This window comes from Sphingobium sp. ZW T5_29 (genome assembly GCF_044987515.1).
Lineage (GTDB): Bacteria > Pseudomonadota > Alphaproteobacteria > Sphingomonadales > Sphingomonadaceae > Sphingobium.
Genome location: NZ_JBJDRM010000008.1, coordinates 1 through 56,215 on the forward strand (window position 1 = coordinate 1; position 56,215 = coordinate 56,215).

A 56,215-nucleotide genomic window follows, 5' to 3' on the forward strand; every position below is an offset into this window, starting at 1 on the left:
TCTTGACTATGCTGTATCGCTCGACGGACTGCCTCAGTCGTGCGGGCGCTCCCGTGTAAAATCTGCCCCATAGCGCATCCTTCCATTCCTGGTTGAATAATGCACCATCAAAGGATGGGACTAAACACCTAGGGTCACGACCCGCTAATTACGTGTTCGAGGTTTTCAAATAATGCGACCGGGCGTGCGATGGAACCCCTGCGGTCGGATCATTTTTGTTCCAGCCGCCGACCTGGGCCGAGTCGGAAGGACCCCGTGCACATAAAATGGCTAACCGGCCATTCGGCCCCACATGTGAGGGTTGAGCCAAGTGATTGTTTCACAACAATAATGATATTGGGTCGCGTTTCCGGTCGCCCAAGTCCTTTCTGACCTGTCACGACGATTGGCGATCAGCAGGCCAGTCCCGACAGAGCCTGTCAGGCGATCCCCAAATAGAAGCCTTCATTTTTCCCGGACGGTCTGTGTCCATTCGTCGCACGAAGCGCTCCAATTGCCTGCACAAACACCATGGTTACCGACCTGTTCATGTGTCAGAAAGGTGACTCTGAACAGCAGACCTTTCCTGGCGCTTTTTTCGCGGCGCCAATGCGGCCCGACTTATGAAGTTTATTGGAGGGGGTTCTGACAGCCAGGTGCGTCATCAGGCGAACGGCAGTCGGACGAAAAGCTGCGGTAACGCAGGCCCGACTGATCGTATTTTAAAGGAGTAGCGTGATGAACATCATCTTTAAAAATCCCAAATATCTTTTACTGCTGGCCCTTATGTCTGGCGCATCGTCAACCAGCCTGTCTGCGCAGACGCAGGACGCACCGGGTGCCGATGTATCGGCGACAGCTTATATGCCTGAGGCCGAAGCGACCGAAGGCCCGGAAATCAAGGGCATTATTTCCGCGCGCAGCGGGGACAGGATGCAGGTCACTGCCGAGGACGGCACAAAATCCGTGATTGTCATCAACGACGCCACCAAGATCAGTGCCAGCAAGGGCCTGTTCGGCCTCGCCCGCGACAGACTGGCCGCAACTTCACTGCTCAACGGTTTGCCGGTAACCGTAAAGACGTTGCAGTCGGGTGATGGCCTGGTCGCCAGCCAGATCAAATTGCAGAATAAGGATCTGAAGACAGCGTCGATGATCCACAACGGCACCGCCCAGCAGTTTGACGAACAGACTGCGGCGACGGCGGCGCTGCGCGGTCGCATGGGTGAGATCGACCAATATAATATCAAAAGCACGACCAACGTGAATTTCGACACCGGCAAGGCTGTGCTGTCGGCTCAGGCGAAAAATGATCTCTGCGCCACCGCGGCAACGGCTGAAGGGATGAGCAATGCCCTGCTGCTGATCGTCGGCTATACGGATTCCACCGGAGATGAGGACTTCAACCAGCAGCTGAGCGAAAAACGGGCCGGTCGCGTCGTCAATTATCTTCAGCAAGCCTGCAAGTGGAAGCCCTATCGCATGCTGACCCCGACCGGCATGGCCGAAGCGGACCCGCTGGCGAGCAACGACACCGCAGAAGGCAAGGCGCAAAATCGCCGCGTTGCGGTGAATATCCTGGTCAGCAAAGGCCTGGACGGCCTGTAAGACTTACGGGCCAGACTTACGGGGTGGGCGTTGCTCACCCCGCAATTCTGGCCCTTGGCGTGGGTGACGCGGTTTGACCCGCTGCTGCGCCCTATCATCCTGCTTCCCGCGGCAGGCGGAAAGGTGTAACGTGCGCCCATTGGCCATGAGGCGTTCCTCGTGCCGAGACGATGCCCTGACGAGGCCCGAAAGCCCGCATCGCACCAGTCCCGACGGAGGGCATGGAGTTCAAGCGTCCTTGGCGAACTTCGAAGGGAGAGCCGCCATGGCAATTACGCATCCAGTCGACGTGACTTCGCCCCGCGATGAATTTGAAATTCGCAAGATCGGCCTGGAGGACCTGCGCATCGCTCTGCGGCAGGGATGGGAAGATTTTCAGGCCAAGCGTGGCGACCTGATATTCCTCGGCCTTATCTATCCGCTGGTCGTGTTGTTTGCGATATTGGCGGCCAGCCAAGTTTCCATATTGCCGCTGCTGTTTCCATTGCTGACAGGGGCGGTCCTTTTCAGTCCGCCGCTGGCGAGCGGCTTTTATGAACTGGCGCGCAGACGGGAACAGGGGCTGGATTCGCGTTGGCGGCATTTTCTGGACGTCGTGCGAGGACCATCCGCCCCTTCCCTGTTCGACCTGACCAGCGTGACGGCGATGCTCTTCCTCGGCTGGATCGGGGCGGCCTGGTTCACCTATCAATGGACTGTCGGCCAATTGGGGTCGGAAGCGGTTTCATCGATCGGTGCCTTCCTGAACGCGGTATTCGGCACGGCTGAAGGATGGCGCATGATCATCATCGGCAACCTGATCGGCCTGTGTTTCGCCATCGTGGCGCTGGCGATCAGCGTTGTTTCATTCCCGATGATCGTGGATAAAAAGGTGAATTGGGGCGTCGCAATGCGCACGTCCGTCCGCGTGGCGTGGAACAACCCGGTGACGGTCGCGGCCTGGGGCCTGATCGTGGTCGCGCTCCTGGTTCTGGGAGCGTTGCCGGGGCTGGTCGGACTGGCGGTGGTGTTGCCGCTGCTGGGTTATGCGACGTGGCACCTCTACACCCGTGCGGTGGTGCGGTAACTCAAATCCCGCAGACTTGAGCGAGCGGGCGAAGGCGCTCTAAGGAGCGCCCTCCCCGCTTTGCGATGGCTGGGGCAGCGGCGGCGCGCCGTCGCCCAACGTCGCGAGATAACGGATCAGCGCCGCGCGATCCTCCGGCTTGCGCAACCCCGCAAAGGCCATCTTTGTGCCCGGCACATCGCGCGCGGGGGACGCGAGAAATTCGAACAGATCATGATAGCCCCATGTTCCGCCATGCCCCTTCATCGCGGGCGAATAGGCGAAACCGGCCTGGGTCGCCACGCCACGCCCGACCACATCCCAAAGATTGGGGCCGATCCGATTTGGCCCCCCGCGCGCCAGATCATGGCAGCTGACGCAAAGCTGCACCTTGGCCTTGCCCGTGTCCAGATTGGCGGTGGCGAGCAGCGTGCCAAGGTCAATGATCGGTTCAACCGCGCCTTTTGAGCCGCTTGCAGAAGGCATTGGCGCCTTCCCTTGCATCTGATTGCGCAAGGCGATCACCCGGTTGGCCTCCCCCGGTCCGCCAAGGCTGGCGGGCCAATCCCGCTGCACTTGCGCCATGTCGATCCGAGCGGGCGTATCGTCGGGCACATAGGCAAGATCGCCTGCCTCTGCGGTGGAATATAGCTGCCCCGCGAACCAGTTCAGGCTCCACAGCGAAGCCGCCGCCCCCGCGACGCACATTCCAGTCAACAGCCAGCGCATACGGATCATGGCTCAACCCCCTCCACCCATGAAGATAGCGCGGGTCCACCAGGCATAGTCCGCTTCGATCGTCATGATCCGCACCAGCACCAGCAGCAGTAGCGGCGGCACGAGGATGGCGTAGATCAGCGACAACCTTTCCCACGCCAGATGCATGAAGATCGACAGGATGAGACCGGCCTTTAGCAACATGAACAATATGATCAGCGTCCAGCGGATGATCCCCTGCACCTGCATGTAATCGACCATGTAGGACATGGCGCTCAGCACGAACAGATAGCCCCAGACCTTGAGGTACAGGCTGATCGGGTGGTGCCCCCCGTCATGGATGGTTTCGGACTGCGCGGCGGGGATGTCGTGCTTCATGGCGGTCACCACAGGTAGAAGAAGGCGAAGATGAAAACCCAGACCAGATCGACGAAATGCCAATAGAGCCCGGCGATTTCGACCGCGCTATAGTCGCCGGTCCGGTCATAATGGCCCCGCGCCACCTTTGACGCGACGATCAATAGCAGGATGACGCCGCAACTGACGTGCAAGCCGTGGAAACCCGTAATCATGAAAAAGCTGGCGCCGAACTGCGGCGCGCCCATGGGATTGCTCCACGGGCGCACGCCTTCATGTATCAGCTTGGTCCATTCAAATGCCTGCATGCCGACGAAGGCCGCGCCGAACAAGGCTGTGACCAGCATCAGAATGGCAGTTTTCCGCCGGTCGCGCCGATATCCGAAATTCACCGCCATCGCCATGGTCCCGCTGGAGCTGATCAGCACGAAGGTCATGATTGCGATCAGGACCAATGGTATGTTCTGACCGCCGATCGTCAGGGCGAAAACCTCCGCCGTGTTGGGCCAGGGCATGCTGGCCGACATCCGCATCGTCATGTACCCGGTCAGGAAGCAGGAAAAGATGAAGGTATCGGACAGCAGGAATATCCACATCATCGCCTTGCCCCAATGGGTATGGCGAAAGACTTCCCTGTCGGCTGACCAGTCAGCCGCGATCTCACGCAAGGCGGGCGTGATGATTTCGCGGTCTTCCTTGTCCGGCATCGTCAGAGACATGGCCATACAATCCCTTTCCCACAGGGGTTTCAGGTCGATACAAGCAATCCGGCCAGCAATATCCACATGACCAGAAGGAAATGCCAGTAGAGCGCGCACAAGCGGACATGGCGGATATTGCGTCCAATCAGCGCCCATCCCGCCGCAACCAGCCCGCCAATGATGTGCAGCCCGTGCAAGCCAGTCAGCAGGTAGAAGAAGGCATTGGCCGGATTGGCCGCCAGAAAATAGCCCGCGGCCTGATAATGGCGCCACAGCATCCACTGGCCGATGAGAAAGCAGAGACCCAGTGCCGCCCCTGCGATTGACGCCCGAACGGCCCGGCCATGCGTGGTCGCACGCCGCGCAACTTCCCAGGCGATGCTGGCCCCCACCAGAACCGCGCTGTTGATCCACAATAGCGGTGGGTCGGGCATCGGTTCCCAGTCAGTGCCGCTATGGCCCATCGCGCTGTGCAGCCCCATGCGCATGACATAGGCCGCCACGAGCAGAGAGAACATGACGCAGGCGACCGCGACATAGGCGGAAAGGCCCACCGCCCCTGCCGATGGACGGTCCGGCGGCAGGTCCCGGTCGGTCGTCGGCTCCCAGCTTCTTTCGGCAAGGCGGGTCAGCAAGCTCATGCGCGGGGCTCCGTCTGCGGAATAAAGTCCCTGGCTGCCCCCGGCACGCTATAGTCATAGGCCCAGCGATAGACGACCGGCAGATGCGGCCCCCAATTGCCATATCCGGGCGGCGTCTGCGGGGTTTGCCACTCCAAGCTCGCCGCGCCCCACGGGTTCGGGTCGGCGCGCGGCCCCCGGAACAGGCTCCAGATCATGTTGAAGAAGAACAGCCCCTGTGCGGCGAAGACGATCAGCGCCGCGATGGAAATCCATTCATTGGCCAGATGCACCGACTGCGGGATGAACGCCGTTTCGCCCAGCGCATAATAGCGCCGGGGCACGCCCAATATGCCGAGATAATGCATCGGCAGGAAAATCGCGTAGACGCCCAGGAAGGTGATCCAGAAATGAAGCTTGCCCAACGTTTCATTCCACATCCGCCCGAAAATCTTTGGATACCAGTGGTAAATCGCGCCGAAAATCACCAGCACCGGCGACACGCCCATGACCATATGGAAATGAGCGACGACAAAGAAAGTATCAGACAGCGGCACGTCGACGCTGACATTACCCAGGAACAGCCCCGACAGCCCGCCATGGATGAACGTGAAGATGAAGGCGACGGCGAACAGCATCGGAACGCGCATATGAATGTTGCCACGCCACAGGGTCAGCAACCAGTTATAGACCTTGATCGCGGTCGGTATGGCGATGATCAAGGTAGAAGTGGCAAAGAAGAACCCGAAATAGGGGTTCATGCCGCTGACATACATATGATGCGCCCAGACCACGAAGCTGAGCGCGCCGATGATCACGATCGCCCACACCATCATGCGATAGCCAAAGATATTGCGCCGGGCGTGGACGCTGATCAGATCGGACACGATGCCAAAGGCAGGCAGCGCGACGATATAAACTTCGGGATGGCCGAAGAACCAGAAGAGGTGCTGGAACAGCAGCGGGCTACCCCCCTCTGTCGGCGTGATGCGCCCCATGCTCTGCATTGTCGGCATGAAGAAGCTGGTGCCCGCGAAATGGTCGAACAGCATCATGACCGCCGCGACGAACAACGCGGGGAAAGCGAGCAGGCCCATTACAGACGCAGTGAAGATGCCCCAGACCGACAGCGGCATCCGCATCAGGGTCATGCCCTTGGTCCGCGCCTGCAGCACCGTGGTCACATAGTTCAGGCCCCCCATGGTGAAGGCCACGACGAAAATCGCCAGACTGACCAGCATGGTCGCAATGCCCCACTGGTGCCCCGGCGTCCCTTCTGTAATCGCCTGCGGCGGATAAAGGGTCCACCCCGCCCCCGTCGGCCCGCCCGGCACGAAGAAGCCAGCGACCAGCACGATCACCGACAGCAGATATAGCCAGTAGCTGAGCATATTGACGAAGGGGAACACCATGTCCCGCGCGCCGACCATCAACGGGATCAGGTAATTACCGAACCCTCCGAGCAGTAGCGCGGTCAGCAGATAAACGACCATGATCATGCCGTGCATCGACACAAACTGAAGATAATTGTCCGGCTGGATCGAGGGGAAAAGTCCGGGAAAGCCGAGTTGCAGGCGCATGAGTGCGGACAGCACCAGCGCAACCACCCCGATGCTGATGGCGGTGACGCTATATTGGATCGCGATCACCTTATGATCCTGGCTCCAGACATATTTGGTCACCCAGCTGCGGGGATGGTGCAGCGGGCGCAGGTCGTCGGCCAGTGTCGTTGCCATCAGCGAATGCTCCGGGTGGCGGATATGGTGCAGGCGTTGGCCTTGATCAGCATGATCGATATGGCGGCCTGAGGCATGTCGGCGAGGATTTCGGAAAAGCTGGTCTGCTGCGCCTGCCAATCGGCGAAGGCTTTGGGCGTTTCCACCACCACCTTGCCGCGCATTTCATGATGACCGGTTCCGCACAGTTCCGCGCAGAGAATGTCGTACGTGCCTGCCTTTGTCGGCGTCATCCAGAAATAGGTGACCAGCCCCGGCACCAGATCCATCTTGGCCCGAAATTCCGGCACGTAGAAATCGTGCAGCACATCCTTGGACCGAAGCACGATCTTCACCGGCTTTCCCACCGGCAGATGAAGGTCGCCCGCCTCCACCAACAGGTCGTCCCGTCCATAGGGGTCCAGCGGATCAAGCCCCAGCACATTTTCAGGACTGATATATTTGACCGCTGCCGCCCCCAGAACGCCGTCGGGACCCGGATAGCGGAACGACCATTGCCATTGCTGCCCGACCGCCTCGACAATCGCGGCCTCTTTGGGTACGGACACATATTTGCCCCATGCCACCAGCCCCGGCGCCAACATCCCAGCGATGCCGATTGCCGTCCAGAAGGTCAGCCGTTTTTCAAGGGTGGCATTTTCCGGCTCATAATGCGCGTTGTGGCCCGGTCGATTGCGGTAGCGCACCAGCACCCAGGCCATGAACAGATTGAGCAGGACGAACGCGGCCGCGCAAATCCATAGCGTCACATCGAGCGCGGAATCGATGGACACCCAATTGGAAGCAATCGGTGTACGCCACCAGGGACTGAACAGATGAAAGGCGACCGAACCAAGCACCAGCAAGGCGATGGCGACCGCGATCGGCACAGGCCCTCTCCCATCATGGGGCGCCCCTTGGCCGATTACCTGGCCATTCTTTCGAGTCGCCGCCGGAACAATCCGACAACAGATTATCGGATAATGGAAAAGTTCGCAAAGCGGATGGTATAGCGCCCCGTCGCAATCATATCAGCGTCAGCGTCGCCGCAGTTCCCCGCGTCGCATCAGGGGCGATCCAGATGTCGAATTTGCCCGGATCGGCTGCGTTGCTAAGGTCCGCGTGAATATAGGACAGGTCTTCGGGCCGCAGTTCGAATTCCACCACCCGGCTTTGGCCCGGATCGATATCGACATGCTGGATGTTGCGCAGCACGCGCACGGGCTGGGTGATGCTGGCGACCCGATCGTGCATGTAGAGCTGAACCACCTCATGGTGCGCGCGCTTGCCTTCGTTCTTCAGCGTGACGCGCACCTTGACCGACTGTCGCTTGCCAATGGTGGCCTTGTCCAGTTCCGTCGCGCTGTATGAGATTTGCGCATATCCAAGGCCGTATCCGAACGGAAACAGCGGCTCGTTCGTGACTTCCAGGTAGCGCGCCTTGTACGCCTCGTCCGAAGGACTGATCTGCGGGCGACCGGTTGAACGGTGATTATAATAAAAGGGTTGCTGTCCGGCAGCTTGCGGAAAGCTGACCGGCAGGCGCCCCTGCGGCGCATGGTCGCCGAACAGGACGTCGGTGATGCCATGTCCCGTCTGCGAACCCAGGAACCAGGTCGCAACTATCGCGTCAGCTTTCAGACACGCGCCCGCCAGCGCGAGGCCGCGACCATGTTTGAGCAGGACGACCATCGGCTTGCCCGTCGCCGCTACCGCTTCCACAAGCGCCTGATGCGCGTCGGACAGGGTGATGGAGACGGTCGATGCCGCCTCGCCGCTTCGGCTGGTGGTTTCGCCAACGAACAATATCGCGATATCCGCGGCTTTGGCTGCGGCGACGGCGGCTTCGATGCCACCGTCGATCGGCTGAGTGGGGGCGCACCCCTTGGTAAAGGATACCCGCGCATCCGGTCCAAGCATGGCGCGCACGCTGTCTTCGAGCGTGACGACCTTGCCCAAGTCGCCAGCGACCGCCCAAGCACCAAAGGCATTGAACTTGTCGGACACATATGGACCGATGAACGCAAGGGACTTGCCGGATTTGGGGAGGGGAAGAATGTCGCCCTCATTTTTCAGCAGGACGATGGACTTGCGCGCCGCTTCCCGCGCCAGCGCAATCATCTCTGGCGTGCCTTCCACCTGCGCACGACGTTCAGGCGCGAGCGATCGATAGGGATTATCGAACAAGCCCAACGCCTGCTTGACGCGCAACACGCGCCGGACGGCTTCATCGACGATGCCGACCGGCAGGCGGCCTGACCGGACCAGAGCGGGAATGTGCTTGTTATACAGTCCACTTTGCATGGACACGTCGCACCCGGCGGTCAGCGCCTTTATGACGGCGTCCTCCTCATCCTCGGCAAAGCCGTGGGCTATCAGTTCCTTTTCCGATTCATAATCGGACACGACAAGGCCCGAAAATTTCCATTGGTCCCGCAATATGCCGGTCAGCAGCGCACGGTTGCCGGTCGATGGCACCCCGCCAATGTCGTTGAACGATGACATGACCGACAGCGCACCCGCGTCGAACGCCGCCTTGAAGGGTGGCAGGTGCACCTGGTGCAGTGTCACCTGCGACATATCGACGCTGTTATAATCCATGCCCGCTTCCACCGCCCCATAGGCGGCGAAATGTTTGGGACAGGCCAGCATGCCATCATCCGCTTTCAGATCCGGTCCCTGATAGCCGCGTACGCGCGCCGCAGCTAGAAGCGACCCCAGCCAGGGGTCTTCGCCCGCCCCTTCCGTAACCCGGCCCCAGCGCTGGTCGCGCGCCACATCCACCATTGGGCCAAAATACCAGTGCAAGCCAAATCCGCTTCCTTCCTGCGCCGATGCCCGCGCCGTGCGATAGCAAAGGTCAGGATCGAAACTGGCCGCTTCGCCCAGCGGGGTCGGATAGATGGTGCGCAAACCGTGGATCACGTCGATGGCGAAGATCAACGGTATGCCAAGCCGCGATTCTTCAACCGCGATTTTTTGCAGGGACCGCAGGAAGACCGGATCGAACGAGCCAAAATATCCGATGGCGCCGCCTGCCCGAACCTGCGCCTGCACTTCCTTCACGCGGGCGGGGGGGCCGGTGACCGGATTGACCTGGACCGAAAAAGGTGCGGTGAAGAGGGAAAGCTGGCCCGCTTTCTCCTCTATCGTCATGCGGCGAAGCAGATTTTCGATGAAGCGCCGTTCCTTTTGGGCAAGCGTGGCCGCAGCGACCGGATCGACGCCGGCAGCCATCAGCGCCAGCGCGGCGGCCGTGCTTTTCAGGAAATGACGGCGGTGCAGGGTGAAAGGCATGGACATCGGTCTCTCCTCGGGCGTCTATCCATATCCTAAAATTAATCCAACTCAACCGTTCTATTTACTGGAGGGTTGCGGATTCTGTTATCCTGCTATTCACAATTCGCGCCTTTTCCTATGTCACATTTTAGCCCAGTCTGGTGCAGTCCACGTTCCTGCAGAGCTTTTTGCGTGCAGCGAAATAATATACGAATATGATTTGGAAAATATTGTCGGTGTGGAGCGCATGCGTTAAATGCAGGACGCGTGTTCAGCCTCAGCCGGTGCGTCAAAATATGCGAGAGGATTAGCCATGCCGCGCGATATCGCTTCAACATTCCTGCCGGTCGCGCCGCCGGTCATCATTGACGATCTGTTCACTGAAGACCAGCACCGGCGCATGCTGGACGTGGCCCGTCGCGAAGGCCCATGGGACCTGATCCTGTCGCAATATTTCTCTTCGCCCGAAGAAGTCATCGCAACGACGACGGGCGTGGCGGCTGAAGGGTTCACGCCCAGCTGGGACATGTTCATGAACCCGGTATTCCGCGGATATTTTGCCAGGGATGGGGTCAACTATTACCCTGAACTGGACGATTGTTTCTTCAATCCAAAGTTTCTCAATCTCGTTCGCGATTATTGGCAGACGCCCTATGTCGAGTGCGACCAGCTGATGTTCAACATGCAGGGTCCGGCCAGCGCCGGTGGATCGCCGCATGTCGATGGCACCCAGTTCCGTGGTCTTTATGCGCATAATGCGCCGATCTGGCTGTTGAACACGATGGCGAAATCCGGGCTTTTCCGCCGCTGGCAGGCCAAGAAGGCTCAGGTCATAGCCTGGTATTATCAAGGCGAGATCGGCGGCGGCTTTCATTATTGGCCCAATGGCCCGCGCGAAAATCCGGCCTGTCTGGAAGCCCCGATGTGGGGACGCGGCGTAGTCGTCGAAAATGAGATGATGTTCCACACGGCGCAGGGCTGCGGTCCGGTCGATCAACGCCGACCTGCCGGTCTGGCAATCAACTCGACGATATCCGCCGACCCCGAAACGCCCGAAGGCTGGCGGATCATGACCGATGACAAGGTCGTGGCGAAGATACCGGCCAATGAATTCCGCCTGCTCTTCCACTGGGGAGCGACGGTCTACAGCGATCTGGCGGAATTGAAGCAGGCGTATGACCACAGCGACGACATTACCGTCGATATGGCGTTCAACATATTCATCAGCGACCTGCGTGCGCGTGGTGAGATTTTCGACATGCCGACCGATCCGGTGCGGGACACGAACTTCATCAATCTGCTCACGCGCGTCTATGACATTGGCACGCCCAAGAACGTGCCTGAAGATCCGGTCGCGCCGAGACTGGTCGCCTGAGGGTCGTGACGGAGCAAAGGGCAGCGGAACATCCCTGCCCAATGACGGCCCCGTCCCAAGGTACATATGAGAAGACGCTGGACTGCGGGGTAGAACCTGCCTTTGACGGGCGCCGCTATTTTCGCAATATCGAGGTTATGTCATGACAGCTCAAAGCTTTGCCTTCACCAAGATCGTCGTCGCCGATCTCGACGCGGCCGAGCAATTTTACATCCAGACATTGGGCCTTTCGCGCGTAACCTATATCGAATTTGGTGAAGGTCCGGGACAGTTACAGGAAGTGATCCTCGCCGTACCGGATGGCGGCCCCGGCAGCCCGCAGCTCAACCTGATCCGCTATCCCAACAGGCCCATGTCCGCGCCAGGTGAAACGGTGATCGGCTTCATGGTGGATGACGTCGAGGCTACTGTAACCGCATTTAGCGCCGCTGGCGGGTGTATAACCGTGCCCGTTGTCGAAATGCCGGACCATCGGATAAAGCTGGCCTATGCGACCGACCTTGACGGGCACATAATCGAGGTCATCCAAGCGCTTTGAAATGACATTGGCCATTTTAGCTGACCAGAAAGCCTCTATTTCACACGGGCGGATCATGCCGATGGCACCCTCACTTGAACGCCGTCGGCGCACTATGCCGATTACTGCCTGCGCCTAAAATGTGGCGCCGAGTAAGAACTCCGCCTGGAAATCGATTAGATGGTAGAGATCGCCGCCATGCGGGTCCGGGGGACGTCGGCAAGAACCCTGCATTTTTGAGGAAGCAGTGCCTCAGACAGAGAAGCACGGCTCTTCACGCTATGCACTCCGCGCCGAAAGGGCAGGGATCAGCAGCACGCCAGAGATAAACTATCGCGCCATTCACATGGACGTACATCTTCTGCGTTGGTCTTTCCAAAACAGGGATGAACGCGCGGTGGCTCCAGGGAATTTTTTGTCGCCGCCGAAATTCATGGCACCGCTCGGCGTTCGGCTGGTTATGCACTCTGGACCATGGCCATGACGCAAAAATCTTCCGTCAATCTAAACCGCGTCCGAGGCGGCCTCGGCCCTGCGGGCTGGCGACTGCATGTTTCGCTGCTCAAGGATGCTCGCGATGGCTGACGTTCGCAACAAGCGCAGATCGTGCATGTTCGTTGCCGCCATGTTGTTTGGCCTTATAATTCTCGTCACGTTGGTCATCTACACCAGCGACCGGGCGCCCGATCCCGCGTCCCGCACACCGGACGGCGCGACGCCACCCCAGGGCGAACCGATGCGGCCCGCCGGGTCCAGGGCTTCCCTGACCCGATCGACAAACGATGAATGAACCGGTCCCGATGCTGCCGGTTCACCATTGGCCTTTCCCCACCCTCACGCTAAAGGTCCGGCCATGCCCGCCAGTCACGCCGCATCATGACCCTTCCCCAGTGGCTGTCCATCGCAACGCTCGCCGGTATGATGGGGCTCTTCATATGGGGCCGGTTCCGTTATGACGTGACAGCGGTGATCGCCCTGTTGGCGGCGCTGCTGGTCGGGATCGTCAAGCCAAAAGACGCATTTACCGGCTTTTCGGACGACATCGTCATCATCGTCGGGTCCGCACTGGTCATGTCGGCGGCGGTCCAGCGTTCAGGTGCGATCGAAACCGCGCTTGGCTTCATTTCGCAGCATATTCGCAGGGTCAGCTCCCAGTTGCTGGTGCTGACCGCCTCGGTCGGCGCTGCCTCGGCACTGATAAAGAATGTCGGTGCACTCGCCATGCTGATGCCCGCCGCGATCCAAATGGCGAAAAAGAATGACGCCAGCCCATCTGTCTACCTGATGCCGATGTCGTTCGCATCGCTGCTGGGTGGTTTGATGACGCTGGTCGGCACGTCGCCCAATATCATCGTCAGTCGCGTGCGCGAGGACATGACCGGCGAGCCGTTCCGTATGTTCGACTTCTTTCCGACCGGTTTCGGCTTGCTGGTGATCGGTCTTATCTTCCTGCGCTTTGGCTACCGCCTGCTTCCCCGCAACCGGCAAGGTGTGCCGACAATGGGAGAAGCGCTGAATATTTCCGACTATGTCACCGAAGCTGCCGTACAGAAGGATTCGCCCGCCATAGGCGACAGCATTGCGGAATTTCTGGAGCGGCACGAGCAGCAGATCACTGTGACCAGCCTGTTGCGCGGCGACATGCATGGCGCGGTCGAACCGCATGTTCACCTGAAGGAAGGCGATGTGCTCATCCTGGGGGGCGCGCCTGATGCATTGGAACGCGTGATCGCGCGGGACAGGCTGGCGCTGACCGGCACCGATGATAAAGCGGACGAAGATGCCGATGACGTCGGCGTCATCGAAGCGGTCGTGACCACCGATTCCGCCCTGATTGGTCGCACGGCGGGCCGCCTGCTGCTGCGCGAACGTTTTGGCATAAACCTGATCGGCGTGGCGCGCGCTGGTGAGACGCTGACGCGCAAGCTGGGGCAGACGGTATTGCGCGCGGGCGACGTGCTGGTGTTGCAGGGTTCTATCGCGCTGCTGCCCAACCGGCTGCATCAACTAGGCGTGCTGCCATTGGCGCAAAGGTCAATCCGGCTGGGACTTTCGCAAAGGGGTTGGCTACCGCTCGCCATCCTGGCCGTCGCCATGACTGCAACCGCTACCGGCATGATCCCTGTAGCCGTCGCCTTCTTCGCCGCCGCCGGGGCAGTGATCATCACGGGCGCGCTGCCCGTGAGGGAAGCCTATGATGCGGTGGAATGGCCAATCCTCATCATGCTGGGCGCGCTGATCCCGGTCAGCGAGTCGCTGCAAAGCACGGGCGCATCGACTGTCATTGCTACCGAACTTGCCCACATCGCGGCGATCTTGCCCCCATGGGGCGCAGTGGCGTTGATCCTGGTAGCGGCGATGGCGGTGACGCCGTTCCTCAACAATGCCGCGACCGTGTTGGTGATGGCTCCGATCGCCGCGGTTTTCGCCCATGACCTTGGCTATCGGCCCGAAGCCTTCCTGATTGCCACCGCCATTGGAGCAGGCTGCGATTTCCTGACGCCCATCGGGCACCAGTGCAATACGCTCGTCCTGGGACCGGGCGGCTACAAATTCAGCGATTATGCCCGGCTGGGCGCGCCACTGTCGCTGCTCGTCGTCGTGCTGGGCACGCCGCTGATCCTGTGGGCCTGGCCGCTTTGAGCTCCAAGGGCGACTACCCTGTCCGATAGCCCACCCCTCCCTTTTGGGCTGCTTGCGTTCACGGCGATTTAGGAGGAACATCGCGGCTCCACGCGGCCATCCTCGCAGAAGGATGGATGAGTTGGAGGAGAGCCAGGATGAGCGGCAGCGATGTGCGGGCCGTCGCGCTCGTTGGACCCGCAGGAGCGGGCAAGACCAGCCTTGCCGAAGCGATGCTATTCGTGTCCGGGGCCATCCCGCGCCAGGGATCGGTTCCAGCGGGCAGCAGTGTCGGCGACGCAACCCCCGAAGCGCGGGAGCGTGGCAGTTCGACCGAACTCAACCTCATGCATTTTGAGTGGATGGGGGATGGCTTTTCGCTGATCGATATTCCGGGATCACCCGGCTTTGCGGCCGATGGCGGCGCTGCACTCCACATTGCCGACCTGGCCATCGTCGTGGTCGATCCCGATCCCGCGCGTGCCGCCTTGGTCGAACCGACACTCAGGAATTTGGAGCAGGCAGGCATTCCCCATGCCCTGTTCATCAACAAGATGGACCAGGCGCGGGGCAGCGTCGAAGAGCTGCTGGCAGCACTCGCCCCGATGAGCAAGGCAGCGCTGGTTGCCCGCCAGATTCCGATCCGTAACGACGACAAGGTGGTAGGATTTGTCGACCTCGCCCATGAACGCGCGTATCGCTATGAGCCGGGCAAAGCATCAACGGTAGTGCCGATTGCGCCTGACCTTGAAGGTGAGGAAGCCACGGCCCGCTTTCACATGCTGGAACAGCTGGCCGATCATGATGACATGCTGTTGGAACAGCTGTTGTCCGACGAGCAGCCGAGCCTGGATACGATCTTCGCGGATCTTGCGCGGGAAACGGCCAACGGACTGATCGTGCCGGTGCTGTTCGGATCGGCCGCCAGCGGGTTTGGCATCCGTCGGCTGCTCAAGATGCTGCGGCACGACACGTCGCACGCGGATCAGACGGCGGCGCGGATCGGCGCGGACGGCTGCTGCGCGCAGGTCTGCAAGATTTCCCACGCATCGACCGTCGGACGGCTGGCAATAGCACGGCTGTTTGGCGGGCCACTGTCCGAAGGAGCCGAATTGATCGACGGCGAAGGCCAGTCAGTGCGAGTAGGAAGCCTGTTCGCGCTTCAGGGCGGGGCCGCAACCAAGATCGCGGCGGCACCGGTCGGCTCCATCCTGGGTATCGCGAAGGTCGATACCGTCCGGGCAGGTGACGCGCTTGGCGCCGGGGGTGCCCCGGTCAGAATCCCCTTGCACCTTCGGCGGCCCGTAGCCAACTGCACTGTCGCTATCGCGGCCAAGGATCATAAGGACGAAGTCCGGCTGTCGATGGCCCTCAACCGCTTGGCCGAAGAAGACCCTGGAGTGCTGTGGGACCAGGACGATATTTCGCGAGAAGCATTGCTGCACGGCATGAGCGAAGAACATCTGGCGGTCGTCGTCAATCGGCTGAAACGCCGCTATGGCGTCGATTTGTCGATCCAGCGTCCGACCATCGCCTATCGGGAGTCCATTCGAAGGCCGGTCACGCAACGCGGTCGCCACAGGAAACAGTCAGGCGGCCATGGCCAATATGGCGACGTCGTGCTGGAAGTCCGGCCGTTGGCGCGCGGTGAAGGGACGTTGTTCGAAGAGCGCATTACTGGCGGCGCCGTGCCAAAACAGTGGATACCCGCTGTTGAAAAAGGGATGATGGACGCGCTGGTCAAAGGCCCCCTGGGCTTTCCGGTCGTGGACGTGGCGGCAGCGCTGGTCGATGGGTCCTTCCACAGCGTGGACAGTTCGGAGCTGGCGTTCCGCACCGCTGGACGGATTGCAACGGCGGACGCGCTAGCCGGAGCATCGCCCTATCTGCTGGAACCCGTCGCGCACGTTACCATCACCACCCCGGGCAGTGCGACATCCCGCATCACATCAGCCGCCGCGAGCCGCCGTGGCCAGGTGCTGCGGATGAATCCGCTGGAAGGCTGGTCGAACTGGGACGTCGTCGAAATGCTGCTGCCTGAGGCCAGCCTGCACGGGCTTGAGGCGGAAGTCCGGTCGATGAGCCAGGGCATGGCCCATTATGAGGCGCATTTCGACCATCTGGCCGAGGTTGCTCCCAAGCTGGCTGATACGATTGTCCAGGCGGCGCGGCAGACCGCCTGAACGCTGCCGAACACGACCTTCAAGGAGGTGCGAGCGATGAACCCCAATAAGGCTTTATGGGAAAAGGGCGATTTCACGCGCCTGGCACAAACCATGCGGGAAAGCGGCGACGAGCTGGTGGAAAGTTTGAATGTCCAGCCTGGCATGGATGTGCTGGACCTTGGCTGCGGCGACGGCACGACCGCGCTGCCGTCCGCTTTTCGCGGCGCAAAGGTCCTGGGCGTCGATATTGCGTCCAACCTTGTCGCCGCCGGAGAGGCGCGCGCGAGGGAAGCGGGTCTCACGAATATCCGCTTCCAGGAAGGTGACGCGTCCAGCCTGGATGAGATCGCCGACGACAGCTTCGATCTGGTTGTCAGCATGTTCGGCGCGATGTTCGCGCCCCGCCCCTTCGACGTTGCGCGGGAAATGGTGCGGGTGACGCGCCGGGGTGGACGCGTCGTCATGGGCAACTGGATTCCGGGCGATCCCACCCTGATCGCCAGAATCCTTGAAACCTGCGCGCTTTATACCCCACCACCCCCGGAAGGCTTCGTCAGCCCAATCAGTTGGGGCGTGGAGGACATTGTGCGCGAACGATTTACGACCGCTGGCGTGCAGGATGCTGATATTCGGTGTGAGCGGGCGACCTACACCTTCCGCTATCCCGGTCCGCCGGTCGCATTTCTGGATATCTTTCGCAGCTATTATGGCCCGACGATGAACGCCTATGAGGCGGCAGCCAGCACAGGACGCGAAGCCGATATTCACAGGGAACTTACGCAGCTTTTCAAACAGGAAAATCGAGGGGATGCCGACCACACCGAAATAGCGGCCACCTATTTGAAAGTCTTGATCGACCGATAAATGGCTGCGCGGCGGTAGTGTCAGGCGGCAGAGCGAAATGGATCTGTCCCATCTTGATCTGGGCGCTGAAGCAGCGGGGCGGGCACAGTAGCCGGTCCCTGCATCTGATCGATGGAGCGCCACCATTCCACCGTCGCAGGCTGGAGGGTCGTGACGCCGGGATTACGGCGGCACGCGATCCAGCGCTGACCCTTTCGTTCATAGCGCCAAACGGGATCACAGTTCAGTGGAACCTGCTCAAATTCAGGAGGACCATCATGAAGATACGGGGTCAGTGGACGCAGGTGGGAGGCGACCGCGCGTCCGGTGCCATCTGGAAATTCCACGTAAATAGCCACGCATCCCTCCGCGCGAGCCGCAAGGGTTGGCTCGTCAAAACAGTGAACGCGCCACTGAGGCGCTGGTTCACTGTCAATGTGACTGGAATGCCAGTTCGTCGAAACAACGACGCGTGTCGTCACTTTCCAGCCCCAGCGCATCTCGCCCCGCGATCACGCCTTTCAACAGGATGAACAATCCATATTCCCAGTTACGGTCATCCACTTCGACCAAAAATGCGGGAAGAAATTGTCGCACCAAGGGTGCTTCCTCAGGCGCGCGGCTCATCAAAGCCTTCCTCATGGAAGCCGCGCGCGGCCTTCCCTCGTCATGCATGGTGCGGTCGCGCTTCGCCGCAGCGGCCGAACCGATCACCAGGTGGGACACTGCGTGACGCAATTGCAGGGCGTCCTCCCCGGAAAATCCGCGTGTGGTGAGTGCGGCCAGCCACATTTCCCCTGCGTCGATCTCGACGAAGTGCGACTGCCCGCCGCTCAACCAGGTTTCCAGAAGTTCCCCTTTCATGGTCAACATCTCGAACAGCGCGCGAGCATATTCCAGAACCCATGTCGGCCATGGCTGTCCCCGATCAGCGGGGAAATGATGATGACGGGACGCAAAGGCAGTGGCGAGCCGCACCAGTTCTTCGCGATTCGAAACATAGCCGTACAGAACGGCTTTCCCCACGCCCAGCCGGTCCGCCACGGCGGCCATGGTAAGCTGCTGCAGGCCCACCGCCAACGCCGCTTCCAATACCTGTTCCAGTTCCAGACGCCTGGGCCGTCCGCGTGGCGAGGAACGAGGCACGTCAGCATTCATCGAATCACCGCTCCTGCGCCGCGAGATAGTCGGATCATGGGTCGCATACTTGCGCCTACCGCTGCCTGCAATCGCAACCCGGCGTCAAGTGAGGACAGTCACGAGCCTCGCGACTGCCTGGCCCCAGCAAGCTTGGGCGCGCAACAGTTTAACGCCGACTTCACGCCGCGCGGAGGAAGTCCGCCGTCGGGCTGCCGGGTTCGGACATGCGTAGATGGCCCAGCACCCCAGCCCAATAGCTTTCTGAACCATCAGCCAACCGCCATCCATGCAGGCGACGAGTCAGCAGTTGCAGGTCATATTCCTCGCTGATGCCAATCGCGCCGTGCACCGCGTGGGCAATGGCGGCGACTTGTGCGGCGGCAAGGCTGGCGCCATGTTTGGCGACGGCTGCGTCGGCGAGGCGCGGAGCGATGCCGGACCGTGCGCCGATCGCGGCGGCGATGCGGGCGGCGACCGCTTGCTCAGCCAGCACGGACAATTGCTGTTGCACCGCCTGCTGCTTGCCGATGGGCTTGCCAAACTGGCTGCGTTCATTGGCGTAGGAAACGGTCATTTCCATCACCTTGCCCGCTGCGCCGGAAATCAGCAGCGCCCGCAGCACCGCAGCGACAGGGCGGAGCGCACTACCGTCGAGACCAGTTATATAAGCATCCACGTCGTGATGCACCCCGGTGGCCTGGGCCTGCGCCTCGGTCAGGATGGGCGCGGCGGGCGTGCCTGAAAGGATGTGCGACGCGACAGCACCGAACGGCACAGCCCCGGCACCAGTCGCGATGGCAATCGGTCCCGCGGGCGCTTCGACACCCGCCCCCGCCAATAATGCGCGAGCGATCATCGTGTCGCCGACGGGCAGCGGCACGGCATGGCGGCCAAGTAATGCGATCAGCGGCGCGGCGTCGGCAAGCGAAAGGCCAGCGCCGCCGGCATCCTCCGCCACCAGCGCATCCAAGAAGCCGGACTCGACAAAGCCATCCCACATGGCGCTGTTGTCACCACCTGCTTCCACCGCGCGAACGGCGGCGGGGGTGCACAGATCTTCGATCAGGCGGGCGAAGGGATCGATCAGTTCCTGCATGTCCATTTCCGGCTCCCTTAACGCAGTCCAAGGCCACGGGCGATGATGCCGCGCAGGATTTCGCGCGTGCCGCCGCGCAGCGAAAAGCTGGGCGCGATGTGCGTGACGTAAAGCAATGTGCGGTAGAGTTCCGCGTCGACCGGCTCATCCGGGTTGGCGGCAAGGTCGTCGCCAATCAGTTGCGGTACGGCCTGTTCAAAGCCGGTGCCCAGGTCCTTCATCAGCGAGGCTTCGACGACGGGGCTTTCCCCGGCCACCAGCCGCGCGGTCACGGCGAGTGACATTTCCCGCAGCACCGCGAGCTGTGCCGTCAGCGATCCGACCAGACGCATGGTGGCGCTATCCTTGCGACCGACGGCTTCGAGATGGCGGACCCAGGCGTCAATCAGCACGACGGACGAATAGATGCGTTCCGGTCCGCTGCGTTCAAAGGCGAGTTCGGCCGTCACCTGTTTCCACCCCTGCCCTTCCGAACCGATCAGCGCGTCGGGGGCAAGGCGGACATTGTCGAAGAAGACTTCGGCAAAATGCGCGTCGCCGGTCAGGTCTATGATGGGGCGGATGGTGACGCCCGGCAGCTTCAAATCAACGATCAACTGGGACAGGCCCTGCTGGCGATCGGCACTGGTTCCCGACGTGCGCACCAGGGCGATCATGTAATCGCTGTGCATTGCGTTGGTGGTCCAGATCTTTTGCCCGTTAAGCAGCCAGCTGCCGTCGTCCTGCGGTTCGGCGCGGGTGCGGACGCTGGCAAGGTCGGAGCCGGAGCCAGGTTCGCTCATGCCGATGCAGAACAGCGCTTCACCCTTGCAGATGCGGGGGAGGTAGAATTGGCGCTGCTCCTCCGTACCGAAATGGCGGATCAGCGGGCCGCTTTGGCGGTCGGCAATCCAGTGGGCGGCGACAGGGGCGCCGGCGGACAGCAGTTCTTCGACCACGACGAAGCGGGTGAAGGGACTGCGGTCGGCGCCGCCGTAGCTTTGGGGGATGGAGAGGCCGAGATAACCTGCTTGTCCCAGCTTGCGGCTGAAGGATGCGTCGAAGCCCTGCCAGGAACGAGCGCGGCGGTTGACCGGGAGTTCAGCGATTGCTTCGGCGATCAATGCGCGCAGGGCTGGGCGAATTGCTTCGTCCTCGGGCGGCAGGGCGGAAAGAGTCAGTGTTTCGAACAAGCCGGCCTCGTCAAACCATGAATGAAGTGGTGGACTGATCGCGTTTGTGGAGGCAGGTGTCCAATATCGATTGGTCCCTAAGTGATATTTATTGACTATCGGAAGCGATGGCGGCGAAGTTGCGGGCGAGCGGCGAGGCGCGTTCGCGTGGGAGGGCGACGCCGGTCAGCACAGGCACCTGCTGCGCGAGGCGGACGAGCCGGACGCCCTGCGGCACCGAACGGGCGGCGCGCGACGGGACGAGCGCGACGCCAAGGCCGGAGCGCACCAGGGCGAGGACGGCGCTCAATTGCGCGGCCTCCTGCGCGACGATGGGCATGAACCCGGCCTTTTGACAGGCGGTGAGGGTGATGGAGTGAAGCACGCTGATGCGGCTTTGCAGGATGAACGGCTGCTGCGCCAGCGCGCTGAGTTCGACACTGTCGGCGCTGGCGAAGGGGCTGCCGTCGGGGATTGCGGCGTGCAGCTCGTCCGGGTCGATCACCCGCGTATCCACAGCGGCGATGTGCAGCAGGGGCAGCCGCACCAGGCCGACATCCAGTTCCGTGGCGGCCAGTTTTCGCGTAATTTCAGTGCTGGTCGCTTCTTCCAGAACCAGTTCCACCGCGGGATAGCGACGGCGATATTCGGTGATGAGGCGCGGCAGCAGTTCAAAGGTCGCCGAACCGACAAAGCCGACGCGCAATCGCCCCCGTTCGCCTACAGCGCCCTCGCGCACCGCTTCACGAAAGCGGTCGGCCTGCGCCAGCGTCGCCCGCGCGATTTCGAGCGAACTGCGCCCCGCCGGGGTCAGCGTCACGCCCCTGGACCCACGGTCGAACAGCGTCGCGCCCAGTTCCGCCTCCAGCTTGCGGATGGCGACGGTCAGCGGCGGCTGGGAAATGTTGAGCCGTTCAGCAGCGCGGTGGAAATTGCCCGTTTCCGCAAGAGTGACGAAATAACGCAGTTGGCGCAGTTCCACGATAGCCCCTGTATATCGATAAAGCGGAAATCAATATTAGCGCGAAAAGGAGCCAACGCCTAGCGTGCGCGGCAATTTCCCGCATTGGTTTAACGCCTATTTTTTCAGGAGAGCCGACTTTGGACCCGTTTCTGCTCATCGAGCGCGATGGCCCCGTCGTCATTGCCCGGTTCAACCGCCCCGCCGAACGCAACGCCATTTCCGAAGTCGAACATAGCGAGGCAATCGTCGATTTCTGTCGCCAGATGGCGCGCGACACGTCGGTGCGGGCCATCGTCCTGACCGGCGAAGGCAAGGCGTTCTGCGCGGGCGGCAATGTCAAGAATATGGCCGACCGGGCGGGCATGTTCAGCGGATCGCCCTATGAAATCCGCAACAGCTATCGCACCAGCGTGCAGATGATCGGCCCGGCCCTGCTGGAACTGGAAGTGCCGATCATCGCCGCGATCAACGGCGCGGCGATCGGCCTTGGCCTCGACATCAGTTGCATGTGCGACATCCGCCTGATGGCCGACACGGCGGTTGTCGCGGAAAGCTATGTCAAGCTGGGCATCATTCCCGGCGGCGGCGGCGGATGGCTGCTGCCGCGCCTGATCGGGCCGCAGCGCGCTAACATCATGACGCTGACCGGCGACGCCATCGATGCAAAGACCGCGCTGGAATATGGGCTGGTGGCCGAAGTGCTGCCCGCCGACAAGCTGATGGACCGGGCGGTGGAACTGGCGACCAAGATCGCCGCCAACCCAGGCCATTCCACCCGCATGGCCAAGCGCCTGATGCGTGAGGGCGCGGACATGAAACTGGCCACGCTGCTGGAAATGGCGGCAGGCTATCAGGCGCTGGCCCATTATAGCGAAGACCATCATGAAGCGATTGCCGCATTTCTGGGCAAGCGCGCGCCGGAGTATAAGGACAAGTGAGCGACAGCATGACACCGCAAGCCAATGGCGCGCAGTCGACCGGTCCCTTGGCCGGGATCAAGGTGCTGGACCTGTCCCGCGTGCTGGCGGGGCCATGGTCCACGCAGATATTGGGCGATCTGGGCGCGGAGGTCATCAAGATCGAACAGCCCGGACAGGGCGACGACACCCGCCGCTGGGGTCCTCCCTTCCTGGACGACGGGTCGAAGGACGCGGCCTATTATCTGTGCGCCAACCGCAACAAGAAGTCGGCTGCGATCAACCTGGCCGATCCGCGCGGCGCTGAACTGATCCGCCGGATCGCGGCGGACGTCGACATCGTCGTGGAAAATTTCCGCGTTGGCGGGCTGGTGAAATATGGGCTGGATTATGCGTCCCTGTCGGCGGTCAATCCCAAGCTGATCTACTGTTCGATCACCGGGTTCGGGCAGGACGGGCCGTACAAGGATCGCGGTGGATATGACTTTTTGATCCAGGGGATGAGCGGGCTGATGTCGATCACCGGACGCCCCGACGATGAAGCGGGCGGCGGGCCGATCAAGGTCGGCATTCCCATCAGCGACCTGGTCACGGGGCTTTATTCGTCCATTTCCATTCTGGCGGCACTGGCCCATCGCGACCGCACCGGCGAAGGCCAGCATATCGACATGGCGCTGCTGGACACGCAGGTGGCGTTGCTGGCCAATCAGGCGAGCAATTACATGAACGGCGGGATGATCCCGCGCCGGTTGGGCAATGAACATCCCAACACCGTTCCCTATCAGGATTTTTCCTGTTCCGACGGCGACATATTGGTGGCGCTGGGCAATGATCGGCAATTCCGCAGCTTTTGCGAGCTGATCGGGCGGCCCGACCTGCCCGACGATCCGCGCTTCATCGATAATGGCGGACGGTCGCCCAACCGCCATGCCTTGCAGGATGAAATGCGGCCCGCCATCGCCAAGTGGAAGTCCGACGACCTGATCGCCGCGATGGAAGCCGCCAAATTGCCGGGCGGACGGGTGAACGACATTCCCCACATATTGGCCGATCCGCAGATCGAAGCGCGCGGCGTGATCCGCGAAATGGTGCGGTCCGACGGGACGGTGGTGAAGGTGCTGGGCTATCCCGGCAAATTTTCCAGGACGCCCGCCGATTATCGCCGTGCCCCGCCCCGTTCGGGTGAGGACACGCGTTCGGTGTTGTCGGACGTGCTGGGCATCGATGAGGCGACGATTGCAGAGCTTGTCGAAACGGGGGTTATCGCGGAAAAGCTGCATTGACGAACCTTGCTCCCCCTCGCGCAGGCGGGAGGGAGCCGGGGGGTGGGCCAGCGCGACATCTGCGTGGTTGGGGCCACCGTGGAAGCTCGCTCCGCTCGCGCCCACCCCTAACCCCTCCCGCCTGCGGGAGGGGAAGAGAGATTGATCTATCCGGGCGTACCGGCCCCGAAATCGAGAGGAAATAGCATGACCACCAAGATCGGTTTTATCGGCCTGGGCGCGATGGGCCTGCCGATGTCGTCCAACCTGCAACGCAAGGGCTTTGCCGTCACTGTTTTCGACATTGACGATGCGAAGATGGACAGCGTCGCCGCGTTGGGCGCGACAAAGGCGGCAAGCATAGCCGAAGCGAGCCGGGGGCAGGACATCGTCATCACCGTGCTGCCCGCAACGCAGCATGTTGAAGCCGTGGTGCTGGGCGAAGATGGCGTGCTGGCGAACATCGATGCGAACGCTGTGCTGATGGACCTGTCGACCATCGACGCCAAGGGCACCGACCGCGTGGCCGCCGCCTGCGCCGCCAAGGGTATCGGCTTTGTCGACGCGCCGATCGGCCGGCTGGCCTTGCACGCCCAGCGCGGGGAATCGCTGTTCATGGTGGGCGCAGAAGATGCGGATTTCGCGCGCGTCGAACCGGCGCTGAACGCCATGGGCACCGACATCTTCCGCTGTGGCAAGCCCGGCATGGGCAGCCGCATGAAGGTGATCAACAATTTCATGCTGTTGTCGACCGCGCAGATCGTCGCGGAATCGCTGACGCTGGGCACGAAGCTGGGGCTGGACATCCAGACCATCCATGATGTGACCGGCGGCACCACCGCCCGTAACGGGCAGTTCCACGTGTTGATGGTCAACAAGGCGCTGAAGGGCGACATCGAACCGGGCTTTACCATCGACCTGGCTTTCAAGGACTTGACGCTGGCGATGAATGCAGCGGCGGAAAACCGCGTCGGCCTGCCCATGGGCGCAGCTGCCCATGCCGCGTTCGGCGCAGCACGCGCGACCGACTATGCGTCGAAGGACTACAGCGCGCTGTTGAACTTTGCGTGCGACAATGCCGGGATCGAGCCGCCCAAAATGGGGTAAGGACGCGCAAATCGTCATGACGAAGCAGCGCGCACGGCTTCGTCATGACGCTAAAGCGCGGATCGCCACGAAGAGGTAAATCCTGATTGGCGCGACCTGTTCACCGACATCGTTGCCTGACCACCCCCGTGCTCCTGCGAAGGCAGGAGCCCAGTCCAAAGGTCGCCTGTATCAACGGACGCTGGAACTGGGTTCCTGCCTGCAGGAACACGCTGGGAACGCGGCAACCTAATCACCACGTGCTCCTGCGCAGGCAGGAGCCTAGTCCGGGGGTAGCCTGCATCAACAGAGGTCGGAACTGGGTTCCTGCCTTCGCAGGAACACGATAAGGGGCGACGCTAATCCAACTAATCAACGTGGGCCATCCGTCATTTTAGGACAATATCCGATGCTTTCCCTGCCCGTGAGCGCCGCGCAGCCTCCTTTTCCGCGGTGACGATCCTTCGATGGCGATAACGATATTGGGCGCGCTGGTGCCGGTCTTTGGCCTGATCCTGCTGGGCTATGGCTGTGGCCGCACCAATTTGCTGGGCGACCGCGCATTTGAAGTATTGAACCGCTTTGTCATCGGCATCACCCTGCCCGTGCTGACATTCCGGTCCATAGCGCAGATGGACCCGGACGACCTGGCCGCGCCGTCGATGTTCATCGCCGTGACCGGCGGCGCGCTGGCCACCTATGCCATCGGTTTCGCTATTGAAAAATGGCTGGGCCGGACGAGCAGCGAAGCCAATATCGCGGGGCTGTGCAGTTGTTTCAGCAATACCGGCTTTGTCGGATTGCCCATTGCGCTGCTGACATTCGGCAAAGAGGCGGTGGCGCCGGTGGCGGTCGCGATGCTGATCTATTCCGCGGTCATCTTTACCGTTGGCATGGTCGTCAGCGAAATGGCGTCCAACCACGGCCATGGCACGATGAAGGGGATCAGGCTGGCGGCGCGGGCGGTGTCGCGCAACGCGCTGATCCTGATGGCGGTGATGGGGATGTTGTGGTCGATGCTGCGCCTGCCATTGAGCGGGCCGATGGACGTGCTGTTGGCGACGCTGGCGCAGGCGACGGCGCCCTGTGCACTGACCGCCATCGGGATTTTCATCGCCCTGCCCCGGCAAAGCGCCGCGCCCGCGCCGATCGGGCGGTCGCTGGTGCTGAAACTGGGGGTGCATCCGCTGATCACCGCCGGGTTCGTGATGATGTTGCCGCCGATGCAGCCGCTATGGGCCAAGACCGCGGTCCTGATGGCGGCGATGCCGTGCGGTGCGTCCAGTTTCGTGCTGGCGGGCAAGGCCGGGCGGTGGGCGATGGAATTGAGCGCCTGGGCGGTGACGCTGACCACTTCCCTGGCTTCGCTGTCGTTGATCGCGGTGCTGTGGTGGTTGGGGGGCTAGAGTTGATGCCGCATCGCCTGTTGCGGAAAACCGGTTCCCACTTTTCCGCGCGATGCTTTAGTCCACCTTTGGCCCCGACGTGATCTTGGCGATGGTCGGGTCATATTTCAGATTGTGGACCGATATCGACGTTTCCACGCGGCGAACGCCCGGCAAGCTGCGGATCTGATCGATCACGATCTCGTTCAGCTGTTCGATATTGGTGAACAGGCCCATGGCGAGCAGGCTGAACCGGCCCAGCATCAGCACGACGCAGTTGATTTCCGGGATCTGGCGGATCGTTTCGGCCAGGTCCGACACGCAGGACGGGTCCGCGTCGATCCCCAGCATGCACAGGTTGGGCGACCCCGCCATGCGGAAATCCTTGACCACCGTGAACTGGATCAGCCCTTCATTCTGCAACCGTTTGATGCGCGAGCGGATCGTGCCTTCGGTCACGCCCAGTTCGGCGGCGATGGCACGGTTGGAAATGCGCGCGTCGCGGCCGAGCTTCTCGACAATCTTGCGGTCCAGCGCGTCCAGGCGCTGCCAACTTGCCCCGCTCACAGCGGCGCCACGTTGAATTCATATTTGACGATGTCGACCGCGATCCCAGATTCCAGATGCGCCACACCCTCAATCCCGGCGATATGGTCGTAGAGGAAGTTCTGGATTTCCGAAAAGTCATGCAGGGCGACGAGCAGTTCAAGGTCGTTCGCGCCGTTCATGATGTTGACGCTCAACACTTCGGGGAAATTCGCCAGGTCGCGCCCGACATCCTGCGCGCTGCGGCCCCAGATCTTGACCCCCACCGCGATGATGATGTTGTAGCCCAGCGCGGCGAAGTCAGTGACGGCGACGACCCGCATGGCGCGGCCATCTTCCAGTTTTTGCAGGCGCGCCGAAACCGTGGCCGCCGTGACGGACAATTGCTTGGCCACGTCCTGATTGGTAGCCCGCCCGTTGGTCCGTAGAATTTCAATGATGCTCGTGTCCAGAGCATCCAGCGGCGGCGGCGTCATCGTCCGCCCGCTACGTATCTGCATTCTTGCCCACCTCTCAATTTGGCGGGACCATAGCGCGCCGAATCAACGAGCGCCAGATGTCATGATCCCGCGCGAACGGGGCCAACCATGCCCGTGCCAATACCGCAGTCATCGCACCAAAAGGCGCCGGTCAGCGAGTTTTTGGCACAATCCCCTTCCCTTTCGCTGTCGCAATGCGTAACGCACAGGGAGGCAAGCGATGCACCAAACATCGCCCGCGCGCCCCCGGCCCGCCCTAAAAAAGCGAGACCGTTCCCGCGGAAAGGTCGACCTATCCATTCAGGAGAATGCCATGCTTTCGAAAGTAACGCTCGCCAACACCGACCTGCAGGTCAGCCAGCTATGCTATGGCACCAACATGCTGGGCTGGAACCTGGACCAGGACCGGTCCAACGCCATTCTGGACAAGTTCGCCGCGCTGGGTGGTAACTTCGTCGATTCCGCCCGCTCCTATGGCGACTGGATGCCTGACGCCCCCAAGGGCGCGAGCGAACGCGCGATCGGCGCGTGGCTGAAGACGCAGAAGCGCGAAGATGTCGTCGTCGCCACCAAGGGCGGATTTTTCGACATGCGCGTGGGCGACTATCGCAACCGCGTCAATCCGACCGACATCGCCAGCGACCTGAATGAAAGCCTGGACCATCTGGGCGTCGACGCGATCGACCTTTACTGGCTGCACATGGACAACCCGGAAACGCCGGTCGCGGAACTGATCGATTTCCTGAACGAACAGAAGGCTGCGGGCAAGATCCGCTGGTTCGGCGCGTCGAACTGGACGGCTGACCGCGTGCTGGAAGCCAATGCCTATGCCAAGGCGAACGGCAAGACCGGCTTTGCCGCGGTCGAACCTTTCTGGGGCCTGGCCAAGCCGAACGAAGGCAATGCGCTGCAGCAGGGCTATCAGCTGTATTTCGAAGATCATGGCGCCGCGCTGAAGGATGCGGGCGTCGCCATCATCCCCTATTGCGCGCAGAGCCGTGGCTATTTCAGCATGCTGGAAAAGGGCGACGTCGCCGAAGCGCTGCAGGGCTTTTACGACAATCCGGCGAACGAAGGCCGCTTTGCAGCCGCCAAGGCGGTTGCCCAGCGCCATGGCGTCACCGTGGCGGAAGTCGTGCTGGCCTATCTGATCAACCAGCCGGGCCAGGTCATCCCGATCTTTGGCGCGTCCAGCCCGGAACGTGTCGAGGAAAGCGTGAAGGCCGCGAGCCTGAAGCTGTCGGCGGACGAACTGGCCGAACTGCGCGCTGAATAAGGACGAGGCGGGCCGGGGCGGTACGATCCGCCCCGGCTGGCCGTCGAGAGCGCTGGTGCGTCAGGCGGGGCGCGTCCCTTTGAGCGAGGCGTGGCGCTCGTTCAGGCAGCGCTGACGGCATGGTGTGGTTGGCCGCCGGAGTCCGTTGATGGCCATGACCGATCACGGTCGCGTTGGGTGGGGGACTGACTGTCCGGGCCGCCACATATAATATAGCCGTGAGTCGGATGCGGTCAGTGACCCCGCTTGCGCCAAGGCCGGTCATGGCGATGACCTGTGCTTGGGCAATCCAGACGCATCTGCCACGTATCTACATTTGTCGACACATTGCGCCATCCTGCTAACATATCAGCAATGTAGATACATCGGCGGGTCCAATGGGTATTCAGGTCAAGAAGTGGGGCAATAGTGCGGCCTTCCGCATCCCATCCGCGTCATGTCAGCGGCTGCGCTGAACATCGGTCAAGAGGGCCAAGTCCGGCAGGAAGATGGCCGGATCATCATCGAACCCGTTTTGAAGCCGGTCTATACACTCGACGAATTGCTTGCTGGCATGAAGCCGGACATGTTTGATGAGGCGGTCGATTTTGGTCCGCCGGTCGGCCACGAGATATTTTGATGGTCAGTCGCTATGTGCCGAGCCACATCAAGGGTTATCCCTTTGAAGTCGTCGTGTCCCACGCGCCGCCCGGCGTCGTCCTGTCCGACCAGATCAAGAGCATCGACTGGAAAGCGCGAGAGGCGAAGAAAAAGGGTTTTGTGCCAACGGCTGTGATCGATGAGGTGCGCGCAAAGGTGAGTGCGCTGTTGGGATTATAGTTGGCGTTGCGCTAAGAGCGGCGACTTTTAACAACCGCATGACGCCATAATATTAACTTTTGCACCATTGACCCTTGAATCTGCCAGGGGGCAAAGTAGCTTTACCGTCTCCGCCCCATCGTTATTGTCTTCTTTAAAGTCGGCAGAAATGTAGATCGCCGGTAATTGTCATCCAAGAGGTTCGAGCAATGATAGACCGCCGTAATTTTCTGAACGCGGGAATATTGACGGCGGCCGGGGCGCTTATCGTCCCGGCGCGTGCTGCGGAAACCCCGGCGACCCTGTCGCTCTCACTCAATGGATCGGCGCAAGGGCCGCTGGTGCCCCGCGACTTCGTCGGCCTGTCCTACGAGACGCAGCAGCTTGAAACGCCCGATTTCTTCAACGCGCGCAACCGCCCGCTGGTCCGCGCTTTCCGTGACCTGACGCCCGCTGGCATCCTGCGCATCGGCGGCAACACCAGCGAATTTTCCTGGTGGAAGGAGCGCCCCGGCGACAAGCAGCCGCCGCGCATCGAACGGCCGATCAAGCCGGGGCAGCCGCGCCCTGACCTGAGCTACGCCGTCACCCCAGCAGCCATCGATGCGCTCAAGGGCTTCCTGGATGCGACCGGATGGCGGTGCATTTACGGCCTTAACCTTGGCAATGGCGTGCCGCATGACATGGCGCGCGAGGCAGCCTATGTCCAACGGCGGCTTGGCAAGCGGCTGGTCGCGTTCGTCATCGGCAATGAAGTTGACGTGTTCAGCTCGCACCTGCGCGATCCCAAGACCTGGGGTCCCGACACCTATCTTGCCGAATGGCTTGCCGCTGCCCATGCGATCACGGCGGTCAGCCCGGATGCCCGCTTCATCCTGCCCGACGTCGCTTACAAGCTCGACTGGCTGCCCGCCATCGCCGACCGCTGGGCCACGATCAAGAATCCGCCGCGGATCGAGGCATTGTCGCATCATTTCTACAAGGGCGGTCCCAATGATCCGCGGATCAAGCCCGACCGCCTCCTCCTGCGCTCGACCCGGGAGGCTCAGGAAGGCAAGGTGACCAGCGACGCCGCGCGCAAGATGGGTGTTGCCTACCGCATGACGGAAGGCAACACCGCCTACCACGGTGGCAAGCCGGGCGTGTCGGATAGCTATGTCGCAGCGCTCTGGGCCGCTGATTATATGCTCCAGCTCATGTCGCTGGGCTATTCCAGCGTGAACCTGCACGGCGGCGCTGGCCCTGCGGTTGCCAACTCGGTCGGCGGCCTTGCGGGCGAAAAGATGCTGCCCGACGCGCAGCCCCGCCCGCGCCCCTTCTACACGCCGATCGGCAATATGGACGGGCAAGTGCAGCCGCAGCCGGTCTATTGGGGCATGAAGTTTGCCGGGCTGTTCAGCGGCGCACGCATGCGGACCGTCCAGTTGGACGCGCAGGGCCTCAACGTCGTCGCCTATGCAGCCGACACGGCTCAGGGCACGCTGCTCGCTATCCTTAACAAGGAAGTCAGCACCGACGTCCGCCTGCCGCTGCCCCGCCACCAGAGCGTCGCCACGTTGAGCGGCCCATCCCTCGACAGCCGTGAGGCCCGCCTGGACCTCACCTCCCGCAGCGTCCCTGCTGCTACTGTCGACATCGCGCGGTCATCGGCCACTATTCTCAGATTGGGCAAAGTCGTTGCGGCTGATTGATTGCCGCTTCGGATCCTGCCGGGGTTGGCGTCGCTAAACGCGGCAGGCCTGACGGCCACGCAGGGGTCCAGTTTATGGGGCGGGACTGGGCTCCTGCCTGCGCAGGAGCACGTTGTTTTGTGCTGCTATTGGTCGCCGTGCAGGGCGCGGCGTAGGGCGGCTATCATGTCGCGTTGCATCTGGCCGGACACTGGCGCGTCGGGCATGACGTCGAAGCCGTGATAGGCGCCGGGGTAGACGTGCAGTTCCGCCGGAACCTTTGCTTCGATCAGGCGGCGGGCATAGTCCATGTCTTCGGCCAGGAACAGGTCCAGCGCGCCGACGGCGATGAAGGCTGGCGGCAGGCCCGACAGATCGGTGGCGCGCGCTGGCACTGAATAGGGCGGCACTTGCGCCCCGCCCGGTTCCTGACCCAGCAGGCAGCGCCAGCCAAAACTGTTCGCCTGCGGCGTCCACACGAACGCGCCCAGATGTTCAGGCTGACGCGTGATGCAGGTGCGGTCGTCCAGCATGGGATAGATCAATATCTGATGCGCGATGGCGGGACCACCCCGGTCGCGCGCCATCAGCGTCAGCGCGGCGGCGAGTCCTCCGCCCGCGCTTTGGCCTGCGACCGCGATGCGGGTGGGATCGACGTTAAGGTCAGCGGCGTGGTCATGCAGCCACAGCAGCGCGGCGTAGCAATCCTCCACCGATCCGGGCGCGCGGGTTTCGGGCGCCAGGCGATAGTCGACGGACAGGATCACCGCGTCGGTCGCCGCCGCCAGCGTCATCATGCCGCCATGGCCGGTATTGACCGACCCCATGACATAGCCGCCGCCGTGGATTTGCAGGATGGCGGGCATCGGGCCGGTGCCCGAAGGCGTATAGATGCGGACGGGGATGGCCTGGCCGTCCGGCCCCGTCACCTGTTCATCACGAGTGGTGACTCCGGTGCCGATCGGTTCCGGCATGGCGACCGACGCCTGTTCCATTCCATCCCGCAACATGGGCAGGATGGCTTCGTTAAGGTCCAGGGCGGGCATCAGGTCCAGGCCGGGCAGCAGCGCCGGATCAATCAGGTCACGCATCGATTTGGCTCCCTTTGTCCGATCAGTAACGCAGGCCGATGGCGCCGTCATGATAGATGGATGCGCCGGTCACGAAGCGCGCTTCCTCCGACGCGAGGTAGACGAAGGCGTGGGCGGTGTCTTCCGGGTCGCTGGAAATGCCGAGCGGACCCATGCCCGCAATGCTGGCTTCGGCTGCCTCGACATTTTCATAGGCGCCCATCTTCACATAATCGGCCAGGCCCTCGCGGATCAGCGGGGTCATGGTGAGGCCGGGATGGACCGAGTTGACGCGAATCTTGGACGGGCCGAATTCGACGGCGGCGCACATGGTGAGCATCCGGCCCGCCGCTTTCGACGCGTGATAGCCGATATTATGGGCGTTGGGCATGTAGGACGCCATCGACAGATTGTTGATGATCGCGCCGCCGCCGGGGAAACGGTTAACGCTGTCCCTAAGCGCGGGCAGGCACGCCTTCATGCCGATGAACAGCGCATCGTGATTGACGGCCATCACCTTGCGCAGGTCATCCAGCGAGCAATGTTCGATGCCTGCGTGAATGGCGATGCCCGCATTGTTGACCAATATGTCGATGCCGCCGAACGCGAATTGCGTTTCCTGCGCGATGCGCGCCCAGTCGGCTTCGCTGGTGACGTCGTGCAGCAGGTAGCGGAAGGCGTCGGCGGGACCGGCCCTTTCCATGCGGGCAAGGACGGTGTCTTTTTCCTCTTCACGGAAATCGGTGGCGACGACGCGCGCGCCTTCGCGAAGATAGGCTTCGCAGATGGCGACCCCGATATTGCCTTCACGGCCCGCGCCGGTGACTATCGCTACCTTGCCTTCGAGCCGTCCTGCCATGTCATTCTCTCCTGTTATGGGTTCAGGTGGGGGTGTTCTGGTTTTTTACCGGTCGTGATTAATTCGATGCGCTGGATGGCTCAAGACCGGCGAGCGTGGCGTCCACGGCGGCGCGTGCCCGGTCGAGTGACGGGACGCCTGCTTCGAGTGCGGATTGCTGGGGCACTTCGACGCTGAGGGGGACGTCGGGACGCAGGGCGGCGGTGAAGGCGGCGATGTCGAACGCGCCTTTGCCGGGCAACAGGCGTTGAATGCCCGCTTCCCATTCGATTCTGTCGGCGGGCATTTGCGCGGGGCCGTCGGCGATCTGGCCGATGCGGACGCGCGGGTCGGACAGCAGCGCCAGGCTCTGGTCCCAATCGCCGCCGCGCACGATGTGCAACAGGTCCGCCGTCACGCCGATATTGTCGCGGCCCGCGCGGTCGATTTCGGCGAGCGTTTCGGCCAGGGTGCGGACCTGGGATGGGGGGTAGAATTCGATGGCGAGGCCCATGTTGAAGGTCGCGGCGAGATCGGCCAGCTCAGCCAGCTTTTCGGTGCGGCGGGTGGGATCGCGATCATAGCATAGCACATTGGCGAGCGACGCGCCCAGTTCCGCGCCAGCCTCCAGCGCGGCGGCGAAGTCGGCGACGACGGTGCGGCCCGCCATGGTGAAGGGGTAGATGAGGTCGACGGTCATGCCGGTGTCCGCCAGGATTGCGCGGGTGGCGCGGCGGGCGGCGGCGTCGTGGACCAGGTCATGTTCCGGCATGGCCGGAAGCACATCCATCGAATGGAGGAACGGGCATATGCCCGAACAGCCGGTCGCAGCCGCCAGCCCAGCAAGCTGCGCGGGCGTGGTGTCGGTCACGGTGATATGATCGAGCGACAAACGCGGCTTGGCGGTCACGCTTCCTCCCACTTATGTCAGTGCGAAATGATCGGGCGCGGCGATGTTGCGGCCGCGCCCGGTCATGTGTCGGTGCGGGTCAGGCGGCGGCGTTGCGTGCCTTGACCATGTCGAGGGCGACGTCGACGATCATGTCTTCCTGACCGCCGACCATCTTGCGACGGCCCAGTTCCACCAGGATGGTGCGGGTGTCGAGGCCGTAGGTTTCCGCCGCCTTTTCCGCGTGGCGCAGGAAGGAGGAGTAGACGCCGGCATAGCCAAGCGCGAGGGTTTCGCGGTCGACACGGACCGGGCGGTCCTGCAGCGGGCGGACCAGGTCTTCGGCAGCGTCCATCAGCGCGTTGACGTCGCAGCCATGGTTCCAGCCCTTGCGGTCGGCGGCGGCGATGAACACTTCGAGCGGGGCGTTGCCCGCGCCTGCGCCCATGCCGGTGAGCGATGCGTCGATGCGGACCGCGCCGCACTGGGCCGCGACGATCGAGTTGGCGACGCCCAGCGACAGGTTGTGGTGGGCGTGGATGCCCCGCTGGGTTTCGGGCTTGAGCACGCGATCATAGGCTTCCAGGCGAGCCTTGACCCCGTCCATGTCGAGCGCGCCGCCGCTGTCGGTCACATAGACGCACTGCGCGCCATAGCTTTCCATGAGGACAGCCTGTTCCGCGAGCTTTTCAGCGTCGATCATGTGGCTCATCATCAGGAAGCCGGACACGTCCATGCCAAGGTCGCGGGCGATGCCAATATGCTGTTTCGACACATCGGCTTCGGTGCAGTGGGTCGCAACCCGGACCGAGCGCACGCCGATATCATAGGCGCGGCGCAGTTCTTCGACCGTGCCGACGCCCGGCAGGATGAGGGTGGTGAGCACGGAACTGGTGAGGACCGAGGCTACGGCTTCCAGCCATTCCCAGTCGGTATGCGCGCCAAAGCCATAGTTGAAGCTGGCGCCGTTGAGGCCGTCGCCATGCGCGACCTCGATCGCGTCCACGCCTGCGTCGTCCAGCGCCTTGGCGATCGATTTCACATGGTCGATGCCATACATGTGACGGATGGCGTGCATGCCATCGCGCAGGGTGACGTCCTGGATGTAGAGCTTGTCGCCCGCTTCCACGTTGAACGGAGTTTTGATCTGGGTGCTCATGCCGCCACCTTCTTTCCTTGCGCGATGCGCTGCGCGAGCAGTTCGCCGGTCGCCTTGGCGGCGGCGGTCATGATGTCGAGATTGCCCGAATAGCTGGGGAGATAATCGCCAGCGCCTTCGACTTCGAGCAGGACCATCGTCTTGACACCGGTGAATTCACCGCGGCCGGGAATGGTGAGCTTGTTATTGTCGCCGAAGCGTTCGAACTGCACTTCCTGCTTCAGGCGGTAGCCGGGCACATAGGCCTGGACCTTCTTGACCATGGCTTCGACCGAGGCGCGGATGGTTTCTTCGTCAGCGCCTTCGGACAAAGTGAAGACGGTGTCGCGCATGATCATCGGCGGTTCGGCGGGATTGAGGATGATGATCGCCTTGCCCTGCGCCGCGCCGCCGACCTTTTCGATGGCGCCTGCGGTGGTGCGGGTGAATTCGTCGATATTGGCGCGGGTGCCGGGACCTGCCGAACGGGAGGAGACCGAGGCTACGATTTCGGCATAGTGAACGGTCGCGACCTGGGAGACGGCAGCGACCATCGGGATCGTCGCCTGGCCGCCGCAGGTCACCATGTTGACATTGCCAGCGTCCAGATTGTCTTCGCCGTTGACGGTCGGGATCGTGTAGGGGCCGATGGCGGCGGGGGTGAGGTCGACCACCTGCTTGCCGTCCTTGCGCAGCGCTGCGTCATGCACCTTGTGCGCATAAGCCGAGGTCGCGTCGAACACGATGCCGATTTCGGGATAGACGTCCATCTTCATGAGGCCTTCCAAGCCTTCATGCGTGGTCGCGACGCCGCGTTCGCGCGCCATGGCCAGACCTTCGGACTTTTCGTCGATGCCGACGACGGCCACCAGTTCCATATTCTGCGGATATTTGATCATCTTGATCATGAGATCGGTGCCGATATTGCCCGACCCGATGATCGCCGCCTTGACCTTGCCAGTCATGAGTTACTCCCTAAGCATCGCACCCGCGACGCGAACCAAAAATTAGACGAAACGCGCGGTGCAGGCGCCGACGCCGTGCAGCTGCATTTCAAATATATCGCCTGGCCGTGCCGGTTCGAGCGGCACCAGACTGCCCGACAATATCACATCGCCAGCGTCCAGGGTAACGCCATAAGCGCCCAATGTGTTGGCGAGCCATGCCACCGCTTCGGCGGGCGAACCCTGCACGGCGTGGCCATAGCCTTCCGACAGCGGCTGACCGTTCTTGGTCACGGTGACGTGCAGGTTGGGCAGGTCATGGGCGCGCGGATCGGCCCGTGCTTCGCCCAGCACATAGACGCCGCAGGACGCATTGTCGGCGACGGTATCGACGATGCCGATTTTCCAGTCCTGGATGCGGCTGTCGACGATTTCGAAACAGGGCACGATCGCTTCGGTCGCGGCGATGACCTGATCGGCGGTGACGCCCGGCCCCTTGAGCTGGTCCTTGAGGATGAAGCCGATTTCCGCTTCGGCGCGGGGCTGGATCAGGCCGTTGGCCGCGACATCGATGTCGCCTTCGACGAACATGCGGTCGGTCAGGAAGCCGAAATCGGGCTGGTGCACGCCCAGCATGTCCTGCACCGCCTTTGACGTGACGCCGATTTTCTTGCCGATCACCCGTTCGCCATCGGTCTTGCGCTTTTCCAGCGCGCCCAGCGAAATCGCATAGGCGTCATCGATGGTGAGGTGCGGGTGACGGGCGATCAGCGGTTCGACCGTGCGCCCATCGCGCAGCGCCTGATAAAGTTCCTGCGCCAGTCCGTCATTCAGGCTCTGGTCAACGGTATCGGTCACAAATAGGCTCCGTCCTGGTAGATCAGCGGTTCAATCGCATCCGACAGGCGCACCGCGTTGACGCGCGCGACGACGATGCTGTGCGATCCATAGGGCATGATGTTGTCGATGGTGCAAGCCAGATTGGCCTGCGCATCTTCCAGCATGGGAAGCCCGTGCGCATCATCGGTCCATTGCCCGACGCCGAACCGGTCTTCCCGTGCGACCGCGCCGCCGAACGCCGACGACACGTCGCGTTGGTGCCGCGACAGCAGGTTGACGCTGATCGCGCAGCCCGGCGACAGGCAGGCGTGCAGCCCCGCCGTCTGGTTGACGCAGACCAGCACGGCGGGCGGGTCCATCGTCAGCGAGGTGATCGACGTCGCCGCCATGCCGACGGGCGCGCCGTCGCCCCGCCCCACGACGATGGCGACGCCCGACGCCAGACGGCGCATCGCCCCACGAAAACCGGTGGCGACATCCGCCGGGTCGGCCATGACCTGCGGCGCACTAGCCATTCAGGAAGGCCAGCGAATAGCGGTTGAATTCTTCCGCACGTTCGACCTGCACCCAATGGCCGGTCTGCGAGAAGGTGAGGCAGCGCACGTCGGGCGACGCATCCAGGAAGATGCGCGCATGGCTTTCGGGGCAGAATTCGTCGTTAAGGCCCCACAGGACGAAGATCGGCTGCTTGACCTCACCCAGGCGCGGGCCAAGATTGGGGGTCTTCACCCGTGCGAGCACATCCTTTGGCTGGGTGCGGGCGACGGCGAAGCGTTCCTCCACCAGCGCGTCGGTGATATGGTGCGCCGAAGACGGGTGCATCAGGTTGCCGATCAGGCGGCGCTGTTCATCCATGTTGAATTCGGGGCTGCCGAAACCCGAACGCATTTTGGCAATGCCCGGCATGGTGAAATAGCTGGCCTGTTCAGCGACGCAGCCGGGCGCCATCAGAACAAGTTTGCCGACTTCAAATTCGGGATGGTCGAGCGCGATCTGAAGCGCGATGCCGCCGCCCAGCGAATTGCCGACCAGATGCCCGCCGGTGATGCCATGCTGTTTCAAGGCATCGAGCAGCGTTTGCGTGAACAGTTCGAGCGGATAGTCCGTTTCCGGCTTTGACGAAGCGCCATAGCCGATCAGGTCGGGCAGGATGACGCGATAGCCCGCGTCGGCGAAAACCTGCGCGTTCTGGCGGAAGTTGGAGGCGCCCGACGCGCCGGGGCCGCTGCCGTGAATGAACACGATAACGGGACCCTGGCCCAGTTCCGCGACCGAAATATCATATCCGCCCGAGACGCTATACGTCCTGCGGGAAAGTTCGCTAGCCATGCGCGGTCCCTTAGATGAAGGTGAAGGCGGGCGCTTCGCCCTGCATCGTGCCCAGCAGATCGCTGCTGCGATTGCCCGGATCGTTGGCGACATGCGCGCGGGCGGCATGCAGGTCGAGCCAGGGCTGAAGGATCGGGCTGGACATATAGACCGCCCGGCCGCCCAGCAGCTTCACAATGTCATCGACCAGGTCGGCCATGCGGCGGACGACGTTGGACGACTGGTAGGCGAACATCGCGCGACGATCCATCGGCACCGGTTCATTGCGTTCGGCATAGCCGAGCAATTGGTCGAAGGTGACGCGGTGGGTCAGTTCCATCTCATTCACTTCGGCGATGGCGCGGGCGAGTGCGGCGTGCAGCACCGGATCGGCCTTTGCCGCCTTGCCGGTGTTGCTGGACACGCGGCTGTTCATGATGTCGATGCCCGCCTGGATCGCCGCGCGCGCGCCACCGAAGGCCGCGGTCGACACGGAACGGACGAACAGCTGCGCCCAGGGGATGCGATACAGCGGCGCGGTGTTGATTTCCTGGCCCGGATTCTTGCAGGCGAAGCCGTCGCTCGCCTTGTGCGTGCGATATTCGGGAACGAAGACGCGGTCGACGACGATGTCGAAGCTGCCCGTGCCCTGCAGGCCGAACGTGTCCCACGTGCCTTCGATCACCTGATAGTCGGGACGCGGCAACAGGAAGGTGCGCATGTCGGGCGGGCCGCCGTCAGTGTCGAAGTTGATCGCGCCCAGCAGCACCCAGCCACAATGGGTCGAACCCGAAGAAAAGCCCCAGCGACCCGACAGGTAAAAGCCGCCTTCGGCCTTTTCCACCTTGCCCACCGGCTGATAGGTGGACGAAACGAGCATGTCGGCGTCATCGCCCCACACTTCCTGCTGCGCTTCATCATGGAACAGCGCCAGTTCGAACGGGTGGCAGCCAAGCACGCCATAGATCCAGCCGGTCGACATGCAGCCTTCGGCCAGCGCCTTCTGAATATCGAAGAACACATTGGGGTGCATTTCATAGCCGCCGTAGCGTTTCGGCTGAAGAACGCGGAAGAAGCCCGCAGCCTTCATTTCGGCAACGGTTTCGACCGGAACATTATGCGCCAGGGTGCAGGCGCGGGCGCGTTCGCGCAGCGTCGGGATCATGGCGCGGGCGCGTTCAACCAGCGCCTCAGCCGTCGGGATTTGTGCCCCGGTTTCATCAATCATTTGAGTTGCCGCTGCGCCGGTCATCATCTTCTCCGTCGAACTAGCCCAGAAACGGGATATGCGTAGGCCTTATACCTCTTTGATACGCAAAGCGTCAAGACGAAGGGGGCTTGCGCATTCTGCACGATGCTTATAGGCCGAACCGGAACGAATTGCTATTGCCTATGGAAGATTTGGCGATAAGCGGTACGCTGCGCAGTGGGCCGGGCTGGCCGATAATTGCGCAGCGGAAGCGACAGTTCCGAACGAATACGCCTCCCCGGCTAGTCGGGGCGGGCTTTGGACGAGGCGGCAGAATGGCAGTAAAATCACTTGGCTATGTCGTGATCGAGGCGCGCGACCTCGACGCATGGCGCGACTTTGCCTGCAATATCGCAGGGTTGATGCCTGCGCGCAGCGACAGGGACGATGTCGCCCTGTTCCGCATGGATGACCGGCCTTTCCGCCTGTGGGTGCAAAAGGGCGATCGGGACGCATTCGTCGCGCCCGGTTGGGAATTTGCGAGTCGCGAAGAATATGAATCGGCGCTGGCGAAGCTGGAGGCGGCGGGCCGCCCCGTGGCGCGCGCGGACGTCATGGAAGCGCGCGCGCGCAACGTGACCGAACTGGCCCGGTCTTCGGACCCCGGCGGCCATGCGATGGAGCTGTTCTACGGTCGTTTCTATGACTATGCGCCGTTCGTGTCCCCCGCTGCGGTCAGCCGTTTCGTGACCGGCGACAATGGCGACATGGGCATGGGCCATGTGGTGCTGACCGCGCCCAATTTCGATGAGACCCACGCATTCTACAAGGATGTGCTGGGCTTTGCCGACACCGACCTTGGCCGTTTCTACATGGGCGGCGGCGGACCGGACGATCCGGGCGTCGGCTTTGCCTTCATGCATTGCAACAACCGGCACCACAGCCTGGCGCTGGGCCAGTTGCCCGAAAGCCCGAACGGCGCCGTGCACATGATGCTGGAAGTCGGCAGCCTGGAAGATGTAGGCCGCGCCTATGACCGCGTGCTGAAAAGCAAGGGCAAGGTGCCGCTTTCCGCGACGCTGGGCCGCCATGTGAATGACAAGATGACGTCATTCTACATGCAGACGCCCGGCGGTTTCGACATTGAATATGGCTGGAACGGCCTGGTAATCGACCCGGCCACCTGGGTGCCCACGACCAGCCTTGGCGTCAGTGACTGGGGCCACAAATGGGCCCATGAAAAGGATGACTGAAACTATGCTCGACAAGCGTATGACGGTGGATGACATCGTCGACCAACTTTCCGACGGCATGACCATCGGTATCGGTGGATGGGCGACGCGGCGCAAGCCGATGGCCCTGATCCGCGCGATCGCCCGGTCGAACCTGAAGGACCTGACCCTGATGGCCGGCTATGGCGGCATGGACATCGGCATGCTGGCTGCGACCGGCAAGATCAGGAAGCTGGTCTTCGCCTTTGCCAGCCTGGACCATTATCCGCTGGAACCGCATTTCCGCAACGCTCGCCAGGCGGGCGCTTTTGAAGTGCTGGAACTGGACGAGGGCATGTATCATTGGGGCCTGCGTGCGGGCGCGATGAAGCTGCCGTTCCTGCCGACCCGCGTCGGCATCGGCACCGACGTCATCAACCAGTCGGGTTTCGACTTCAAATTCGTGAAAAGCCCCTATGAGGATGGCGAAGAATTCGTCGCCATGCCTGCTCTGGTGCCTGACGTCGCGCTGATCCATGCGCATCGTTCCGACGAGCGCGGCAACATCCTGACGCTGTCGGTCGATCCGATCTTCGACGAGCTGCTGGTCCGCGCCGCCAAGAAGAGCTACGCCACGGTCGAGAAGATCGTGCCGACGGCCGAGCTGGATATGAAGAAGAACAGCCGCTACAATCTGGTCGAGCGGGCGATGATCACCGGCGTTGCGGAAGCACCGCTGGGCGCGCATCCCACCAGCGCCGCGCCGGACTATCAGCTCGATCTCAAGCACATCAAGACCTATGTCGAAAGCGCCGCCTCTCCCGAAGCCTGGGCCGAGTATAAGGCGAAATATATCGACGTGTCCGAAGCTGACTATCAGGCGGCAATCGGCGGCGCGGACGCCGTCAAGCAACTGCCCGTCCCCATTTACTGAGCGAGACTGACATGACCCAGAATAGCTATTCGCTCGCCGAACTGGTCATCGCCGCCTGCGCCGAAGTCTGGCGCGACGATGGTGAAGTGATGGCGACCGGCATCGGCCCCCTGCCCCGCATCGGTGCGGGTCTGGCCAAGCTGAGCTTTGCGCCCGCGATCCAGACCACCGATGGCGAGGTCTATTATACCAGCGAGCCAGTCGGCCCCGGCAAGCGCACCGCCGAGCCGGAGTTTGAAGGCATCGCCAATTATGACCGCGTCTTTTCGGCGCTGTGGAGCGGCCGCCGTCATGCGCTGGTCGGGCCGGTGCAGATCGACCGCTTCGGCCAGGCGAACATTTCGGTGATCGGCGATCACAAGAAGCCCAAGGCAGCGATGCTGGGCGCGCGCGGTTTTCCGGGCAATTCGATCAGCCATCCCAACAGCTTCTTCTTTGCAAACCACAACAAGCGTGCGTTCGTGGAAGGCGAAGTCGATTTCGTCTGCATGGCGGGCTACAACCCGGCGCGCTACCGCAATGGCGGTCCGCCCCAGGGTCTGGACCTGCGCCGCATCATCACCAATTTGTGCGTGATGGATTTTGGCGGGCCGGATCACCAGATCCGTGTGATCTCTCTGCATCCGGGTGTCACGTTTGAGGAAGTGCAGGACAATACCGGCTTCCCACTGGCAAAGGTCGTTGGCGACATTCCGGTGACGCCTGCGCCAACGCCTGAGCAGCTGGAGTTGATCGCGAAGATCGACCCGAACAACGTCCGTGCCACCGTGTTCAAGGACAACCCGGCCGGAGACAGAAGGGCAGCCTGAATATGAACGAGACCGACCGCCTGGTCGAACCGCAACAGGTCGACATCGTCTACGAAACGCAAGAGCCGGTCACCTATGAGGTGATCGACAATGTTGCGTGGATCATGATGAACCGTCCGGGCTTCAACAATGCCCAGAACGGCCAGATGACCTATGCGATCGACGACGCCTTCATCAAGGCGACGAACGATGACGATGTGCGCTGCATCGTGCTGGGCGGTAACGGCAAGCATTTTTCGGCCGGGCATGACATCGGCACGCCCGGCCGGGACGTGCACAAGCATTTCGAAAACAGGCTGATGGTGCCGGGCCATGTGAACAAGCCCGCCGCCGAATTGCTCTACACGCGTGAAAAAGAGCAATATGTCGGCATGTGCCGCCGCTGGCGCGACACGCCCAAGCCCACCATCGCCATGGTGCAGGGGGCCTGCGTCGCGGGCGGGTTGATGCTGGCATGGGTGTGCGACCTGATCGTCGCCACCGACGACGCTTTCTTTCAGGACCCGGTCAACCGCATGGGCATTCCGGGCGTTGAATATTTCGCCCACGCCTATGAACTGCCCCCGCGCATCGCCAAGGAATTCCTACTGCTGGGCGAGCGAATGAGCGCGCAGCGGGCCGAACAGTTCGGCATGGTGAACAAGATCGTATCGCGCGAGGCGCTGCGTGAGACGGTGGCGGGCATGGCGGCCAAGCTGGTGGCGCAACCGCGCCTCGGCAATTGGCTCACCAAGCAGGCGATCAACCATGTCGAAGAGCTGATGGGCAAGCGCAACGCGATGGACGCGCAATATCATATGCACCATTTCGCCCATGCGCAGAATGATCTGGTCCAGGGCAGCTCGATCGCGGGGCTGGACGCCAAGAAGATGGCGGAAGCGAACAAGAAACAGGCGAGCGAATGATGGGCGATCCGCTGCACACCATATTGACCGAACGGCTTGGCTGCCGCTGGCCGATCATCCAGACCGCGATGGGATGGGTGGCCGAGCCTTCGCTGGTGATCGGGTCGAGCAATGCAGGCGCGTTCGGTTTTCTGGGCGCAGCGGTGATGACGCCCGACGAAGCGCGCGCGAAGATTCTGGCTGTCCGCAATGGCACTGACAAGCCGTTCGGTGTCAACTTCCACAGCTTTCAGCCGGGCGCTGACCAGATTGTCGAGCTGATCCTGGCCAACAAGGATCAGGTGCGCGCGGTGAGCTTTGGCCGTGGCCCCAATGCCAAGATGATCGGCCGCTTCAAGGATGCAGGCATATTGTGCATCCCCACCGTCGGCGCGGTCAAACATGCGCAGAAGATGGTGGAACTGGGCGTCGACATGGTCAATGTCCAGGGCGGCGAAGGCGGCGGGCATACAGGTTCCGTGCCGACCACCGTGCTGCTGCCCCAGGTATTGGACGCAGTGAACGTGCCGGTGATCGCGAGCGGCGGCTTTGCCGACGGGCGCGGGCTGGCCGCAGCCCTTGCCTATGGCGCGGTCGGCATTGCGATGGGCACGCGGTTCCTGCTGACCAAGGAAAGCCCGGTGCCCGACAGCGCCAAGGCGGAATATCTGAAAGCATCGACTGACCGGATCGTCGTCACCACCAAGCTGGACGGGATTCCCCAGCGGATGGTGCGCACCAAGCTGATGGACCGGATCGAAAAGTCCGGGCCGCTGGGCATGTGGCTGCGCGCGATCGAGGCGGGCATGGCGATGAAGAAGCAGACCGGCGCGAGCTGGATGGATTTCATCAAGTCGGCGCGGGGCATGACCGCCCATGGCGCGATGCCATTGAAACAGGCGATGATGGCCGCGACCATGCCGATGCTGATCCAGAAGGCAGTGGTCGAAGGCGACATCGAACATGGCGTGATGGCGACCGGCGTCGTGGGCGGGCGGATTGGCGAGGTCCCGACCTGCGCGGCTCTGGTCGACCGCATCGTCGAAGAGGCGCATGAGCGCCTGGCCGCACTCGCCGCCATGGGCCGCGAAACCGCCAGCGCCGCCTGAGGAAAAGGGACTTAAAAGATGCCGATCACGCTGACCATCAAGGGCGCCATCGCCGAAATCCTGTTCGACCACCCGCCGGTCAACGCATTCGACACCAAGGGTTGGGAATCGATCCCGGCCATGGTGTACGAAGCGGCAGCGAACGAGGATGTGAAATGCATCCTGATCCGCGCCGAAGGCCGGGGCTTTTGCGGCGGCGTCGACATCAAGGAGATGGCAGCGCATCCCGAACGCATCGCCAAGCTGAACAAGGATAATTACCTGACGTTCAAGGCGATCCGTGAATGCGCGATCCCGGTGGTCGGCGCGCTCCATGGCTTCGTCATCGGCGGCGGCGTCAATATCGCGGGCGCTTGCGACGCGCTGATCGCGGCGGAAGGGGCCTATTTCTCGCTGCCCGAGATCGATCGCGGCGCGATGGGCGGGGCGGCGTTCATGAGCCGCATGCTCCCGGTCCAGATGGTGCGCGCCAATTTCTTCACCGGCGGGCGTATCCCGGTGGAGGACGCCTACCGTCACGGTTCGGTGCACAAGGTGGTGCCGCTGGAGCAGTTGAAGGACGAGGCCTACGCCTTCTGCGAGGTGATTGCGTCCAAGAGCCGCGCGGCGCTGGTCATCGCCAAGCAGGCGTTGAACCTGATCGAGCCGACCGACCCGTCGGCCCATTACCGGATCGAGCAGGGCTTCACGCTCGAAATGTACATGCATGAAGACAGCCAGAAGGCGCGAGACGCCTTTGTGGACAATAAGGGCGCGGCGAAATTCTGATGGACTTGACCTATACCCCCGAACAGCAGGCGTTCCGCGCCGAGGTGCGCAGCTGGCTGGAAGCCCATGTGCCTAAGGACACGCTGGAGCATTTCGATGCGACGCGCGAAGGTTTCGAAGCACACCGCCAATGGGAAAAGACGCTGAAGTCCGGCGACTGGGGCATGGTGACATGGCCCAAACAATATGGGGGGCGCGGCCTTGACCTCATCCAGTGGCTGATTTTCGAGGAAGAATATTATCGCGCGGGCGCGCCGGGCCGCGTCAACCAGAATGGTATTTTCCTGCTCGGCCCGACGCTGATCGAATTCGGCACCCATGAGCAGAAGCAGCGTTTCCTGCCCAAGATGGCGAGCGGCGAGGAAATCTGGGCACAGGCCTGGTCCGAACCGATGGCCGGGTCCGATCTGGCAGGCGTGCGGGCGACCGCCGTCCGTGATGGCGACGAGTATATCCTGAATGGCCACAAGATCTGGTCGAGCCGCGCGGTGTTCGCCGACTGGGCGTTCGGCCTGTTCCGCGAGCCGGGCAGCGAGCGGCACAAGGGGATGAGCCTGGTCTTCTTCCCGCTGAACGCGCCGGGCGTCACGGTCAATGCGATCAAGAAGATCAACGGCCATGTCGGTTTCGCCGAGATTTTCCTGGAGAATGTCCGCGTGCCTGCCTTCAACCGGCTGGGTGATGAGGGTCAGGGCTGGCATATCTGCATGGCGACGGCGGGTTTCGAGCGCGGGCTGATGCTGCGGTCGCCTGCCCGCTATCAGGTGGCGGCCAAGAAGCTGGCGCAGCTGTGGACCGAACATAAGGAGACGGCGGACCCGGCGCTGGAGGCGGACGTGGTGCGCGCGCACATGAATGCCGACGCCTATGCGCTCAACATCTACCAGACCGCATCGCGACTGATGGCGGGCGCGAAGATCGGACCGGAGGCGTCGACCAACAAAATTTTCTGGTCGGAACTGGACATCCACCTGACGCAGACCGCGCTCAACATTCTGGGGCCGCAGGCCGAACTGACGCATGAAGCGCCGGACGCGTGCGCCGTTGATTGGATCGACGACTATATCTTCGCGCTCGCAGGCCCCATCTACGCCGGGTCGAACGAGATTCAGCGCAACATCATTGCTGAGCGCATGCTCGGCCTGCCGCGCTAAGGGGAATAGAGAGATGGACTTCACCCTGAGCGACGAACAGCTGATGTTCGCAGAGACGGCGCGGACGCTGTTTGCGGACAGCTGCACGCCCGACCATTGGCGCAAGATGATGGAAGCTGGCGTGGCGCGCGACGATGCGCGCTGGACCTCCATCGTCGAAACCGGTCTGACTTTGGTGCTGTTGCCCGAAAGCGCGGGCGGCATCGGGCTGGCGGAAGCCGACTTTGCCCTGATCGCGCAAGAGGCGGGCTATGTCGCGCTGCCCGAACCGCTGGTGGAAAGCGCAGGTGTTGCCGCGCCGATGCTGGCCGCGCTGGCGCCTGATCATGCGTTGCTGGCCGATCCGAGCGCGACGATTGCGATCCAGCATCCTGCCAATCCCTATGTCGCCAATGCCGACAGCGCGGCGGCGATCATCCTGCATGATGGCGGCGAGGCGTATCTGGTGACGCCCGATCAGGTGACGCTGACGGCGCAGCCCAGCATCGATCCCTTCCGCCGCCTGTTCAGCGTCGAGTGGAGCAAGGACAAGGCGACGGCGCTCGGTAAGGCTGACTGGGACCTGGCGCTCGATCGCGCGGCGCTGTTCAACGCCGCGTTCGGGCTTGGATTGGCGCAGCGGTCGGTCGATCTGGCGGTCGAATATGCCAAGGAACGGCAGCAGTTCGGCAAGCCCATCGGCAGCTATCAGGCGGTCAAGCATCACCTGGCATCCGCTCAGGTCGCGATCGAGTTCGCCAAGCCCGTGGTGGCAGCCGCCGCTGCGGAAATCGGCGCGCGCGACGTGCAGGCCCGCGCCCGCGTCAGCCATGCCAAGCTGGTGGCGCTGGAAGCCGCCGACAAGGCCGCCCGCGCATCGATCCAGGTGCATGGCGCGATGGGCTACAGCTGGGAAGTCGATGTCCACCTGTTCCTGAAGCGCGCGCTCGCGCTGACCCAGACATGGGGCACCCCCGCCTATCACCGTGCGCGCATCGCCGCGCGCATCTTTAGCCAGCCCATGGGGCCGGACCAGACCTTTGCACGTGAGAATGAACATGCCTGAAGCCTATATCGTCGACGCCGTTCGTTCGCCCATCGGCCGCAAGAAGGGCAGCCTGGCGCAGGTGCATCCTGCCGATCTGGGCGCGCACCCTATCCGCGAGCTGGTCAAGCGCACCGGCATCGATCCGTCACGCGTGGACGATGTGGTGTGGGGCTGCACCGAAACCATCGGCGGACAGGCGGGCGATATCGGTCGCACCGCTTGGCTGGTGGCTGGCCTGCCTGAAGAAGTGCCCGGCGTCACCGTCGACCGCCAGTGCGGATCAAGCCAACAGGCCGTCCACTTCGCCGCGCAGGGCGTGATGAGCGGCACGCAGGACCTGGTCGTCGCGGGCGGCAGCCAGGCGATGAACCAGATTCCGATCATGGCCGCGATGATCGCAGGCGCGCAATATGGCTTCGACAGCCCCTTCCACGGGTCGAAGGGCTGGGTCGAGCGCTATGGCATGGAAGAGGTCAACCAGATCAAGTCCGCCGAAATGATCGCCGACAAATGGGGCATCAGCCGTGAAGCGATGGAGCAGTTCGCGCTCGCGTCGCACCAGCGCGCGCAGGCGGCCTGGGACAATGGCTGGTTCGACAAGGAAGTGGTGGCGCTTGAGGGCCTGGCCAAGGACGAAACCATCCGCCCGACCACATCGTTGGAGGGCCTGGCGTCATTGAAGCCGGTCAATGAAGGCGGCATCATCACCGCAGGCGTCGCCAGCCAGAATTGCGACGCCGCCGCCGCGCTGCTGATCGCCAGCGAGCAGGCGGTCAAGGAGCATGGCCTCACGCCCCGCGCGCGCATCCATCACCTGTCGGTGCGCGCCGCCAACCCGGTGTGGATGCTGACCGGCCCCATTCCGGCGACGCAATATGCGCTGAAGAAGGCGGGCATGTCGATCAGCGACATCGACCTGTTCGAATGCAACGAAGCCTTTGCCAGCGTCACCATGGCGTGGATGAAGGAACTGGATGTCCCGCATGAGAAGGTCAATGTGCAGGGCGGCGCGATCGCTCTGGGCCACCCGATCGGCGCGACCGGCGCGCGGTTGATGACGACGCTGCTGAACGCGCTGGAACGCACGGGCGGGCGTTATGGCCTGCAGACGATGTGTGAAGGCGGCGGCCAGGCCAACGTCACCATCATCGAGCGGCTGTAAGGGAACCCAGCCCCGATGCCCGCCTACGCCTATCAGGGGATTGTTCCCGTCGTCGACCCGACCAGCTACGTCCATCCGCTGGCGTCGCTGATCGGTGACGTGATCGTGGGGCCGGGCTGCTTCATCGCGCCCGGCGCTTCGCTGCGGGGCGATTTCGGGCGGATCGTGGTGGAGGGCGACAGCTCCATCCAGGACAGCGTTACGGTGCATGCCAATCAGCTGCGCGATACGATCATCCGCCGGGGCGCGACCATCGCGCACGGGTCGATCATCCATGGCTGCGAGATCGGCGAAAATGCGCTGATCGGCATGAACGCGGTGATTTTGGACAATGCGGTGATCGGCGCGGAAAACCTGGTCGCGGCGCTTAGCCTGGTCAAGTCGGACATGGTCACGCCGGAACGCAGCCTGGTCGTGGGCAACCCGGCCAAGGTGGTCAAGACGTTCGAGCCGCATCAGGTCACCTGGCGCAACAATGGCGAGGGGGAGTATCAAAAGCTGGCCCGTGCGGCGCTGACCGACCTGGTCGAAGCGACGCCGTTGAGCGAGGCGGACGCGGACCGGCAGGCGCAGCGCATCACGTCGGATGCCGTCGCCGTGCGCTTGACCGGCAAGACGGCGGAGCATCGGGAACGCCAGGCGGCAGAGCGGGAGGCCGGGGCATGAACAGCGCGACCGCCATCACCAACCTGCTGTATCGCTATGCCGAACTGATGGACGCTGGCGAACTGGAAGCGGCCGCGGCGCTGTTCGAACGGACGCGGGTCAGGACCGGCGATGGCGCGGTGGTCGAAGGATCAGCGCCGATGCTGGCGCTGTGGCGCGCCCATGTGCGCATCTATCCCTGTGGCACGCCGCGCACCAAGCATGTCATCAGCAATCCCATCGTCGAGGTGGACGAGGACGCAGGCACCGCGACCTGCCGTTCCTATTATACGGTGTTCCAGGCGACGCCGGACCTGCCGTTACAGGCCATCTGTGCGGGCCGCTATCATGATGCGTTCGTCCAGGTGGACGGGCAATGGCAGTTTTCAGAGCGCGATTATTCCCTGCTCGATCTGGTGGGCGACCTAAGTCAGCATCTGCTGATCCCGGTCGCGGCATGACGCGCAAGGCATTTTGAGGAGTAAGATAAAGTGGGTATCTGCGAAGGACGTGTTGCGATCGTGACCGGGGCTGGCAATGGCCTGGGCAAGGCCTATGCGCTGGGTCTGGCGGCGGAAGGCTGCAAGGTCGTGGTCAACGATCTGGGCGTGGGCGCCCATGGCGAGGCGGGCGAAACCAAGGGCGCGGCCGAGCAGGTCGTGGACGAGATCAAGGCAATGGGCGGGCAGGCCGTCGCCAATACCGACGACGTCGCCGAATGGGAATCGGGCAAGCGCATGGTCGAACAGGCGCTCGACAGCTTTGGCGGGCTGCATGCCGTGGTCAACAATGCCGGGTTCGTGCGCGACCGCATGTTCTTCACCTGCTCCCCCGAAGAATGGGACGCGGTGATCCGCGTCCACCTGCGCGGCCATTTCTGCACCAGCCGCCACGCCGCCGAATATTGGCGCGCGCAGAGCAAGGCGGGCAATCCGGTCGATGCGCGCATCATCAACACGACGTCGGGCGCGGGTTTGCAGGGTTCGGTCGGGCAGTCGGCCTATTCCACGGCCAAGGCAGGGATTGCCGGGCTGACTTTGGTGCAGGCGGCGGAACTGGGACGATTGGGCATCACGGCGAACGCCCTGGCCCCCAATGCCCGCACCCGCATGACCAATACCGGCGCGTTCGACATGGACGCCAAAGAAGGCGAGTTCGACCTGTTCGCGCCGGAAAACATGGCGCCGCTGGTCGCTTATCTGGTGTCGGAACAGTCCAGGGGCGTGACCGGCCAGGTATTCGAACTGAAAGGCGGCCAGATTTTCCTTTCGCAAGGTTGGACCGACAGCCCGGTGTTCGACAAGGGCGCGCGTCTGGAAGCCAATGAGCTGGACGCCATCGTGCGCAAGCTGATCGAAACCCGCGAACCCGCAAAGCCCGTCTACGGAGCCGCCTGACATGGATTTCGCGCTTAGCGACGACCAGCGCGCCATTCAGGAAGCCGCGCGCGATTTCCTGACCGACGCCGCCAACCCCGATGTCATCCGCACCGCCGTGGAAGGCGCGACCGGCTTTGACGAGGGGCTGTGGCAGGCGCTGGCGGGCGAGATGGGCTTTGCCGGGCTGATGGTGCCGGAAGAACATGGCGGCCTGGGGCTGGGCGCGGTCGAAATGGCGCTGGTGCTGGAGGAAACGGGGCGCGTGCTGGCGCCGGTGCCATTTTTCGAAACGGCGGTCCTGGCCGTGCAGGCGGTATTGGCGGCAGGCAGCGAAGAGCAGAAGGCGAGCATCCTGCCCCGCCTGGCTTCGGGCACGCGGGCGAGTTTCGCTGGCACAGCAAGCCGCCCGACGCTGCGGGACGGCAAGCTGACCGGCACCGCGGATTTCGCGACCTTTGCCCATGTCGCCGACCTGATCGTCGTCGCCACGGCGGATGACAGCCTGGTCGTGCTGAACGCCGATACGCCCGGCCTGACCGTCGAGGTGCTGCCCGCGCTGGACCGCACCCGCCGCTTTGCCAGACTGACCTTCGACTGCGCGGTCGGCACCGACATGATTTTGGGCGCGCCCGGCAGCGCGAAGGCGGCGATCGAACGGACGCTGACCATCGGCGCGGGGCTGTTGGCGGCGGAGCAGACCGGCGGCATGCAATATAGCCTGGACGCGACGGTGGACTATGCGAAGCAGCGCGTGCAGTTCGGGCGGCTGATCGGGTCGTTCCAGGCCTATAAGCATATGCTGGCCGACATGATGCTGCTGATCGAAGCATCGCGGTCTGCGGCCTATTATGCCGCCGCCGCGATCGACGAAAATGGCGATGAACTGGCGCAGGCCTGCCACATCGCCCGCGCCTATGTGTCGGACGCCTATCGTTCAGTCACGGGCGACGCGATCCAGTTGCATGGCGGCATCGGTTTCACCTGGGAACATCACGCCCACCTCTATTTCAAGCGCGCCCGCGCCACCGCCAGCTGGATCGGCACCCCCGACCAGCATCGCGAAGCGCTGGCGCAGATCATCATGAAGGATTTCGCATGACCCCGACCTCTCCAGTGCCGCCCTATCCCACGCCGCTGGGCATGTTGAAGGGCAAGACCGTGGTGGTGACGGCTGCCGCTGGCACCGGCATCGGTTTTGCCGCGGCCAAGCGCGCCGCCGAGGAAGGCGCCAAGCTGCTGATCAGCGATTTTCACGAACGCAGGCTGAATGAAGCCGCCGACCGCATCGCCGACGAAGTGGGCTGCGAGCGCCCCGCTCTGTTCGTCTGCGACGTCACCAGCGAAGAGGCTGTGCAAGCCTTGCGCGACGCGTCGATTGCGGCGCTGGGCAAGGTCGATGTGCTGATCAACAATGCGGGTCTGGGCGGTGAAGCGGACATCGTCGACATGACCGACGATCAGTGGAGCCGGGTGTTCGACGTGACGTTGACATCGCTGTTCCGCATGACCCGCGCTTTCCTGCCGAGCATGTATGCCAACAAGTCCGGCGTGATGGTCAACAATGCGTCAGTCCTGGGCTGGCGCGCGCAAAAGGGTCAGGCCCATTATGCCGCCGCCAAAGCAGGCGTCATGGCCTTCACCCGGTGCGCCGCGATCGAGGCCGCCGAACATGGCGTGCGCATCAACGCGGTGTCGCCATCGCTCGCCATGCATCCGTTCCTGGCCAAGGTGACGACGCAGGAAGCGCTGGACAAGCTGGTCGAGAAGGAAGCGTTCAAGCGTCCCGCCGAAGTATGGGAAATCGCCAATGTCATGATGTTCCTGGCGAGCGACCTGTCTTCCTACATGACCGGCGAAGTGATCGCCGTGTCGAGCCAGCAGGCCTGACGCGCATGGCGACCATATTCGAAAACCCGCGCGACCTGCTGGGCAAGGAAGGCACTCGTCTCGCCACGTCGGAATGGGTCGCCATCGAGCAATCGCGCATCGACGCCTTTGCGGAATGCACCGGCGATCATCAGTGGATCCATGTCGATCCGGTGCGCGCCAAGGATGGTCCGTTCGGCGCGACCATCGCGCATGGCTATCTGACGCTGAGCCTGGTCAACCTGTTCATGCCGCAGATCGTCGAGGTCCGGCGTTTTTCCGCTGGCGTCAATGTCGGCATGGACAAGACCCGCTTCCTTAGTCCGGTGATCGTCGGATCGCGCATCCGGGGCACGGGCGAGATCGTTTCGGTCGAGGAAGTGAAGGGCGGGGCCATCCAGGCGGTGATCCGCGTGACTGTCGAAATCGAAGGGCCGGATGGCCAACCGACGGCCAAGCCTGCTTGCGTAGTCGACACCATCAACCGATATTTCCCGGAAAGCTGACAATCATGTCCGGGCCTATGCTGATCGCACTTGCAGCCGCCATCCTTACCCCTGTCCAAGCCGGAGCCAAAACCATGCCCGATCCTGCAAAAATGGAAGCCGCCGTCCACGCCTATGTCGCCGCGTTCGAAGCCGGAAGCGCCGACCAGGTCGCCGCCCTTTATGCAGCAGACGCCACGGTCGAGGACCCGATCGGATCGCCCATCCACAATGGCCGCGAGGCGATCCGCGCCTTTTACGTCCAGTCGATGCAGACCGGCGCGAAACTGAAGCTGGAAGGCCCGGTGCGGGTCGCGGGCGACTATGCGGTCTTTCCTTTTTCGGTGAACCTGAACCATGATGGCAAGGCCATGCGCATCGACGTCATCGATACGTTCCGGTTCAACGATGCCAATGAAGTGACCGAAATGCGGGCCTATTGGGGTCCCACCAATATGCACGGTTTTTAAGAGCATCGTGCGGAAAGGCCTGCCTCGAGTGGGCTTTTCCGCGAAGACGATGCGGCGATGAAGAATATAAGGATTTCAAATCATGCGCGAAGCAGCCATCATCTCCACGGCCCGCACGGGCGTCGGCAAAGCCTATCGTGGCGCGTTCAACGACACCGAAGCGCCGTTCATGTCCTCCCACGTGGTGGACGCCGCCCTGGCGCGCGCGGGCATCGACCCGGCGCGTGTGGATGACGTCTATCTGGGCGTCGCCAACCAGTGGAACACGCAAAGCTATAATGTCGGCCGCCTGACCGTCCATGGTTCGGTGCTGCCGGACACGACCAGCGGTTTTTCGATGGACCGCAAATGTTCGTCGGGCCTGAACGCGCTGGCGTTCGCGGCGCGCGGCATCATCGCCGATGAAATCGACTGCGCGGTTTCGGGCGGCGTGGAAAATGTGTCGCTGACCATCGACAAACATTATCCCGCTTTCCGCAACCGTTCGGAATTCATCAAGGCGCGCGATCCGAACGCCTATATGGCGATGATCGAAACCGCCGAAATCGTCGCGGAACGTTATGGCATCAGCCGTGAGGACCAGGACCGCTTCGCCGCCCAGTCGCAGCAGCGCGCCGCCGCCGCCCAGGAAGCAGGCAAGTTCGATGACGAAATCGTGCCGATCACCGTCACCAAGGCGCTGTTCGACAAGGAAGGCAATGAAACCGGCAAGGAAGAGCTGACCCTGACGAAGGATGAAGGCATCCGCGCGGGCACGACTTATGAAAAGCTGTCGGAGCTGAAGCCCGTGTTCAAGAACGGCACGGTCGTCAAGGAAGGCAAGCATGTCACCGCAGGCAATGCCAGCCAGCTGTCCGACGGCGCGTCGGCGCAGGTCGTCATGGACCTGGCCACCGCGCAGAAGGAAGGGCTGCCCATCCTGGGCGTCTATCGCGGGTTCCAGGTCGCGGGCTGCGGCGCTGACGAAATGGGCATCGGTCCTGTATTCGCCATTCCCAAGCTGCTGGAGCGCACGGGCCTGAAAATCGACGACATCGGCCTGTGGGAAGTCAACGAAGCCTTTGCCAACCAGGCGATCTATTGCCAGCGCACGCTGGGCATCGACCCGGAAAAGCTGAACGTCAACGGCGGCGGCATCGCCATCGGCCATCCCTTTGCCATGACGGGCAGCCGTCTGGTCGGCCACGCCCTGATCGAAGGCAAGCGCCGGGGCGTCAAATATGTCGTCGTATCCATGTGTGTTGCGGGCGGCATGGGCGCCGCCGGTCTGTTCGAGGTCGCCTGATCCATGCAGCTTGCCTTCGCCCCTGAACTGAAAGCCTTTCGCGAAGAGGCCGCCAGCTGGCTGAATGCCCAGCTGTCCGGCCCCTTCAAGGCGATCTGCGGCCAGACCAACCAGGTCGACAATGTCGAGGAACGCCGCGCCTGGGAAGCGGCGCTGGGCGAGGCGCGGTGGAGCGTCATCGGCTGGCCCGAACAGTGGGGCGGACGCGACGCATCGATCGCGCAGCAGATCATCTTTGCCGAGGAATATGCCCGCGCCAAGGGGCCGCCGCGCGCGGGCCATCTGGGCGTGGAATTGCTTGGCCCCACGCTGATCGCGATGGGGACCGAGGAGCAAAAGGCCCGGTTCCTGCCCGACATCGCGTCGGGCAAGGCGATCTGGTGCCAGGGCTATTCGGAACCCGGCGCGGGGTCGGATCTGGCCAACGTCAAGACCAAGGCAAGGCTGGAAGGCGACAAATACATCATCGACGGGCAGAAGATCTGGACGTCGATGGGCACGATCGCCGACTGGTGCTTTGTCGTCGCGCGGACGGAAGCGGGCAGCGTCGGCAACAAGGGGCTGTCGTTCCTGATGGTGCCGATGGACCAGCCGGGCGTCGACCCCCGGCCCATCCGCCAGATGACCGGCGAGGCGGAATTTGCCGAAGTGTTCTTCGACGGGGCGGAGGCGCTGGCCATCGACCGGATCGGCGCGGAAGGCGACGGCTGGAAAGTGGCGATGGCGCTGCTGGGGTTCGAACGCGGCGTTTCGACGCTGGCCCAGCAGATGCATTTCAAGATCGAGCTGGACGAAATCATCGCCGCCGCCAAGCGTAACGGCATGGCCGACGATCCGATCGTCCGGCAGAAGATCGCCCATGCCTATGCGGGGCTGAAGATCATGCGCTACAACGGATTGCGCATGCTGTCCGACGGCGAAGGCAGCGCGGACCTGTCCGGCGCGGCCTATACCTACAAGCTGTACTGGTCGCAGTGGCACCGGGATCTGGGCGAACTGGCCATGGACGTGCTGGGCCAGGAAGGCGAAATCGGCGCAAGCGAGGAGCGGTTCGATGGACTGCCCAACATGTATCTGATGAGCCGGTCCGACACGATCTATGCGGGCACCGACCAGATACAGCGCAACATCATTTCGGAACGCGGCCTTGGCCTGCCCAGGGAGCCGCGCGGAAAATGATCGACCAGCCGGGGACATGGCCTGAAACGATCCCCGCGACTGCAAAGACGGCCGCAGAGCGATGGCCCGACCGCGTCGCCCTGATCGAGGGTGAGGATCACTGGACCTTTGCGCAATTATGGGCCGATGCGCGGGCTTGCGCGTCGGCGATGCTGGCGCAGGGCGTGGGCCATGGCGACCGCACCGGCATCTGGGCGCCCAACAGCCGCAACTGGATCGTCGCGGCGCTGGGCGCGCAGATAGCGGGGGCGGCCATCGTCCCCATGAACACGCGGTTCAAGGGGCAGGAAGCCGCCGACATATTGCGCCGCAGCCACGC

Annotated in this window: 57 protein-coding genes (1 of these 57 cut by a window edge); 35 read left to right on the forward strand and 22 right to left on the reverse strand. The window is 62.7% G+C overall.

The features are described 5' to 3' along the window. Positions 1-717 precede the first annotated feature (717 nt). The gene (locus tag ACI3KQ_RS08310; protein ID WP_404956557.1) at positions 718-1,587 is read left to right on the forward strand and encodes an OmpA family protein; all 870 of its coding nucleotides are present in this window, start codon (positions 718-720) and stop codon (positions 1,585-1,587) included. 265 nt (positions 1,588-1,852) lie between these two features. Beyond that, the gene (locus tag ACI3KQ_RS08315) at positions 1,853-2,653 is read left to right on the forward strand and encodes a DUF2189 domain-containing protein (RefSeq protein ID WP_404956559.1); all 801 of its coding nucleotides are present in this window, start codon (positions 1,853-1,855) and stop codon (positions 2,651-2,653) included. A gap of 39 nt (positions 2,654-2,692) precedes the next feature. Here the strand turns inward: ACI3KQ_RS08315 and ACI3KQ_RS08320 are convergent, their stop codons facing one another. From ACI3KQ_RS08320 to ACI3KQ_RS08350, 7 genes are all read right to left on the reverse strand, one after another. Then, a complete protein-coding gene (locus ACI3KQ_RS08320; RefSeq protein WP_404956561.1) occupies positions 2,693-3,370 on the reverse strand; it encodes a c-type cytochrome in 678 nt (225 codons plus the stop codon). Between the two features lie 3 nt (positions 3,371-3,373). Beyond that, positions 3,374-3,727, reverse strand: coding sequence for a cytochrome C oxidase subunit IV family protein (locus ACI3KQ_RS08325; RefSeq protein WP_404956563.1), 354 nt, complete (start codon positions 3,725-3,727; stop codon positions 3,374-3,376). 5 nt (positions 3,728-3,732) lie between these two features. Continuing rightward, positions 3,733-4,425 (reverse strand): heme-copper oxidase subunit III family protein, encoded by a 693-nt coding sequence (locus ACI3KQ_RS08330; RefSeq protein ID WP_404956565.1) that lies wholly within the window; start codon positions 4,423-4,425, stop codon positions 3,733-3,735. A 29-nt stretch (positions 4,426-4,454) separates the two neighbouring features. Further along, positions 4,455-5,048, reverse strand: a complete 594-nt coding sequence (locus ACI3KQ_RS08335) for a heme-copper oxidase subunit III (protein ID WP_404956567.1) — start codon at positions 5,046-5,048, stop codon at positions 4,455-4,457. Next, positions 5,045-6,763 (reverse strand): cbb3-type cytochrome c oxidase subunit I, encoded by a 1,719-nt coding sequence (locus tag ACI3KQ_RS08340; RefSeq protein WP_404956569.1) that lies wholly within the window; start codon positions 6,761-6,763, stop codon positions 5,045-5,047. The genes ACI3KQ_RS08335 and ACI3KQ_RS08340 overlap by 4 nt, the downstream gene beginning before the upstream one ends. After that, positions 6,763-7,632, reverse strand: a complete 870-nt coding sequence (locus ACI3KQ_RS08345; RefSeq protein ID WP_404956571.1) for a cytochrome c oxidase subunit II — start codon at positions 7,630-7,632, stop codon at positions 6,763-6,765. Before ACI3KQ_RS08345 ends, ACI3KQ_RS08340 begins: the two co-directional genes overlap by 1 nt. 136 nt (positions 7,633-7,768) lie before the next feature. Then, positions 7,769-10,045, reverse strand: a complete 2,277-nt coding sequence (locus tag ACI3KQ_RS08350; RefSeq protein ID WP_404956573.1) for a glycoside hydrolase family 3 N-terminal domain-containing protein — start codon at positions 10,043-10,045, stop codon at positions 7,769-7,771. Positions 10,046-10,334: 289 nt separating this feature from the next. On the opposite strand from ACI3KQ_RS08350, the gene ACI3KQ_RS08355 reads away from it, so the two are divergent. The 6 genes from ACI3KQ_RS08355 to ACI3KQ_RS08380 all read left to right on the forward strand — a co-directional run bounded on the left by ACI3KQ_RS08355 (position 10,335) and on the right by ACI3KQ_RS08380 (position 17,564). Then, positions 10,335-11,396 carry a hypothetical protein gene (locus ACI3KQ_RS08355; protein ID WP_404956575.1) on the forward strand — a complete coding sequence of 354 codons (1,062 nt, stop codon included), beginning with the start codon at positions 10,335-10,337 and terminating at the stop codon, positions 11,394-11,396. Positions 11,397-11,538: 142 nt separating this feature from the next. Then, positions 11,539-11,934, forward strand: coding sequence for a VOC family protein (locus ACI3KQ_RS08360; protein ID WP_404956577.1), 396 nt, complete (start codon positions 11,539-11,541; stop codon positions 11,932-11,934). Between the two features lie 556 nt (positions 11,935-12,490). Then, complete coding sequence (locus ACI3KQ_RS08365; RefSeq protein ID WP_404956579.1) at positions 12,491-12,703, forward strand: hypothetical protein; 213 nt, start codon at positions 12,491-12,493, stop codon at positions 12,701-12,703. Positions 12,704-12,789: 86 nt separating this feature from the next. Next, positions 12,790-14,556 (forward strand): SLC13 family permease, encoded by a 1,767-nt coding sequence (locus ACI3KQ_RS08370; RefSeq protein ID WP_404956581.1) that lies wholly within the window; start codon positions 12,790-12,792, stop codon positions 14,554-14,556. Between the two features lie 137 nt (positions 14,557-14,693). After that, the gene (locus tag ACI3KQ_RS08375; protein WP_404956582.1) at positions 14,694-16,718 is read left to right on the forward strand and encodes an elongation factor G; all 2,025 of its coding nucleotides are present in this window, start codon (positions 14,694-14,696) and stop codon (positions 16,716-16,718) included. Positions 16,719-16,754: 36 nt separating this feature from the next. After that, the gene (locus ACI3KQ_RS08380; RefSeq protein WP_404956584.1) at positions 16,755-17,564 is read left to right on the forward strand and encodes a class I SAM-dependent methyltransferase; all 810 of its coding nucleotides are present in this window, start codon (positions 16,755-16,757) and stop codon (positions 17,562-17,564) included. A gap of 411 nt (positions 17,565-17,975) precedes the next feature. Here ACI3KQ_RS08380 and ACI3KQ_RS08385 read toward each other — a convergent pair whose 3' ends face one another. From ACI3KQ_RS08385 to ACI3KQ_RS08400, 4 genes are all read right to left on the reverse strand, one after another. Next, positions 17,976-18,701 carry a TetR/AcrR family transcriptional regulator C-terminal domain-containing protein gene (locus ACI3KQ_RS08385; RefSeq protein ID WP_404956586.1) on the reverse strand — a complete coding sequence of 242 codons (726 nt, stop codon included), beginning with the start codon at positions 18,699-18,701 and terminating at the stop codon, positions 17,976-17,978. 160 nt (positions 18,702-18,861) lie between these two features. Then, on the reverse strand, positions 18,862-19,785 hold the full coding sequence (locus tag ACI3KQ_RS08390) for an acyl-CoA dehydrogenase family protein (protein WP_404956588.1): 924 nt from the start codon (positions 19,783-19,785) through the stop codon (positions 18,862-18,864). 11 nt (positions 19,786-19,796) lie between these two features. Further along, positions 19,797-20,951 (reverse strand): acyl-CoA dehydrogenase family protein, encoded by a 1,155-nt coding sequence (locus ACI3KQ_RS08395; RefSeq protein WP_404956590.1) that lies wholly within the window; start codon positions 20,949-20,951, stop codon positions 19,797-19,799. A gap of 88 nt (positions 20,952-21,039) precedes the next feature. Then, positions 21,040-21,912, reverse strand: a complete 873-nt coding sequence (locus tag ACI3KQ_RS08400) for a LysR family transcriptional regulator (protein WP_404956592.1) — start codon at positions 21,910-21,912, stop codon at positions 21,040-21,042. 119 nt (positions 21,913-22,031) lie between these two features. Here ACI3KQ_RS08400 and ACI3KQ_RS08405 point away from each other — a divergent pair, with 119 nt between their 5' ends. The 4 genes from ACI3KQ_RS08405 to ACI3KQ_RS08420 all read left to right on the forward strand — a co-directional run bounded on the left by ACI3KQ_RS08405 (position 22,032) and on the right by ACI3KQ_RS08420 (position 26,565). Beyond that, positions 22,032-22,832 (forward strand): crotonase/enoyl-CoA hydratase family protein, encoded by an 801-nt coding sequence (locus tag ACI3KQ_RS08405; protein WP_404956593.1) that lies wholly within the window; start codon positions 22,032-22,034, stop codon positions 22,830-22,832. 8 nt (positions 22,833-22,840) lie between these two features. Next, positions 22,841-24,094 (forward strand): CaiB/BaiF CoA transferase family protein, encoded by a 1,254-nt coding sequence (locus tag ACI3KQ_RS08410; protein ID WP_404956865.1) that lies wholly within the window; start codon positions 22,841-22,843, stop codon positions 24,092-24,094. Between the two features lie 186 nt (positions 24,095-24,280). Further along, the gene (locus ACI3KQ_RS08415) at positions 24,281-25,180 is read left to right on the forward strand and encodes an NAD(P)-dependent oxidoreductase (protein ID WP_404956595.1); all 900 of its coding nucleotides are present in this window, start codon (positions 24,281-24,283) and stop codon (positions 25,178-25,180) included. Positions 25,181-25,626: 446 nt separating this feature from the next. Beyond that, positions 25,627-26,565 carry an AEC family transporter gene (locus tag ACI3KQ_RS08420; protein ID WP_404956597.1) on the forward strand — a complete coding sequence of 313 codons (939 nt, stop codon included), beginning with the start codon at positions 25,627-25,629 and terminating at the stop codon, positions 26,563-26,565. A 57-nt stretch (positions 26,566-26,622) separates the two neighbouring features. On the opposite strand, the gene ACI3KQ_RS08425 is transcribed toward ACI3KQ_RS08420, so the two are convergent. Both ACI3KQ_RS08425 and ACI3KQ_RS08430 read right to left on the reverse strand, forming a co-directional pair. Beyond that, positions 26,623-27,111: an Lrp/AsnC family transcriptional regulator gene (locus ACI3KQ_RS08425; protein WP_404956599.1), complete on the reverse strand. Its 489-nt coding sequence runs from the start codon at positions 27,109-27,111 to the stop codon at positions 26,623-26,625. Continuing rightward, positions 27,108-27,590, reverse strand: coding sequence for an Lrp/AsnC family transcriptional regulator (locus ACI3KQ_RS08430; RefSeq protein ID WP_404956601.1), 483 nt, complete (start codon positions 27,588-27,590; stop codon positions 27,108-27,110). The genes ACI3KQ_RS08425 and ACI3KQ_RS08430 overlap by 4 nt, the downstream gene beginning before the upstream one ends. A gap of 292 nt (positions 27,591-27,882) precedes the next feature. On the opposite strand from ACI3KQ_RS08430, the gene ACI3KQ_RS08435 reads away from it, so the two are divergent. The 4 genes from ACI3KQ_RS08435 to ACI3KQ_RS08450 all read left to right on the forward strand — a co-directional run bounded on the left by ACI3KQ_RS08435 (position 27,883) and on the right by ACI3KQ_RS08450 (position 31,334). After that, positions 27,883-28,845 (forward strand): aldo/keto reductase, encoded by a 963-nt coding sequence (locus tag ACI3KQ_RS08435; protein ID WP_404956603.1) that lies wholly within the window; start codon positions 27,883-27,885, stop codon positions 28,843-28,845. A gap of 436 nt (positions 28,846-29,281) precedes the next feature. After that, positions 29,282-29,464 carry a PbsX family transcriptional regulator gene (locus ACI3KQ_RS08440; RefSeq protein WP_404956605.1) on the forward strand — a complete coding sequence of 61 codons (183 nt, stop codon included), beginning with the start codon at positions 29,282-29,284 and terminating at the stop codon, positions 29,462-29,464. Next, entirely contained in the window at positions 29,464-29,664 is a 201-nt protein-coding gene (locus tag ACI3KQ_RS08445) for a type II toxin-antitoxin system PemK/MazF family toxin (protein ID WP_404956607.1), read from the forward strand. Before ACI3KQ_RS08440 ends, ACI3KQ_RS08445 begins: the two co-directional genes overlap by 1 nt. Before the next feature lie 188 nt (positions 29,665-29,852). Then, positions 29,853-31,334, forward strand: coding sequence for a hypothetical protein (locus tag ACI3KQ_RS08450; RefSeq protein WP_404956609.1), 1,482 nt, complete (start codon positions 29,853-29,855; stop codon positions 31,332-31,334). Between the two features lie 125 nt (positions 31,335-31,459). Here ACI3KQ_RS08450 and ACI3KQ_RS08455 read toward each other — a convergent pair whose 3' ends face one another. From ACI3KQ_RS08455 to ACI3KQ_RS08495, 9 genes are all read right to left on the reverse strand, one after another. Then, complete coding sequence (locus ACI3KQ_RS08455; protein ID WP_404956611.1) at positions 31,460-32,404, reverse strand: alpha/beta hydrolase; 945 nt, start codon at positions 32,402-32,404, stop codon at positions 31,460-31,462. Positions 32,405-32,426: 22 nt separating this feature from the next. Next, on the reverse strand, positions 32,427-33,242 hold the full coding sequence (locus tag ACI3KQ_RS08460) for an SDR family NAD(P)-dependent oxidoreductase (protein ID WP_404956613.1): 816 nt from the start codon (positions 33,240-33,242) through the stop codon (positions 32,427-32,429). A gap of 58 nt (positions 33,243-33,300) precedes the next feature. After that, positions 33,301-34,131 carry a sugar phosphate isomerase/epimerase family protein gene (locus ACI3KQ_RS08465; RefSeq protein ID WP_404956615.1) on the reverse strand — a complete coding sequence of 277 codons (831 nt, stop codon included), beginning with the start codon at positions 34,129-34,131 and terminating at the stop codon, positions 33,301-33,303. Positions 34,132-34,210: 79 nt separating this feature from the next. Next, complete coding sequence (gene dmpG, locus ACI3KQ_RS08470) at positions 34,211-35,269, reverse strand: 4-hydroxy-2-oxovalerate aldolase (RefSeq protein ID WP_404956617.1); 1,059 nt, start codon at positions 35,267-35,269, stop codon at positions 34,211-34,213. Beyond that, complete coding sequence (locus ACI3KQ_RS08475; protein ID WP_404956619.1) at positions 35,266-36,213, reverse strand: acetaldehyde dehydrogenase (acetylating); 948 nt, start codon at positions 36,211-36,213, stop codon at positions 35,266-35,268. Before ACI3KQ_RS08475 ends, dmpG begins: the two co-directional genes overlap by 4 nt. A 42-nt stretch (positions 36,214-36,255) precedes the next feature. Beyond that, complete coding sequence (locus ACI3KQ_RS08480; RefSeq protein ID WP_404956620.1) at positions 36,256-37,050, reverse strand: fumarylacetoacetate hydrolase family protein; 795 nt, start codon at positions 37,048-37,050, stop codon at positions 36,256-36,258. Continuing rightward, on the reverse strand, positions 37,047-37,547 hold the full coding sequence (locus tag ACI3KQ_RS08485) for a flavin reductase family protein (RefSeq protein ID WP_404956622.1): 501 nt from the start codon (positions 37,545-37,547) through the stop codon (positions 37,047-37,049). The genes ACI3KQ_RS08480 and ACI3KQ_RS08485 overlap by 4 nt, the downstream gene beginning before the upstream one ends. Continuing rightward, positions 37,540-38,361 (reverse strand): alpha/beta fold hydrolase, encoded by an 822-nt coding sequence (locus ACI3KQ_RS08490; RefSeq protein ID WP_404956624.1) that lies wholly within the window; start codon positions 38,359-38,361, stop codon positions 37,540-37,542. The genes ACI3KQ_RS08485 and ACI3KQ_RS08490 overlap by 8 nt, the downstream gene beginning before the upstream one ends. A 10-nt stretch (positions 38,362-38,371) precedes the next feature. Beyond that, on the reverse strand, positions 38,372-39,568 hold the full coding sequence (locus ACI3KQ_RS08495) for an acyl-CoA dehydrogenase family protein (RefSeq protein ID WP_404956626.1): 1,197 nt from the start codon (positions 39,566-39,568) through the stop codon (positions 38,372-38,374). 296 nt (positions 39,569-39,864) lie between these two features. Here ACI3KQ_RS08495 and ACI3KQ_RS08500 point away from each other — a divergent pair, with 296 nt between their 5' ends. The 19 genes from ACI3KQ_RS08500 to ACI3KQ_RS08590 form a co-directional block, all read left to right on the forward strand. After that, positions 39,865-40,782, forward strand: a complete 918-nt coding sequence (locus tag ACI3KQ_RS08500) for a VOC family protein (RefSeq protein WP_404956628.1) — start codon at positions 39,865-39,867, stop codon at positions 40,780-40,782. Further along, positions 40,775-41,674: a CoA transferase subunit A gene (locus ACI3KQ_RS08505; RefSeq protein ID WP_404956630.1), complete on the forward strand. Its 900-nt coding sequence runs from the start codon at positions 40,775-40,777 to the stop codon at positions 41,672-41,674. The genes ACI3KQ_RS08500 and ACI3KQ_RS08505 overlap by 8 nt, the downstream gene beginning before the upstream one ends. Positions 41,675-41,685: 11 nt before the next feature. Then, a complete protein-coding gene (locus ACI3KQ_RS08510) occupies positions 41,686-42,483 on the forward strand; it encodes a CoA-transferase subunit beta (RefSeq protein WP_404956632.1) in 798 nt (265 codons plus the stop codon). Positions 42,484-42,485: 2 nt separating this feature from the next. Further along, on the forward strand, positions 42,486-43,388 hold the full coding sequence (locus ACI3KQ_RS08515) for an enoyl-CoA hydratase (protein ID WP_404956634.1): 903 nt from the start codon (positions 42,486-42,488) through the stop codon (positions 43,386-43,388). Beyond that, positions 43,385-44,476, forward strand: a complete 1,092-nt coding sequence (locus ACI3KQ_RS08520; protein ID WP_404956635.1) for an NAD(P)H-dependent flavin oxidoreductase — start codon at positions 43,385-43,387, stop codon at positions 44,474-44,476. The genes ACI3KQ_RS08515 and ACI3KQ_RS08520 overlap by 4 nt, the downstream gene beginning before the upstream one ends. An 18-nt stretch (positions 44,477-44,494) precedes the next feature. Further along, positions 44,495-45,244 carry an enoyl-CoA hydratase family protein gene (locus tag ACI3KQ_RS08525; protein ID WP_404956637.1) on the forward strand — a complete coding sequence of 250 codons (750 nt, stop codon included), beginning with the start codon at positions 44,495-44,497 and terminating at the stop codon, positions 45,242-45,244. Next, positions 45,244-46,398: an acyl-CoA dehydrogenase gene (locus tag ACI3KQ_RS08530; protein ID WP_404956639.1), complete on the forward strand. Its 1,155-nt coding sequence runs from the start codon at positions 45,244-45,246 to the stop codon at positions 46,396-46,398. Before ACI3KQ_RS08525 ends, ACI3KQ_RS08530 begins: the two co-directional genes overlap by 1 nt. 13 nt (positions 46,399-46,411) lie before the next feature. After that, the gene (locus ACI3KQ_RS08535) at positions 46,412-47,443 is read left to right on the forward strand and encodes an acyl-CoA dehydrogenase family protein (protein ID WP_404956641.1); all 1,032 of its coding nucleotides are present in this window, start codon (positions 46,412-46,414) and stop codon (positions 47,441-47,443) included. After that, the gene (locus ACI3KQ_RS08540) at positions 47,436-48,587 is read left to right on the forward strand and encodes an acetyl-CoA C-acetyltransferase (RefSeq protein WP_404956643.1); all 1,152 of its coding nucleotides are present in this window, start codon (positions 47,436-47,438) and stop codon (positions 48,585-48,587) included. Before ACI3KQ_RS08535 ends, ACI3KQ_RS08540 begins: the two co-directional genes overlap by 8 nt. Before the next feature lie 15 nt (positions 48,588-48,602). Beyond that, positions 48,603-49,253, forward strand: a complete 651-nt coding sequence (locus tag ACI3KQ_RS08545) for a phenylacetic acid degradation protein PaaY (protein WP_404956645.1) — start codon at positions 48,603-48,605, stop codon at positions 49,251-49,253. Further along, on the forward strand, positions 49,250-49,693 hold the full coding sequence (locus tag ACI3KQ_RS08550) for a nuclear transport factor 2 family protein (RefSeq protein WP_404956646.1): 444 nt from the start codon (positions 49,250-49,252) through the stop codon (positions 49,691-49,693). Before ACI3KQ_RS08545 ends, ACI3KQ_RS08550 begins: the two co-directional genes overlap by 4 nt. A 30-nt stretch (positions 49,694-49,723) precedes the next feature. Further along, on the forward strand, positions 49,724-50,629 hold the full coding sequence (locus ACI3KQ_RS08555) for an SDR family oxidoreductase (protein ID WP_404956648.1): 906 nt from the start codon (positions 49,724-49,726) through the stop codon (positions 50,627-50,629). 1 nt (position 50,630) lies between these two features. Beyond that, positions 50,631-51,710 (forward strand): acyl-CoA dehydrogenase family protein, encoded by a 1,080-nt coding sequence (locus ACI3KQ_RS08560; RefSeq protein ID WP_404956650.1) that lies wholly within the window; start codon positions 50,631-50,633, stop codon positions 51,708-51,710. Further along, positions 51,707-52,498, forward strand: coding sequence for an SDR family oxidoreductase (locus tag ACI3KQ_RS08565; protein WP_404956652.1), 792 nt, complete (start codon positions 51,707-51,709; stop codon positions 52,496-52,498). Before ACI3KQ_RS08560 ends, ACI3KQ_RS08565 begins: the two co-directional genes overlap by 4 nt. 5 nt (positions 52,499-52,503) lie before the next feature. Then, the gene (locus ACI3KQ_RS08570; RefSeq protein WP_404956654.1) at positions 52,504-52,983 is read left to right on the forward strand and encodes a MaoC family dehydratase; all 480 of its coding nucleotides are present in this window, start codon (positions 52,504-52,506) and stop codon (positions 52,981-52,983) included. A gap of 5 nt (positions 52,984-52,988) precedes the next feature. Next, positions 52,989-53,432: a nuclear transport factor 2 family protein gene (locus ACI3KQ_RS08575; RefSeq protein WP_404956656.1), complete on the forward strand. Its 444-nt coding sequence runs from the start codon at positions 52,989-52,991 to the stop codon at positions 53,430-53,432. An 82-nt stretch (positions 53,433-53,514) separates the two neighbouring features. After that, positions 53,515-54,717, forward strand: a complete 1,203-nt coding sequence (locus tag ACI3KQ_RS08580; RefSeq protein WP_404956658.1) for an acetyl-CoA C-acyltransferase — start codon at positions 53,515-53,517, stop codon at positions 54,715-54,717. Positions 54,718-54,720: 3 nt separating this feature from the next. Beyond that, positions 54,721-55,896, forward strand: a complete 1,176-nt coding sequence (locus ACI3KQ_RS08585; protein WP_404956660.1) for an acyl-CoA dehydrogenase family protein — start codon at positions 54,721-54,723, stop codon at positions 55,894-55,896. Next, positions 55,893-56,215: the beginning of a FadD3 family acyl-CoA ligase gene (locus ACI3KQ_RS08590; RefSeq protein ID WP_404956662.1), read on the forward strand. 1,240 nt of this gene lie beyond the right edge of the window; the window shows 323 of its 1,563 coding nt (coding positions 1-323); it begins with the start codon at positions 55,893-55,895; its stop codon lies beyond the right edge, outside the window. Before ACI3KQ_RS08585 ends, ACI3KQ_RS08590 begins: the two co-directional genes overlap by 4 nt.

Coding starts and splice junctions, on each gene's coding strand:
- ACI3KQ_RS08310 (WP_404956557.1), top strand. CDS start 718: ATGAACATCATCTTTAAAAATCCCAAATATCTTTTACTGCTGGCCCTT.
- ACI3KQ_RS08315 (WP_404956559.1), top strand. CDS start 1,853: ATGGCAATTACGCATCCAGTCGACGTGACTTCGCCCCGCGATGAATTT.
- ACI3KQ_RS08320 (WP_404956561.1), bottom strand. CDS start 3,370: ATGATCCGTATGCGCTGGCTGTTGACTGGAATGTGCGTCGCGGGGGCG.
- ACI3KQ_RS08325 (WP_404956563.1), bottom strand. CDS start 3,727: ATGAAGCACGACATCCCCGCCGCGCAGTCCGAAACCATCCATGACGGG.
- ACI3KQ_RS08330 (WP_404956565.1), bottom strand. CDS start 4,425: ATGTCTCTGACGATGCCGGACAAGGAAGACCGCGAAATCATCACGCCC.
- ACI3KQ_RS08335 (WP_404956567.1), bottom strand. CDS start 5,048: ATGAGCTTGCTGACCCGCCTTGCCGAAAGAAGCTGGGAGCCGACGACC.
- ACI3KQ_RS08340 (WP_404956569.1), bottom strand. CDS start 6,763: ATGGCAACGACACTGGCCGACGACCTGCGCCCGCTGCACCATCCCCGC.
- ACI3KQ_RS08350 (WP_404956573.1), bottom strand. CDS start 10,045: ATGTCCATGCCTTTCACCCTGCACCGCCGTCATTTCCTGAAAAGCACG.
- ACI3KQ_RS08355 (WP_404956575.1), top strand. CDS start 10,335: ATGCCGCGCGATATCGCTTCAACATTCCTGCCGGTCGCGCCGCCGGTC.
- ACI3KQ_RS08360 (WP_404956577.1), top strand. CDS start 11,539: ATGACAGCTCAAAGCTTTGCCTTCACCAAGATCGTCGTCGCCGATCTC.
- ACI3KQ_RS08365 (WP_404956579.1), top strand. CDS start 12,491: ATGGCTGACGTTCGCAACAAGCGCAGATCGTGCATGTTCGTTGCCGCC.
- ACI3KQ_RS08370 (WP_404956581.1), top strand. CDS start 12,790: ATGACCCTTCCCCAGTGGCTGTCCATCGCAACGCTCGCCGGTATGATG.
- ACI3KQ_RS08375 (WP_404956582.1), top strand. CDS start 14,694: ATGAGCGGCAGCGATGTGCGGGCCGTCGCGCTCGTTGGACCCGCAGGA.
- ACI3KQ_RS08380 (WP_404956584.1), top strand. CDS start 16,755: ATGAACCCCAATAAGGCTTTATGGGAAAAGGGCGATTTCACGCGCCTG.
- ACI3KQ_RS08385 (WP_404956586.1), bottom strand. CDS start 18,701: ATGAATGCTGACGTGCCTCGTTCCTCGCCACGCGGACGGCCCAGGCGT.
- ACI3KQ_RS08390 (WP_404956588.1), bottom strand. CDS start 19,785: ATGGACATGCAGGAACTGATCGATCCCTTCGCCCGCCTGATCGAAGAT.
- ACI3KQ_RS08410 (WP_404956865.1), top strand. CDS start 22,841: ATGACACCGCAAGCCAATGGCGCGCAGTCGACCGGTCCCTTGGCCGGG.
- ACI3KQ_RS08415 (WP_404956595.1), top strand. CDS start 24,281: ATGACCACCAAGATCGGTTTTATCGGCCTGGGCGCGATGGGCCTGCCG.
- ACI3KQ_RS08420 (WP_404956597.1), top strand. CDS start 25,627: ATGGCGATAACGATATTGGGCGCGCTGGTGCCGGTCTTTGGCCTGATC.
- ACI3KQ_RS08430 (WP_404956601.1), bottom strand. CDS start 27,590: ATGCAGATACGTAGCGGGCGGACGATGACGCCGCCGCCGCTGGATGCT.
- ACI3KQ_RS08435 (WP_404956603.1), top strand. CDS start 27,883: ATGCTTTCGAAAGTAACGCTCGCCAACACCGACCTGCAGGTCAGCCAG.
- ACI3KQ_RS08440 (WP_404956605.1), top strand. CDS start 29,282: ATGTCAGCGGCTGCGCTGAACATCGGTCAAGAGGGCCAAGTCCGGCAG.
- ACI3KQ_RS08445 (WP_404956607.1), top strand. CDS start 29,464: ATGGTCAGTCGCTATGTGCCGAGCCACATCAAGGGTTATCCCTTTGAA.
- ACI3KQ_RS08450 (WP_404956609.1), top strand. CDS start 29,853: ATGATAGACCGCCGTAATTTTCTGAACGCGGGAATATTGACGGCGGCC.
- ACI3KQ_RS08455 (WP_404956611.1), bottom strand. CDS start 32,404: ATGCGTGACCTGATTGATCCGGCGCTGCTGCCCGGCCTGGACCTGATG.
- ACI3KQ_RS08460 (WP_404956613.1), bottom strand. CDS start 33,242: ATGGCAGGACGGCTCGAAGGCAAGGTAGCGATAGTCACCGGCGCGGGC.
- dmpG (WP_404956617.1), bottom strand. CDS start 35,269: ATGAGCACCCAGATCAAAACTCCGTTCAACGTGGAAGCGGGCGACAAG.
- ACI3KQ_RS08475 (WP_404956619.1), bottom strand. CDS start 36,213: ATGACTGGCAAGGTCAAGGCGGCGATCATCGGGTCGGGCAATATCGGC.
- ACI3KQ_RS08485 (WP_404956622.1), bottom strand. CDS start 37,547: ATGGCTAGTGCGCCGCAGGTCATGGCCGACCCGGCGGATGTCGCCACC.
- ACI3KQ_RS08490 (WP_404956624.1), bottom strand. CDS start 38,361: ATGGCTAGCGAACTTTCCCGCAGGACGTATAGCGTCTCGGGCGGATAT.
- ACI3KQ_RS08495 (WP_404956626.1), bottom strand. CDS start 39,568: ATGATTGATGAAACCGGGGCACAAATCCCGACGGCTGAGGCGCTGGTT.
- ACI3KQ_RS08500 (WP_404956628.1), top strand. CDS start 39,865: ATGGCAGTAAAATCACTTGGCTATGTCGTGATCGAGGCGCGCGACCTC.
- ACI3KQ_RS08505 (WP_404956630.1), top strand. CDS start 40,775: ATGACTGAAACTATGCTCGACAAGCGTATGACGGTGGATGACATCGTC.
- ACI3KQ_RS08510 (WP_404956632.1), top strand. CDS start 41,686: ATGACCCAGAATAGCTATTCGCTCGCCGAACTGGTCATCGCCGCCTGC.
- ACI3KQ_RS08515 (WP_404956634.1), top strand. CDS start 42,486: ATGAACGAGACCGACCGCCTGGTCGAACCGCAACAGGTCGACATCGTC.
- ACI3KQ_RS08520 (WP_404956635.1), top strand. CDS start 43,385: ATGATGGGCGATCCGCTGCACACCATATTGACCGAACGGCTTGGCTGC.
- ACI3KQ_RS08525 (WP_404956637.1), top strand. CDS start 44,495: ATGCCGATCACGCTGACCATCAAGGGCGCCATCGCCGAAATCCTGTTC.
- ACI3KQ_RS08530 (WP_404956639.1), top strand. CDS start 45,244: ATGGACTTGACCTATACCCCCGAACAGCAGGCGTTCCGCGCCGAGGTG.
- ACI3KQ_RS08535 (WP_404956641.1), top strand. CDS start 46,412: ATGGACTTCACCCTGAGCGACGAACAGCTGATGTTCGCAGAGACGGCG.
- ACI3KQ_RS08540 (WP_404956643.1), top strand. CDS start 47,436: ATGCCTGAAGCCTATATCGTCGACGCCGTTCGTTCGCCCATCGGCCGC.
- ACI3KQ_RS08545 (WP_404956645.1), top strand. CDS start 48,603: ATGCCCGCCTACGCCTATCAGGGGATTGTTCCCGTCGTCGACCCGACC.
- ACI3KQ_RS08550 (WP_404956646.1), top strand. CDS start 49,250: ATGAACAGCGCGACCGCCATCACCAACCTGCTGTATCGCTATGCCGAA.
- ACI3KQ_RS08560 (WP_404956650.1), top strand. CDS start 50,631: ATGGATTTCGCGCTTAGCGACGACCAGCGCGCCATTCAGGAAGCCGCG.
- ACI3KQ_RS08565 (WP_404956652.1), top strand. CDS start 51,707: ATGACCCCGACCTCTCCAGTGCCGCCCTATCCCACGCCGCTGGGCATG.
- ACI3KQ_RS08570 (WP_404956654.1), top strand. CDS start 52,504: ATGGCGACCATATTCGAAAACCCGCGCGACCTGCTGGGCAAGGAAGGC.
- ACI3KQ_RS08575 (WP_404956656.1), top strand. CDS start 52,989: ATGTCCGGGCCTATGCTGATCGCACTTGCAGCCGCCATCCTTACCCCT.
- ACI3KQ_RS08580 (WP_404956658.1), top strand. CDS start 53,515: ATGCGCGAAGCAGCCATCATCTCCACGGCCCGCACGGGCGTCGGCAAA.
- ACI3KQ_RS08585 (WP_404956660.1), top strand. CDS start 54,721: ATGCAGCTTGCCTTCGCCCCTGAACTGAAAGCCTTTCGCGAAGAGGCC.